A 57,671-nucleotide genomic window follows, 5' to 3' on the forward strand; every position below is an offset into this window, starting at 1 on the left:
AGCCGCAGGCCGCGGCTCCCGCGGCATCGAAACCCGGCTCCCCGCGTCCCGGTGGCGCGACGCCGTCGAGCGTGCGCCCGGGCACGAAGCCCGGACCTTCCGCCCCCTCGGCACCGGCCGCACCCGCTGCGCCCGCCGCGACGCAGAAGGCTGCCGGTTCCTCGGCTCCGACTCCCGGACCGAAGCGCAAGCCTGAGCCAGCACCGGCTCCGGTCGCAACAGAAGCTCCGACTCCGGCTCCCGCAGCTGCCGCGCCCGCGGCTCCTGCCGCTCCCGCAGCCGAGGCTGGCGCACCGAAGCCGAACGCGCAGCGTCCCGCTGCTCCCGGCGACGCCAAGCCTGCCCAGGCCGAGGGCGGCGCAAGCCCCTCGATCCCGCGCCCCCGCGGCCCGCGTCCCGGACCCCGTCCGGGAAACAACCCCTTCGCGTCCAGCCAGGGCATGGGGCGTTCGCGACCCGGCAACAACCCATTCGCCTCGAACCAGGGCATGCGCCCCGGTGGCGGCCCCCGTCCGGGCGGCGCAGGCGGACCCCGTCCTGCAGGTGCAGGCGGACCCCGTCCGGCAGCTCCGCGTCCCGGTCAGCCCCGCGTCCTCCCAGGTGCCCGCCCCGCGGGTGCGGGCCGGCCAGGCGGTCGTCCGGGTGCAGGTGGCGCTGGTGGCGGACGCCCAGGTGGCGCTCCAGGCGCCGGTGGCGGTTTCGCGCCGCGTCCAGGTGGCGGCGGAGGTCGCCCTGGTGGCGGCGGTCGCGGTCGCGGCTCGACGGCCGGAGCGTTCGGTCGTGGCGGCGGCAAGTCGAAGGCGCGCAAGTCCAAGCGGACGAAGCGGGCAGAATTCGAGATGCGGGAAGCCCCGAGCGTCGGCGGCGTCAAGGTTCGTCGCGGAGACGGCTCGACGCCGATCCGCCTGCGCCGCGGTGCCTCCATCTCGGACTTCGCTGAGAAGATCGACGCCAGCCCAGGCGACCTCGTGACGGTGCTGTTCCACCTCGGTGAGATGGCGACCGCAACGGAGTCGCTCGACGAGGCCACGTTCGAGGTCCTCGGCGAGGAGCTCGGCTACCGCATCCAGATCGTCAGCCCCGAAGACGAAGACCGCGAGCTCCTCGAGGGCTTCTCGATCGACCTCGACCAGGAAGCAGAGGACGAAGGAGACGACGTCCTCGAGATCCGCCCGCCCGTCGTCACGGTCATGGGTCACGTCGACCACGGAAAGACGCGCCTCCTCGACGCGATTCGCAACGCGAACGTCGTCGAAGGCGAAGCCGGTGGCATCACGCAGCACATCGGTGCGTACCAGGTCTGGCACGAGCACGAGGGCATCGAGCGCGCCATCACGTTCATCGACACGCCAGGTCACGAGGCCTTCACGGCCATGCGTGCCCGTGGTGCGCAGGTCACCGACATCGCGATCCTCGTGGTCGCGGCGGATGACGGCATCATGCCGCAGACGGTCGAGGCGCTCAACCACGCCCAGGCTGCCAACGTGCCGATCGTCGTCGCGGTCAACAAGGTGGACAAGGAAGACGCGAACCCGTCGAAGGTCCGCGCGCAGCTGACCGAGTACGGGCTCGTCGCCGAGGAGTTCGGTGGCGACACGATGTTCGTCGACGTCTCCGCTCGCAACAACCTCAACATCGACAGCCTCATCGAGGCGGTCCTCCTGACGGCTGACGCAGGTCTCGACCTTCGCGCCAACCCGAACAAGGAGGCGCGCGGTATCGCCATCGAGGCGAAGCTCGACAAGGGACGCGGTGCGGTTGCGACCGTCCTCATCCAGTCGGGAACGCTGCGGGTCGGCGACCCGATCGTCGCCGGAACGGCGTACGGCCGCGTCAGGGCCATGCTCGACGAGAACGGTCAGGTCGTCACCGAGGCTGAGCCTTCGCGCCCAGTCCAGGTGCAGGGCCTCTCGAGCGTTCCTCGTGCAGGCGACACCTTCATCGTCACGGAAGAGGACCGCACCGCGCGTCAGATCGCCGAGAAGCGTGAAGCCGTCGAACGCAACGCGAGCCTCGCGAAGTCCCGCAAGCGCATCAGCCTCGAGGACTTCACCCGTGCACTCGAAGAGGGCAAGGTCGAGTCACTCAACCTCATCATCAAGGGTGACGTCTCCGGTGCCGTCGAGGCACTCGAGGAGTCGCTGCTCAAGATCGATGTGGATGACTCGGTGCAGCTGCGCATCATCCACCGCGGTGTCGGCGCCATCACGGAGTCCGATGTCAACCTCGCCACGGTCGACAACGCCATCATCATCGGCTTCAACGTGCGCCCCGACACGAAGGCGCGCGAGCGCGCCGCTCGTGAAGGCGTGGATGTCCGGTTCTACTCGGTCATCTACGGAGCGCTCGAGGACATCGAGAACTCGCTCAAGGGCATGCTCAAGCCCGAGTTCGAAGAGGTCCAGTCGGGTGTCGCCGAGATCCGCGAGGTGTTCCGTTCCTCCAAGTTCGGGAACATCGCCGGATGTATCGTGCGCAGCGGAACGATCACGAGGAACGCGACTGCTCGCGTCATCCGCGACGGCATCGTCATTGCGGACAACCTCGCGATCGACTCGCTCCGCCGGTTCAAGGACGACGTCACCGAGGTCCGCACAGACTTCGAGTGCGGTATCGGCCTCGGCAAGTACAACGACATCCAGATCGGCGACGAGATCGAGACGACTGAGCTCGTCGAGAAGCCGCGCGTCTAGCTGTCGACCGAGCTGCCGCGCTGCCTGAAGCGCGGCGCGTACTCGGGGCGGGGTCCTGGCCAACCGGCCGGGGCCCCGCCTTCAGGTTCTGCGCAGTTTGAGACACTGCAGACGCATTTGACTGTCTGCATCAGCACACGAGAAAGTAGCCATCATGGTCGATCATTCACGGGCCCTGCGACTCGCAGACCGCATCAAGGTCATCGTCGCGAAGACCCTCGAGCGAGGCGTCAAGGACCCGCGGCTCGGGTTCGTCACGATCACGGACGTGCGCGTCACGGGTGACCTGCAGCATGCCACGATCTTCTACACCGTCTACGGCGACCAGAAGGAGCGTCGGGACACCGCTGCGGCGCTCAGGAGCGCGACCGGGATGCTTCGCACGGAGGTGGGCAAGAACATCACGTCGCGCCTCACCCCGAGCCTCGAATTCGTGCCGGATGCGATCCCCGAGAACGCCGACGCCATCGCGGCGCTGCTGCGGGAAGCGCACGAGCGTGATAGCGCATCCGCGGAGCAGGCCAAGGGGGCAAGCTACGCGGGTGACGCCGATCCGTACGAGAAGAAGGACGAGCCCGAGGACGCCTGACGCTCCTCTGCTCACTGCTCCAGCGCTCGCCGGTGACTGCTCAGTCGCCGGCGAGCGCTATCTCCGCCGCTTCGCGTTCCACGATGAGTCCGTCGCTCTTCAGCGAGGCGATCGCCCGCGTGAAGCGGTCTGCATCCGCACCGGATGGGTCGAGGTGCTGCTGCAGGAACGTGATCTCCACGCCGCCCGGGATCGACCGGAGCTCGCGGAGCACCAGGCCTCGCATCTCACGGTCGGAGCCGGCGAACGTCGCCTGGCGCTTCCTGGCGGCGCCGCTGGAGGCTGGCCGGCCAGCTCGGAACCACGCGCACAGGCCCATGACGGGGCACTCCTCGCACTTCGGCCGCTTTGCCGTGCAGACAACGGCACCCAGCTCCATTGCTGCGGCGTTCCAGGCGTTCGCGGCGTCGGGATCCGCGGGGGAGACTGCCCGCATCTCCGTGGCGTCGCGCACGGCAGACGGCCCCCACGGAGTCTCCACGCCCCCGAAGGCGCGCGCGAGCACTCGACGAACATTCGTGTCGACAACCGGTTCAGGCACGCCGTAGGCGAACGACATCACGGCTGATGCCGTGTAGGGACCGACGCCTGGCAGCGCGAGCAGCTCCTCGCGTGTGCGCGGGACGGCGCCAGCGTGGTCAGTCACGATCGAGCGGGCGCACGCGAGGAGCCAGAGAGCTCGCCGCGGGTAGCCGAGCCGATCCCAGAACCGGAGCACTTCGGCCTCCGATGCGGAGGCCATCGCAGCTGGCGTGGGCCAGCGGTCGATGAAGTCGAGCCATTTCGGTTCCACTCTGGCGGCCTGGATCTGCTGTAGCATCGTCTCGCTCACGAGCACACCCCACGGCGTGGTCGTGGGCAGGCGCCACGCGAGCGCCCGATGGCCGCGGTCGAACCAGGCGTTGATGGCGGCCGTCACCGTGGAGCTGTGGACCGCGGACGGGGAGAAGTGGGGTTGCCCGCGCTCGATGTCGTGGACGAGCTCCGCGAGGGTCGCGTTCACCGGAGCGGGCAGACCGAGCGCGCGACCGTGGGCGACCACGGCTCCATTGAGTGCGTCGATCTCTGTCGCCTCGCCGCGGCGGATGCTCTGCAGCGTCGATGCGTAGTTCGGCGTCGGACCGAAGGCGGCGGACAGCTCGCGCGCCAGTCGCTCGTTCCGAGCGTTGGCGTCGCCCGGCTCGCGAGGTTGGCTGTTCGCGAGAGATGCGAGCGCCGCGTTGAACGGGCCGACCTCGACGTGGTGTGCGCCACTGGCCGCCGCGACGGTGAGCAGCTCGCCCATGCTCGCAGCGAGGACGCCCAGGAGGGTTGGGTGCTCACCCACTTCCTGCACGCTGAGCCCGGTGATGGCCGGCAGCGCGTTGACCTGATTGATGAGGAGCTTGCTCCACAGCGCTGAGGCCAGGTCATCGGTGGCCCGGGCCTCGATCGCGGGTGACAGATCCGCTGCGAGCTGCGCGAGGCGCGGAGCGTCGGCGCTGGATGCCGTTCCGAGCGTCAGCGATCCAGCCGCCGTTGCCCGGACCTCATCGGACGAGGGCCGGTTGACGGCGAACGTGGCAAGCCCTCCTGCGACGAATCCACTCCTCAGCGCCTCCGGGATCGATGTGAGCATCCGTTCGACGGTCGACGCACCCTCGAGGCCGTTCTGCACGACGACCGTCACGGTGCGCGCCACCGCTTCGAGGTGCGGCTCGACCGCGCGCACGGTGTCCTGCGCCTTTACCGCGACCAGGATGAGGTCGAACGCTCCGGACAGCTCTCGGCGCGTCGCGAGCTCTGCGTCGTGCGTGCCGAACGCGCCGGTGAGCACGATGTGCCGTCGGTCGGCGGGGGACACCCGCGCGTCATCTCGCTCGACGAGCACGACCTCGTGCCCTGCTCGATCCAGGAGGAGCGCCAGCGTACCCCCGACCGCGCCCGCGCCGATGACCGCAACCCGCATCTGATCTCCTCCGCGCGTGTGGAAGGGCGGTCGCCGGGATGTCCCGGCGCCGTCCGGTGGCCGGGAACGAGCCTACGGGCACCGTAGGATATTGGGGACATGACGACTCCATCTTCCGGCCCAAGCGGTGTCCTCCTCCTTGACAAGCCCCAGGGGCCGACGAGTCACACGCTCGTCGCGATGACGAGGCGGGCGCTCGGGACGCGGAAGGTCGGCCACGCCGGCACGCTCGACCCGATGGCGACCGGACTCATGATCTTGGGCGTGGGCGGCGCCACGCGTCTGCTCACCTACTTCGTCGGCGACGACAAGGAGTACTTCGCGACGGTGCGTCTGGGGGTCTCGACGAACACCGAGGACGCGGAGGGGGAGGTCACAGCCACGGCCCCCGCGTCAGCTGTCGCGGCGGTCACCCCAGAGCGTGTAGAGGCGGCGATGTCCGCGCTTCGTGGGCCGATCAGCCAGATCCCCTCCGCGGTGAGTGCGATCAAGGTCGACGGGGTTCGTGCCTACAAGCGCGTTCGCGACGGCGAGGCCGTGCAGCTCGCAGCCCGCGACGTGACGATCTCCGAGCTCGAGCTCCTCGATACGCGGTCGACGACCGCAGAAGAGCAGCCCGTCCTCGACCTCGACATCCGTGTCTCCTGCTCGTCCGGCACCTACATCAGGGCCCTGGCACGAGACCTCGGCGCTGCGCTCTCCACGGGTGCGCACCTGACGGCGCTCAGGCGCACGCGCGTCGGCGACTTCGGCATCGAGGATGCGGTCGCACCGGACGCGGACGATCTCGGAGCGCGCCTCCTGGCGCCGGCGCAAGCTGCGCTCCGACGGTTCCGCGCCTTCGAGGCGACCGCCGAGCAGGCTGCCGACCTCAGAAACGGCAAGAAGCTGCGCCTCGATGCGGGCGCCGACGACGGGGTGCTCGCCGCGATCGACCCGGACGGCGACCTCATCGGCATCGCCAGAGCCAAGGCCGGCGTGCTCAAGTCGGAGTTCAACATGCCGACGGAGGCCAAGGCGTGATCGACTGGTTCACCTGGACGCTCTGCCTCGTGAGCGCCGCAGCCGGTGTCTTCTGCGTCATCGCGGGCGCCGCCGGCCGCAAGCCCGGCGATGTGACGGTGGGCGCCGTCGCCCTCGTCGAGCTGCTGCTCGTGGCGCAGCTCGTGATCGCGCTCATCGCGCCCGCGACGGGGAATGCGCCGGTCGGGGACGCCCTCGAGTTCTGGATGTACTGGGTGGTGGCGGTCATCATCCCGCCCGCGGCGGTCTTCTGGGGTCTCGTCGAGCGCACACGGTGGTCGACCGTGATCCTCGGCATCGCCGCCCTCACCGTCGGCGTGATGGTCTTCAGGATGCACCAGATCTGGATCGGCGCCAGCCCGTTCATCGGGGCACAGGCGTGAGCCGAGCCGAGCGCGAGCCCGGCAGCGACGGCGGGTACCAGGGTGCGCGGGGCTCAGGGCGAGTGCTGGTCGTCATCTACGCGGTGCTCGCGCTGGCGTCGATCGGCAGGAGCTCGTACCAGCTGCTCTCCAAGCTCGGCGAGGCGCCTCTCGCGTACTCGCTCTCCGCGGCCGCGGCGCTTGTGTACCTGCTCGCCACGATCGCGCTCGTCCGGCGCGGGCGCGTCTGGAATCGAATCGCCTGGTTCACGATCGTCTTCGAGCTCGTCGGCGTCCTCGTGGTCGGGTCGCTGACGGAGTTCCACCCGGAACTGTTCCCCTCCGACACCGTATGGTCGGACTTCGGGGTGGGCTACGCGTATATTCCTCTTGTGCTCCCGATCCTCGGCATCGCGTGGCTTGAGACGGGACGATCGAGACGAAAGAGGGAACGTGCGGCTGTTCACTGACCTGGCTGAGCTGCCTGTCGAGCTCGCGCCGAGTGCCATCACCGTCGGCAAGTTCGACGGCGTGCACCGCGGCCACCGGTGGCTTCTCTCGCGTCTCGTCGACGAGGCCTCCTCGCGCGGGCTGGAGCCGGTCGCGGTCACCTTCGACCGCCATCCGCTCTCGCTCATCACGCCTGGCGTCGAGCCAGAGCCGATCACGTCGCTGAGCCAGAAGATCGACCTGCTCGCCGAGACCGGCTTGGGCTCGACGATCGTCCTGCCGTTCGACGACACCCTCGCTGGCATGAGTCCGGAGGCGTTCGTCCGGGATCTGCTCGTGGGCACGCTCCGGATGCGGCTCATCGTCGTGGGACAGGACTTCCGCTTCGGCGCCAAGGGGGCCGGCGACGTCGCTCTGCTGCGCGAGCTCGCCGCCAGCTGCGGATTCGAGATCGTCATCGCCGATGACGAGATGGCGGAGGACTCGCGCTCGCACGCCGAACGCCGCGCATCCTCGACCTGGGTTCGCGAGCTCCTCGGAGCCGGTGAGGTCCGTGCCGCCGCCGAAGTGCTCGGGCACAACCACACCGTGACGGGGGAGGTCGTCCACGGCGCGAAGCGCGGTCGGGAGCTCGGGTTCCCGACGGCGAACCTGTCGCCGGAGCTCGAGGGCCTCATTCCAGCCGACGGGGTCTACGCGGGCTGGTTCAGGGGCGGGGATCTGAGCGCTCCGGCGGCGATCTCGATCGGCAACAACCCCACCTTCGACGGGGTGCCCCGCAAGCAGGTCGAGGCGCACCTCATCGGCGAGACGGTCGACCTCTACGGGCTCATGGCCCACGTGGAGTTCGTCGAGCGGATACGCGGCATGGAGAAGTTCGACAGCATCGACGCGCTCAAGGACCGCATGGCGCTCGATGTCGTCGAGGCTGCGGAGACGCTCGGCGGCAGCTACGCCGTCTGAGTCGCACTTCCGGGGAGATTCGACAGATCGTCGGCGCCCGCCGGAGGCCGGACCGACCGTCTCAGCGTGGGCACCGTGGGACGTGCCTAGTCGTCGAGCTGCACGCTGCGCCCGAAGAGCTTGAGCACGAGCTGCGCCGCGGTCCCCTCGACCACAGGTCCCTTGTCGCCGATCTGCCACCGCGCATCTGTCGCGCGGAGCCGATTGCGCTTCGCGAGGGACGCCGCCGAGCTGAGCGGCACCCGCGTGCGCACGAGGGCAACCGCGCTCGTCGACCGTGGGCTGAGACGGATCCGCAGACCGAGCGCCTCGGTCATGTCGTAGGTGTGCACGACCGCCTCGGTGAGCTCGGAGATACCGGCTCGCGTCGGGGAGACGACCTTCGTGGCCGCGATGGAGCGGATGCGCGCGACGAGTTCCTCGGTCGGGGCTGCTCCCTCGCGCTTCGCGATGTCGTCCAGGTAGGCGTCGACCCGCAGTCCCTTGCGGAATACGCCCTTGGACGCCTCACGCACGAGGGAGGATGTGGGGGAGCCGAGTCTCCAGGCGAGGTGCCCGGCTACGTCACGAACGCTCCAGCCGTCGCACTTGCTGGGAGTCTCCCATTGTTCGGGCGTCAACCCTGCGAGCAGCGTGGCGGTGCGGTCGAGCGTCGTCGCGATGTGAGCGCTCCAGTCGCCGGCGACCCGCTTCGACGGCGTGAAGTACGGCCGGTCGGGATCTGGGAAAGGGCGTTGTGGCACCTGACGATTATCGCACCCGCGCGGAGTCTGTGCGGGGCAACGACACGTCGTTCCCGAGTCGAAACCTGCGGGTCGCCTGGCGTACACTGTCAACGCTGGTGTCTGAGGGAATCTGAACTCTCCTCGAGACCTGCATGACATCCGGGAGCTCGTCACTCGAGTGGGCCGACGCCCGCCTCACTGCCGGTCGCCGCGTTCGGCGCCGATGCTGCGACCTCCGCCCGGCTCAACTTCCCGATCCCTGCCACGTTGCATAAGGAGGGGCATGTCTCGTAGGACACGCGCCCAAGCCGGCGGTCGCGCCGGCGTTCACACGGCGCCACGCCACCGTAAGCCCGTCGACAACACCGGCGTCATCCCTCAGCTCGCCAAGGCGGCGCGGGAAGTCGAGGCCTCCGCTCAGCGAGGCAAGGTCTCGCCGTCGAACCGCACGAAGTTCCAGGTCATCGCCCTGCTGATGCGCGAAGAGCGCGCGAAGGCGAAGGAGTCGACGGAGCTCGGCGAGCACGACAGGGCCGAGGCGCTCAAGCGTCTCGACGGTCTCGCCTCGATCCTCGCGAAGACCGCTGCCCGTGACACGTCGCTCATCAGCCTGCTCGAACCGGGCGCTCCCGTCAGCGAGGCGGCGAAGGCCCTGCGCAAGCAGATGCTCTTCGCTGGCGGCATCGAGATGGTCGTCGACGAGCAGCCGGAACCCGAGGCCCAGGCGGAGAAGCTGCCGCCGGAGATCGCGCAGCGTCAGGTCCTTCCCGGGTCCGTCAAGGCGCGGACGCGTTCCAACCCGTTCCTCGCTCCCGTGCTCACCAGCGTGAACACGACGACGCCGCACTATTCGCGCCTCTCCAACTGGGAGCTGCTCGGGCCGCTGCTCCGTGCCTTCGAGACCGGTGCGGGCGGCAACGCGGCTTCGATGGAGCTGCCTCCCGCCCCTCGGTGGGACCGAATCTCCCCGCCAGGGCAGGAGCTCATGGATCACCAGGCGAGGCTCCTCGCGAGCGTCGCCGAGGGGCACAGGGCGTACCTGCTCGCCGACGAGCCCGGACTCGGCAAGACCGCGCAGGCACTGCTCGCAGCGTCGGTCGCCGACGCGTATCCGCTGCTGTGCGTCGTCCCGAACGTCGTGAAGACGAACTGGGCACGCGAGGTCCAGCGATGGACCCCGAACCGCCGCGTCACCGTCATCTCCGGTGACGGTCAGGGCATCGACGCCTTCGCGGACGTGTTCGTCGTCAACTACGAAATCCTCGACCGCCACCTGGGGTGGCTCACCTCTCTCGGGTTCAAGGGCATGGTGCTCGACGAGGCGCACTTCATCAAGAACCTGCAGTCGCAGCGGTCGCGGTTGGTCATGCAGCTCGCGAACAGCATCCGCGCACGCGTTCCAGGCGCAGACCCGCTGCTCATGGCGCTGACGGGAACGCCGCTGATCAACGACGTCGACGACTTCAAGGCCATCTGGCAGTTCCTCGGCTGGCTCGAGGGCGATCGGCCCTCCCAGCTGCTGCTCGATCGCCTGGACGAGACGGGACTCGTGCCGAGCGACCCCGGCTTCCTCGCCGCCGCGCGACAGACGGTCATCGATCTCGGCATCGTGCGCAGGCGCAAGATCGACGTCGCGGCGGACCTCCCCGCGAAGCGTGTCGTCGACATGCCTGTCGAGCTCGACTCCGACGAAGGCCGGAGCATCCGAGCGGCGGAGGCGGCGCTCGTCGCGCGCCTCCTGGAGCGCTACCGCCGGATGGCGTCTGCCGCGGGTCTCGAACCCGGCGTCGTCGACCTCGATCGGGTACGGATGATCGCACGACAGGAAGTCGAGGAGTCGAAGGCCTCCTCGACTGGAGCGAGCATCTTCACCATGCTCCGCACGATCGGTGCCGCCAAGGCGCGCCTCGCCGCGGAGTACGCGGGGCAGATCGCGCGTTCGGCCGGCAAGGTCGTGTTCTTCGCGAAGCACATCGAAGTCATGGACGCGGCCGAGCGCACCTTCGCCGAGAACGAGATCTCATCCGTCTCCATCCGTGGCGACCAGTCGCCAGCGGCGCGCCAGGCCGCGATCGATGCCTTCCAGAACGACCCGAGCGTGCAGGTGGTCGTCTGCTCGCTCCTCGCCGCCGGCGTCGGCCTCAACCTGCAGGCCGCGTCTGACGTGGTGCTCGCCGAGCTCAGCTGGACCGCAGCCGAGCAGACCCAGGCCATCGACCGCGTGCACCGCATCGGTCAGGAAGAGCCGGTCACGGCGTGGCGCATCGTCGCGGCCCAGACCATCGATGCCCGCATCGCGGAGCTGATCGACGCCAAGCAGGGCCTCGCGCTGCGGGCGCTCGAGGGCATCGACACGGGTGAGCAGTCCGCCGACAGCATCCAGGTGGATGCGCTCGCGAGTCTCCTCGAAGCGGCGATCCGAGGAGCGCGTCGGCAGTAGGCTGAGGTCAGCGCGGAAACTCAGACGACGAAGTTGGAGGACCATCAGGTCATGTCAGAAACGCAGGAATTCCGTGTCGAACGCGACTCGCTCGGCGAGATGCGGATCCCCGCAGGTGCCTACTGGGGCGTGAACACCGCGCGTGCCCTCGAGAACTTCTCGATCAGCCGACGACAGATCAGCGTGTACCCGGACTTCATCGTGGCCTACGCGCAGGTCAAGCAGGCGGCGGCACGTGCGAACCTCGAGATCGGCGTGCTCGATCAGGAACGCTCGTGGCTCATCGATCGCGCCTGCCAGGACATCATCGACGGCAAGCTCCACGAGGAGTTCGTCGTCGGTGTCATCCAGGGCGGCGCGGGCACGAGCACGAACATGAACGTGAACGAGGTCATCGCCAACCGAGCGCTCGAGCTCGCCGGCCGGCCGTTCGGCGACTACGAGTTCCTCTCGCCGAACGACCACGTCAACCGCTCCCAGTCGACCAATGACACGTACCCGAGCGCCGTCAAGGTGGCGCTCGTGCACGCCACCGAGCGGCTCATCGACGAGTTCACGCTTCTGCAGAACGCGTTCCGCGTCAAGGGGAGCGAGTTCAAGCACATCCTGAAGATCGGTCGCACGCAGCTGCAGGACGCGGTGCCGATGACCCTCGGCCAGGAGTTCAGCGGCTTCTCGACGACGATCGGCGAGGACATCGAGCGCCTGCGCGACGTGCTGCCGCTGCTCCTCGAGCTCAACCTCGGCGCGACGGCGATCGGTACCGGCATCACGGCGGAAGCGAGCTACGCATCCGCGGTCATGCGACAGCTTCGCAAGATCACGGGCTACAACGACCTGCAGACGGCGCACGACCTCATCGAGGCCACGAGCGACACGGGCGTCTTCATGTCGCTCTCGAGCGTCATCAAGCGCACGGCGATGAAGCTGTCGAAGATCTGCAACGACCTGCGACTGCTGTCATCCGGCCCGCAGGCGGGTCTCGGCGAGATCAACCTGCCGGCACGCCAGGCAGGTTCGTCGATCATGCCGGGCAAGGTCAACCCGGTCATTCCTGAGGCGGTCAATCAGGTCGCGTTCGTCATCGCGGGTGCCGACGTGACGATCTCCATGGCCTCCGAAGCCGGTCAGCTGCAGCTCAACGCGTTCGAGCCCGTCATGCTCCACACGCTCATGCAGAACTCGGCCTGGCTCCGCAGGGCAGCCCGCACCCTGCGGGTGAACTGCATCGACGGCATCACCGCCAACGAGGAGCTTCTCGAGTCCAGGGTCTCGAGCTCCGTCGGCGTCGTGACGGCCCTGACGCCGTACATCGGCTACTCGGAGGCCTCGAAGCTCGCGAAGGAGGCCCTCAACACGAAGGCCACCATCGCGGACCTCGTCGTCGAGCGGGGGCTCCTCAGCCGAGAAGAGGTCACGAGCATCCTCTCGCCTGAGCGCCTCTCCGGCATCCAGGCGGTGACCAGCGCGATCCCCATCATCACGCAGGCGCAGGCCATGGCGCTCGAGGACAGCCTCGACCGAGCTGACCTGCGCGACTTCTCGTAGCGTCAGCCCGTCGTTCGCGAGGCGAGCGTCTTGCAAGCAGTTAGGCCCCGCCGGTGCATGTGCACCGGCGGGGCCGAACCGGTCAGGCCTCGAGAGGTCAGTTGGACGGCTTCTCGTCCGATGCCGCAGGGGCATCGTCGGCGCGAGCCGCGTGGCGGGGCGACGTCGTCTCAGTGGGGGAGACCATGGCGTCCGCGTCATCGTCCTCGAAGGTCTCGAGCACGTCCTCGCGGGCCTGGCCAGCACGGACGAGCGTCTGCACCTGGGACTCGATGCTCTTCTCGACTTCCTCCTCGACCCGACGCTTGACGTCGTCGAACCCATCGTCGACTCGCTTGCGCATGTCCTCGAGCTGCTCGTCCACGCGCCGGCGCATGTCCTCGAGCTGGGTGTCGCTGCGTCGCCGCAGATCCTCCGCCGAGACCGTCATGCGCTCGGCGAACGCCTTCGACTTGCCGCCGATGTCCTTCGCGACCTCTTCTGCATGCACGCGACTCGTGCTGATACCAGCGATGAAGCCGACAGTGGCACCGAGAAGGAATCCGAGACGCATCATGGGTCCCAATCTACCGTGCGACTGCTGCCGCCGACTGGCCGTTCGCTCGACGCGCCCCGGCTTGGCTAAGCTGACCGCAGCGTGTCGACGAGACGGGGCAACCCGCGCGCGCCGCGAACCCGGCAGCCCCTGATCCGGACACCCACCCAACGCACGGAGGACCATCGATGAGCAGTGCCACGTCCGTCGTGCCGAAGAAGCGTCGGAGGCTGACGCGCGGCAGGCTCACCTGGCTGCTGCTGCTCGGCTTCGCCGTCCTGCTCTCCGTCGGCGTCGTCGCGTGGCTCTTCAGCGAGCTGCGCTTCGCCGCCCTCACCATGGCCATCCCAGCCCTCGTCCCGCTCGGCCTCGTGCTCGCCGCAGTCTGGTGGCTCGACAGATGGGAGCCGGAGCCCCGCATCCTGCTCGCCTTCGGGCTGTTCTGGGGAGCAGGCGCATCCGTCGTCGGCACCCTCGTGACGGGCGGGATGATGCTCGACGTCGCGCGGTCCTACCTGTCCACCGAAGGCGACGTCAGCAAGTTCTCCGTGCTGATCCAGGCGCCCATCTCGGAGGAGGCCATCAAGGCCGTCGGGCTGTTCCTCATCCTGGTGTTCGCGAGGCGACACTTCGACAGCCCGCTCGACGGGTTCAGCTACGCCGCCGTCATCGGGGCCGGCTTCGCCTTCACCGAGAACATCATCTACTTCTCGCAGGCAGCCGACTCAGCCGCGGGTTTCGCGTCCACGTTCATCGTGCGTGGCATCCTCTCGCCGTTCGCGCACGCCCTCTTCACGGGCATCACCGGCATGGCGATCGGCTGGGGAGCCCGGCGCGGCGGATGGATGCGCCCCGTCCTCATGGGGCTCGGCGGCCTGGTCATCGCGATTCTCGCGCACGCCTTCTGGAACGGAGGCAGCCTTCTCATCCTGCCGCTCCTCGGCGTCGACCCCACCAACCAGTTCGGATGGCTCATCTTCTACCTCGTCGTCCAGCTGCCCATCTTCCTGCTGCTCGCCTGGCTTCTCGTGAAGCTGCACGACCGCGACCGTCTCATCATCGTCGACCGGCTCGGCGAGTACGCAGACGCCGGCTGGTTCACGACCTCAGAGGTCGCCATGATCGGTGACTGGAGCGCACGGGAGCAGGCCTTCGCGTGGGCCAAGTCGGTGAGCCCCGAAGCCGACCGCGCGATGCGTGGCTTCGTGCAGGACTCGTCCCGCTTGGCCTTCGCCCGCGAGCACGCGCGTGTCAACAAGCGCGATCCGAACCGACGCGTCGTGGAGAAGCGGATGCTCGACCGCGTCAAGGAGCACCGCTCGCAGCTTGCCGCGTTCGGCGTCGCCGGCACCAGGTCGGCCGCGTCGTGACCGCGCCTCAGCCACAGCAGGGTGCCTGGGCGGCAGCCGGCGCGCAGCGTCAGCTCGACCCGCAGTTCGCGGTCCCGCAGCCCCCGACCAGGGGCGAGCTCGCGATGCGCATCACCACGATCGTCGTGATGAGCCTCGCGGCGCTCATCATCGCCGTCGTCCTCTTCCTCGCCTACCTCGGCAGCAGCGACGTGGTGCTCCTCGGCAGCGTCCTGGCCGCCCTCATCCCGCTCTTCGTCGTGTGGATGGTCGTCTGGCTCATCGACCGCTGGGAGCCGGAGCCGCGCATCCTGCTCATCGGGGCGGTGTTCTGGGGCGGCGGCATCGCGGTCGGCGGTGCGCTGCTCACCGGCCTGGTGCGCGAAGCGCTCCTGCCCGGCGCGCTCCCGGCCTGGTGGGGGCCATCCGTCGAGGCTCCCGTCGGCGAGGAGATCTGGAAGGGCCTCGGCCTCATCGTCATCTATGCGGTGGCTCGGCGCCACTTCAACGGCCCGACCGACGGCCTTGTCTACGGTGCGCTGCTCGGCGCCGGGTTCGCCTTCACCGAGAACATCCTCTACTTCTCCTCGATGTGGCAGGAGGCAGGCGTCGGCGGGTTCGTCGCCCAGTACTTCATCCGCGGTATAGCCCTTCCGCTTCTGCACCCGATGTGCGTCTCCCTGACGGGGATCGGCATGGGCATCGGCGCACGCCGCGGTGGCTGGGGATCCGCGCTCGGCGGCTTCGCGCTCGGCCTGATTCCCGCCATGGGACTGCACGCGCTCTGGAACGTGGGCTCCGGTCTCGTGCAGCAGTCCGCGGGCATCCTCGGCCTCATCCTGTTCTTCGCCGTCGTGATGGTGCCCATCTTCATCGCCTGGGTCGTCACGATCTTCCTGCTTCGGAGAAGAGACGCGCGCATCATCGTCGACCGACTCTCCGAGTACGCGGCCGTCGGCTGGTACTCGCCCGCGGAGATCAGAATGCTCTCGACCATGCGGGGCAGGTCGAGCGCACGCGCCTGGGCGCGACGCTCAGGGAAGCGCGCTGACAAGGCCATGCGTGACTTCATCACGGAGTCCACGCGTCTTGCCAGTGTGCGTCACCAGGTCGTCCTCGACCCCAATCGGACCAGCAAGCTGCTTGACGAGCGGCTCCTGCTGCGCCGTCTCGGCGAGCTTCGAGGCGAGCTCATCATGGCGCAGGCGCAGCCGCACGGCGCGTCATCCGGGACTCGTCCAGGCTCCGGCGCTTGGATGTAGGACATGACAAACACTGATCGCACCAAGCCAGAAGTCGACTTCCCAGGTGGAGAGGCGCCAGCAGAGCTGGTCATCGAAGACATCATCGTGGGCGACGGGGCAGTCGCGGAGCCGTCCTCGACGGTCGACGTGCACTACCTCGGCGTCGAATTCGAGTCGGGGGAGGAGTTCGACTCCTCGTGGAACCGTGGCGAGTCGGTCAACTTCCCGCTCAAGGCGCTCGTGCGCGGCTGGCAGGAAGGCATTCCCGGCATGCAGGTCGGTGGACGGCGCAAGCTCGTGCTCCCACCCCACCTCGCCTACGGCGCGGCAGGCGGAGGACACCCGCTTTCCGGCAAGACGCTCGTCTTCATCATCGACCTGCTGGGTGTGAGCTGAGCCTTCGAACCTGATATGCTCTTTCGGTTGCCGTGAAACGGCCGCGGATCAAGAGAGCTCGCACACTGTGTGCTGAGCGCCGCGCAACGAAAGAGAAGGGGGTCTGTCAATGGCACTAAGCGCTGAGGGCAAGAAGGCCATCATCGAAGAGTACGCAACGCACCCGGGTGATACTGGCTCCCCTGAAGTTCAGGTTGCCATCCTCTCCACGCGAATCAAGGAGCTCACCGAGCACCTCAAGGAGCACAAGCACGACCACCACTCGCGTCGTGGTCTCCTGCTGCTTGTGGGTCAGCGTCGTCGTCTGCTCGGCTACCTCGCCGACGTCGACATCGCGCGTTACCGTTCGCTCATCGGACGACTCGGCCTCCGCCGCTAAGCACTTGCTGCGAAGAGCCCCTGCCATCGGCAGGGGCTCTTTTCGCGTTCGACGGTCTGACCGCGTGCGAGAAGTCGAACCGTCTCGGCGGTGCCCGCTCGCCGAGGCGCGACTAGGCTGTCGTCATGGCAGCCTCTCGCACCCCAGCTCAGCACCAGGCAGGTTCAAAGGGCCAGGCAAAGGCCGCATCCGACGGCGATGGAGCCCTCGTCGATGGAAGCAAGGCTGCCGATGGCTCGAACGGTCGCTCCCGCAGATCCGCCCAAGGAGCTCAGACCGCCTACCGCCTGAACCGGGCAGGTATCCCGGACACGACTCCCGAGATCGACGAGCTCGCAGAGCTGCGAGACGAGGACCCGCTCGGCGAGGCCTGGCGGCACGGCTACCCGTACGACACGAAGCTCCCGCGCAAGGAGTATGAGAAGCAGAAGCGCGCACTGCAGATCGAGCTGCTGAAGCTCCAGACCTGGGTCAAGGAGACCGGCCAGAAGGTCGTCATCATCTTCGAGGGGCGTGACGCGGCAGGCAAGGGCGGGGCGATCAAGCGCTTCATGGAGCACCTGAACCCCCGCGGTGCACGCACCGTCGCGCTCGAGAAGCCCACGGAGAAGGAGCAATCGCAGTGGTACTTCCAGCGCTACGTCGAGCACCTGCCTTCCGGTGGCGAGATCGTGCTCCTCGACCGCTCCTGGTACAACCGTGCTGGCGTCGAGCGCGTCATGGGCTACTGCACGCCGACGGAGTACCTCGAGTTCACCCGGTCGGCTCCTGAGTTCGAGCGGATGCTCGTGAACTCCGGCACCACGATCATCAAGTTCTGGTTCTCCGTCGGTCGGGCCGAGCAGCTCGCTCGCTTCGCCGCCCGTCGGGACGACCCGGTGCGCCAGTGGAAGCTGAGCCCGACCGACCTCGCCTCGTTGGACAAGTGGGACGAGTACAGCGAGGCCAAGGAGGCGATGTTCTTCTACACGGACACCGCGGAGTCGCCGTGGACGGTCGTCAAATCGAACGACAAGAAGCGGGCGAGGCTCGAGGCCATGCGCTACGTCCTCTCGCAGTTCGACTACCCGTCGAAGGACGAGGGCGTCGCGCACGCGGCCGACAAGAAGATCGTCGGATCCCCGAGCAAGCTCTACGACGAGGGGGAGAAGCCGACCGGTGAGTTCCCGCTCGTGACGGAGCTGCCTCGAGCGTCGCGCAAGAAATAGGGCCAGGTCTGCAGTGTTGCGCGGCTCGTCGGCAATCGCCGCACGGGTTCCAGCTGCTCGGCGCCCTCCGCTGGTAGAGTCGATGTCGCAAACACTCAAGATACGCGGGGCGGCGAGTAGCTGGTCCTCGGTGGTGGGTTCCTGTCGTGGCTTCGCGTCGAAGCGCGAACAAGACAGAGGTCTTCTACTGACGATCAGCCCGGGATGACCCGGTCGCGCTTTCCCTTCGCGTGCACACGCAAAAGGAGGAGACCTCTTGGAAGGTCCCGAAATCAAGTTCTCTGAAGTCGTTCTCGACAACGGCAAGCACGGCCAGCGCAAGATCCGCTTCGAAGCAGGGCGCCTCGCCCAGCAGGCGCAGGGCTCCGCCGTCGCCTACCTCGACGACGAGACCATGCTGCTCTCGGCCACGAGCATCTCGAAGAATCCGAAGGAGAACTTCGACTTCTTCCCGCTCACGATCGACGTCGAGGAACGCAGCTACGCCGCCGGAAAGATCCCCGGATCGTTCTTCCGCCGTGAGGGTCGCCCCTCGACCGAGGCCATCCTGGTCTGCCGCTTGATCGACCGCCCTCTGCGCCCGTCCTTCGTCAAGGGCCTGCGCAACGAGGTCCAGGTCGTCGTCACCGTGCTCTCCATCGCACCGGGCGAGTTCTACGACGCCCTCGCCATCAACGCCGCGTCGCTCTCGTCGCAGCTGAGCGGCGTGCCGTTCTCTGGCCCGATCGCCGGTGTGCGTCTCGCGCTCATCGACGGCCAGTGGGTCGCATTCCCGAAGTTCGAGCAGCTCGCTGACGCGGTCTTCGACCTCACCGTCGCCGGCCGCCTCGTCACCAAGGCTGACGGCACCGAAGACATCGCCATCATGATGGTCGAGGCCGAGGCCACCGAGCACGCGTGGGGCCTCATCCAGGCCGGCGCGCAGAAGCCGGACGAAGCGGTCGTCGCACAGGGCCTCGAGGCTGCGAAGCCGTTCCTCACGCAGCTCGTGAAGGCACAGCAGGAGCTCGCAGACCAGGCCGCGAAGCCCGTCGTCGAGTACCCCGTCTTCCTGCCCTACACGCAGGAGGCGCTCGACGCCGTCACCGCGCTCTCGCACGACGGCCTCGTCGACGTGTACCAGATCGCCGGCAAGGTCGAGCGACAGGACGCGGACGACGCCCTCAAGGCGAGCGTCAAGGAGCAGATCGCCGCGAAGATCGAAAGCGGAGAGCTCGACGCTTCCGTCGCCGGTCAGGTGTCCGCCGCGTACAAGACCGTCACGAAGGACGTCGTCCGCGGACGCATCCTCCGTGAGGGCAAGCGCATGGACGGACGCGGCGTCGCCGACATCCGCCAGCTCGACGCAGAGGTCGACGTCGTGCCTCGCGTGCACGGCTCGGCTATCTTCCAGCGCGGCGAGACGCAGATCCTCGGCGTCACCACGCTGAACATGCTCAAGCTCGAGCAGCAGATCGACTCGCTCTCGCCGATCACGTCGAAGCGCTACCTGCACCACTACAACTTCCCGCCGTACTCGACGGGTGAGACCGGACGCGTCGGCTCGCCGAAGCGTCGCGAGATCGGGCACGGCTTCCTCGCCGAGCGCGCTATCGTGCCGGTGCTCCCCAGCCGCGAGGAGTTCCCCTACGCGATCCGCCAGGTCTCGGAGGCGCTCAGCTCGAACGGCTCGACGTCGATGGGCTCGGTCTGCGCCTCCACGCTGTCGCTCCTCAACGCCGGCGTGCCGCTGCGCGCGCCCGTTGCCGGCATCGCCATGGGCCTCGTCTCCGACGAGGTCGACGGAGAGACGCGCTACGCCGCCCTCACCGACATCCTCGGCGCTGAAGACGCACTCGGCGACATGGACTTCAAGGTCGCCGGCACGGCCGAGTTCGTGACGGCCATCCAGCTCGACACGAAGCTCGACGGCATCCCGACGTCGGTCCTCGACGGCGCGCTGACGCAGGCTCGGGATGCTCGCATCCAGATCCTCGACAAGGCGATCAACGCAGTCATCGACACGCCGGATGAGCTGGCAGCCACGGCTCCGCGCATAATCTCGGTCCGCGTGCCGATCGACAAGATCGGCGAGGTGATCGGGCCAAAGGGCAAGGTCATCAACCAGATCCAGGACGACACCGGCGCCGACATCTCGATCGAGGACGACGGCACCGTGTACATCGGCGCTGTCGATGGTCCGTCCGCCGAAGCCGCTCGGGCAGCGGTGAACGCGATCGCGAACCCGACCAACCCCGAGGTTGGCGAGCAGTACCTGGGCACGGTCGTCAAGATCGCGTCGTTCGGTGCCTTCGTCTCGCTCCTCCCGGGCAAGGACGGCCTCCTGCACATCTCCGAGGTGCGCAAGCTCGCCGGTGGCAAGCGCGTCGAGAACGTCGAGGACGTGCTCGGAGTCGGCCAGAAGATCCTCGTCGAGATCACCAAGGTCGACGACCGTGGAAAGCTGTCGCTCGCCCCAGTGGTCGAGGAAGCAGCAGCTGAAGAGGGCGTCGCCCTCGAGGCAGGCGCCGAGTAACTCCGGCCCCGTATCACCGAGACGGCCCCGCGCATCCCTGCGCGGGGCCGTCTTGCTGTCCTGCGGCTGCGCTTCCGCCTCGCTGCTGGGAGTTCCCACGTCGCTGACGCTCGCACCGCTGGGACGCTCTAGGCTTGACTGGTTATGCGCGATGCCATTGAACTGCCACTTGACCTTCCCGAGATCGAAGCACGTGTGTCGAACGGCGGCCTCTTCCGCCGATCCGTCCTCCCCAGCGGCGTGCGCCTCCTGACCGAAGAGGTCGTCGGGGCCGCCAGCTCCAGCATCGGGCTGTGGGTGCCGGTCGGCTCGCGCGACGAGCAGCCTCACGAGTACGGATCCACACACTTCCTGGAGCACCTGCTCTTCAAGGGGACGCCCTCGCGTACCGCCTTCGAGGTCTCGGCCGCGTTCGAGCGGGTGGGCGGCGAAGTCAACGCGCAGACGGCGAAGGAGCACACGCTCTACCACGCCAAGGTTCGTGATGCGGACCTGCCGATGGCCGTCGACGTGCTCAGCGACATGATCACCTCGAGCGTGATCGACGCGGCGGAATTCGAGATCGAGCGCGGTGTCATCATCGAAGAACTGGCGATGGCCGACGACGACCCGAACGACGTCGTCTGGGAGCGCTTCTACGAGACGCTGCTCGGCACGCATCCGCTCGCGCGACCTATCGGCGGGACCCCGGCCTCGATCAGGGCGGCCGAACGCGACGCCGTCTGGAGCTCCTACCGCCAGCACTACCGTCCCGAGGAGCTCGTCGTGACGATCGCGGGCGCGGTCAAGCACGAGGAGGTCCGTGCGCAGCTCGAGAGGAACCTGAAGGCCGGAGGGTGGGACCTCGACGTGCCGTCCGCCCCCGTGGCCCGTCGGGAGACGGCCCTGCAGCCCGGGTCCGCAGTGCCCACCGGCCCGCTGTCCGCCATCGACCGCCCGCTCGAGCAGCTGGCGCTCGTCATCGGCGGGCAAGGCATCACCCAGCTCGACCCGCGTCGGGAGGCGTTCGGCCTCATGCACCGGATCTTCGGCGGTGGCATGTCATCGCGCCTGTTCCAGGAGATCAGGGAGAAGCGCGGGCTCGCGTACTCGGTGTACTCCTTCGGCGGAAGTCACTCAGACCTCGGCGTCACGGGCATGTACGCCGGATGCGCGCCAGACAACGTGCTCGAGACCGTCCGAGTGCTGCGCCAGGAAGCCGAGAAGCTCGTGCAGGACGGTGTGACGGCCACGGAGCTGGCGGATGCGAAGAGCGCGAGCGCTGGCGGCTCCGCGCTGGCGATCGAGGACGCGGACACTCGCATGTCGCGCCTCGGCCGCGCGGAGATTCACACGGGTCGGTTCTACGACCTCGAGGCGGCACTCTCGCGAGTCGAGGCCGTGACACTCGATGAGGTGCAGTCGGTCGCCGCCGACATGTTCAGCGGCGAGCTCGTCGCATCCGCTGTCGGTAAACTGTCGTCCGAAGCAAGGACCGAACTGGAGCGCCGCTGATGTCGCACTACCTCTACCTCGTCAGACACGGCGAGCAGGAGAACGCAGAGCACGGTATCAACGACGGCCCGCTCTCCGAGCGAGGCCGTGCGCAGGCCCACCTGATCGGCCGTCGTCTCGCCGCCGTCCCGCTCAGCGAGACCTACACCTCCCCGCTCGATCGTGCCGTGCAGACGAGCGCGATCATCGACCAGTACACGAGCGGCCCGGCGGCCCTCGAGTCGACGCTGCTGTTCGACTGCATCCCCACTGGACAAGACGGCGCACCCTCCATCTACGACGGCTTCTTCGGCGGCATCGGCGATGAGGTCATCGAGGCGGGTGTCGCGCAGATGAGCGACGCCTACGACACGTTCTTCAGCAAGAGCCGAGACGATCGGCACACGCTCCTCGTGACCCACAACTTCGTGATCGGCGAGTTCGTGCGTCGGGTCGTCGACGCTCCAGACTGGCGCTGGCTCGGGCTCAACTCGGTGAACACGGGGCTGACCGTCGTGCGCGTCCGCACGCGCAAGCCCGCGGAGCTGCTGCTGTTCAACGACCAGGCGCACCTGACTCCGGAACTTCGCACGGGCGTCAGCGCCTCGATCGCGGTCTGACCACTCGCGGCGTTCGGCGCCGCCGCGCAGCCAGACTCTCCCTCCACAGCGACCTGGACCGACGGCGGTTGCCCGTACCCTTGGAGACATGGAAACTCAGGTCGCCGTGCTCGGCGCATCCGGTCGCATGGGAAGCCTCGTGGAGCGCATCATCGACTCGACGGAGGGGCTTGCACTCCACGCGGGGCTGACGAGTGCCACTCCGCTTGAGGAGATGCTCGGCGCCGACGTGCTCGTGGACGTGTCGCACCTCGACGCCTCGGAGATCGCGGTGCCGTTCGCGCTCGAGCACGGGCTCGATGTGGTCGTCGGCACGAGCGGGTGGGATGAGCAGCGCATCGCGAGCGTCGCGGCGGTCGTGCCGGCCGGACGAGCAGCCGTGTTCGTCCCCAACTTCTCGCTCGGCTCCGTGCTCGGCACGGCGCTGGCGAGCGTGGCCGGCCGGTTCTTCGACTCGATCGAGATCCTCGAGGCCCACCACGACAAGAAGGTGGACTCCCCGTCCGGAACGGCGGTCCGCACCGCGGAGCGCATCGCGGCAGCGCGAGAGCACCCGCTGCGCCCACCGAACGCCGGCCAGGAGGCGCGAGGACAGCAGGTCGCAGGCGTGCCGATCCACAGCATGCGTCTGCGCGGTGTTGTCGCCGACCAGCAGGTCGTTCTCGGGGGAGCTGGGGAGGTGCTCACGATTCGACACGAGACGATCTCACAAGAGGCGTATGTGCAGGGCATCAGGCTTGCGATCGGGCACGCGCGGTCCTCACAGGGCACGACGGTCGGCCTTGACGATGTGCTCGGCCTCGGCGAACTGCTGGGCAGAGCGTGAAGCGCAACCTCGCCACCAAGCTGGGCGTCGCGGCTGTCACACTGCTCCTGCTGCTCTACGTCGTCTTCGTCACCGGTATGGCGGTCTCCCTGTTCGCTGGCGACATCGTCGCGAAGATCATGGGCGCGGCGCTCATCGTCTTCCCGGTCCTCGCGGTCGTCTTCATCGCACGCGAGCTGCTGTTCGGGATGCAGACGGAGCGGCTGCTCCGGCGCCTCGCTGACGCAGGGGAGCTGCCGGAGGACGACCTGGCGAAGCGCCCGAGCGGCCGAGTCGTGCGGGAGGCCGCCGACGAGGACTTCCCGAAGTGGAAGGCCGAGGTCGAAGCCGCCCCCGACGACTGGCGAGCCTGGATGCGCCTCGGGCTGGCCTACTCGGCGTCCGGAGACCGGAAGCGAGCGAGGTCAGCGCTTCGCGAGGGTATCCGCCTGGAGAAGGTGCGCCCCGAGGGGGCGTGAACCGCGGTCAGGCTCAGGTCAGACACCGGCCCCCGGCTCCGGCTCGAACTCAGGAGACTTCAGCGCGAGCTCCACGGCTTGCGTGGCGGTGCGGTCCTTGAACGCGAATCCCGCGTCGAGGAGGCGCTTCGGACGGATCTGCTGGTCGGCGAGGAACAGCTCGCGGCCGGCTTTCTGCAGGGTGAGGTCGATGAGGGTCGACGGCGCCTTCAGCTTGTAGGGGCGACCGAGCTCGGTCGCAAGCTGCTGCTGGATCTCGTCGGCCGTCGCGGGGGTGGGACCGACCAGGTTGTAGGCGCCTTGCGCCTCGTCGGATTCGAGCAGGAACCTGAGGGCGCGCACCTCGTCGCGCAGGCTGACCCACGGCCAGTGCTGCGTGCCGTCACCCAGCTGGGAGAGGAGCCCGACGCTCGCCAGCGTCTTGAGGACCGTGAGGACTCCGCCGCGGCCCAGTACGAGCCCCGTGCGCGCGAGCACCACCCTGGTGCCCTCCGGCGCCGTCTGCGCCGCGCGCTCCCACCGGTCGACGACGCGGGGCAGGAACTCGTCGGTCTCCGGAAGCAGGGAGTCCTCGTCGAGGACCTGACCTGGCCGGTCGCCGTACGCGCCGGAAGCCGAGCCATTGATGAGCAGGGTCGGCGGGTTCGCTGACGCGGCCATCGCAGCAGTGATCGTGAGCGTCGCATTCACGCGCGACCTGAGGATCTCCTTCTTCACGTTGTAGGTCCACGGGAGCTTGCTGAGCGGTGACCCCGAGAGATTCACCACCGCGTCCACCCCGTCGAGCACCCTCGCGTCGAGGGTGCGCTGCGCGGGGTTCCACCGGAACTCGGTGCTGTCCTTCGGTTCGCGCCTGACGAGCCGCGTGACACGGTGGCCGTGCGCGTGGAGTTCCTCGATCAGGCTGTGGCCGATCATGCCGGATGCCCCGGAGACGAGAACGTGCTTATGGGAGGTCGCCTGGCTGCTCATGACTCAGACGGTAGTCCCCTCAGTTGGGCGGGAGCGCAACGCACGGTGGGGCTCGGGTGATGTAGCGACAGAAACCGCCTAGGCTGTCCGGGTGCATCACGAGACTCGCGCCCCGAGCTGGGCCAAGCTGAACGGCTATCTTGGCGCCTAGCGCCCTGCCTCTTGGCGAGCCTGTCCCGCCGAGCGGCGAGCTCCCGGCTCAGGCTCTCATCGGCGCCGAAGCACGCGACTTCGGCGTGTACATCCACGTTCCCTTCTGCCGTGTCAGGTGCGGGTACTGCGACTTCAACACGTACACGGCCGAGGAGCTCGGCGGGGTGTCTCGCTCGAGCTACGCGGGTGAGGTCGAGAAGGAGATGGCGATCGCGGAGCGCGTTCTCGCGGGATCGCCCCGCCAGGTCTCGACCGTCTTCTTCGGCGGTGGGACGCCGACCCTCCTGCCGGTCAGCGACCTCGCGGCGATGCTCGATGGCGTTCGGAGCCGCTGGGGCCTCGCCCCTGACGCCGAGGTGACGGTCGAGGCGAACCCGGACTCCGTCGGCGAACGTGAACTCGCGCAGCTGCGCGAGGCCGGCGTGACCCGCGTGAGCTTCGGGATGCAGTCGGCGGTCCCGCATGTGCTGGCCGTGCTCGAGCGCACGCACGACCCCGCCCGCATCCCGATCGTGGTCGCTGCCGCCAAGAGGGTTGGGCTCGAGCCGAGTCTCGATCTCATCTACGGCGCGCCAGGGGAGTCGCTCGAGGACTGGCGCCGTTCGCTCGACATGGCCCTCGAGCAGGAGCCGCTCCACGTGAGCGCGTACGCCCTCATCATCGAGGACGGCACGAAGCTCGCCAGGCAGATTCGCCGCGGTGAGGTGCCCGCCGTCGACGACGACCTGCAAGCGGACATGTACGAGCTCGCGGAGGAGCGCTTGGCTTCGGCCGGCTTCGAGTGGTACGAGGTCAGCAACTGGTCGCTGCGAGGCGAGCATCCGTCGCGCCACAACCTGTCCTACTGGCGCGACGCCGACTGGTGGGGCTTCGGACCGGGAGCGCACAGCCATGTCGGCGGAGTGCGCTGGTGGAACGCGAAGCACCCGAGCGCGTACGCGTCGAGGCTCGCCGACGGCATCACCCCGGCCATGGGGCGGGAGGTGCTCGACGAGGACACGAAGCGGTTCGAGCGCATCATGCTCGGGTCACGACTCCGCGAAGGACTCGCGATCTCTGAGCTCGACGATTTCAGTGTGGTCGCCGAGCTCATCGCCGAGTCGCTCGTCGACGGCAGGGCGGCGCTGCAGGGGAGGCTCGTGCCCACGCTGCGGGGCCGCCTCATGGCGGATGCGATCGTCAGGCGCATCGCCGTCTGAGACGTGCCCTCGTCAGCTGACGAACCGGAAGGTCACCGGGTAGCGGTACGGTCGGCCTTGATTGGCCTGCACTGCACCGAGGATCGCGTACACGACGACGGCGACCCAGAGCAGCGGGTACAGCAGTGGCACGAGCAGGGCCAACGGTCCGCCGAACAGGGACAGCAGCGAGATGACCCCGATGCCGACGTAGATGATCGCGACGGTGATGCCGAAGTTGAGGGCTTCACGGCCCTCGCTGTTGGCGAGTGGGCCGCGCCGCCTCGTCACGAGCCAGAGGATCAGTGGGCCGACAGCGGGCGCGACGATGTTGAGCAGGTGATCGAACGTCGCGACGAGGCGGTCCCCGTCCGCCGTCAGCGGCGGTTCCGAGCTCGTGGCACCGCTCGAGTGCGGCCCGGCCTGCTGCTGGCCGTACTGCGGCTGACTGTACTGGGGCTGCTGTCCGTATGGCGCCTGCTGTCCGAATGGGGGCTGCTGCCCGTATGGGGGCTGCTGCCCGTACGGGCCGGGCTGGCTGTACGGCTGGTGCTGAGCAGGATCCTCATTCCCAGGCTGCGGGGTCGGTGCGTTGTGATCGGACATGGGATTCCTCTCGACGGTTTTCACCCAGGCTATTTCGGTTGCTCGGTGACGGCCTGGGCATTCTGCCCCTGCCGTCGACCGAACGCGGTAGGATTGGCAGTCTCTGACTGGGAGTGCCAGATGGGCGCCCCGTCGAGGGCCAGCGGTCGGAAGCGGAAGGGGCATCGTGGTTTCGGATAGAAGCATGCAGGTGCTCCGAGTCATCGTCACCGACTACGTGACGAGCCGAGAGCCCGTCGGCTCGAAGTCGATCGCCGACCGTCACGACTTCGGCGTCTCAGCCGCGACCATCCGCAACGACATGGCGCAGCTCGAGGACGCGGAGCTCATCGTCGCCCCGCACACGTCCTCCGGGCGCATCCCGACGGACAAGGGCTACCGGCTCTTCGTCGACCGGCTTGCCGAGTTCCGACCGCTCTCGGGTGCGCAGCGACGCGCGATCGAGACCTTCATCGAGGGCAGCGAGGACGTCGACGAGGTGCTCGGGCGTTCGGTGCGCCTGCTCGCCCAGCTGACGAACTCCGTGGCGATCGCGCAGTACCCGTCGCTCGCGAACGCGTCGATCCAGCACGTCGAGTTCGTGCTGCTCTCGAGCAGGCGGGTGCTCACCGTCCTCATCACCGACTCTGGCCGCGTCGAGCAGCGCATCGGGCATCTCGGGGCTGAGGTGAGTGTCGAGCAGCTTCACGTGCTCCGCGATCGCCTCGCGGGTCGCCTCGTCGGCCGGACCGTCGCGCACGCATCCACTGAGCTGAGGGACGTGAGCGGCATCATGGGGGAGCAGGACGCGGAGCTCTTCGCGCCCGTCGTGGCCAACCTGCTCGAGCTTGTGCTCGCGCACCGCCAGGAGCGCCTCGTCATGGCAGGGACCGCCAACCTGGCCCGAACGGAACGCGACTTCCCCTCGAGCATCCTCCCGGTGCTCGAGGCGATCGAGGAGCAGGTCGTGCTGCTGCGCCTGCTCGACGAGCTCCACTCCAGCACCGAGGCCTACTCGGTCAGCATCGGCCAGGAGAACGTCGACCTCGGCCTCGGCGAGACGGCCATCCTGACCAGCGGATATCGCAGCTCTGGCAGCGATGCGCGCCTCGGGGTGGTGGGACCGACGAGAATGGACTACCCGCGGAATATCCAGGCCGTGCGGGTCGTTGCGAGTTACCTGTCACGGGTGCTCGACGAAAGACACCTGGACGCCTGACCGACACCGACCGGCTCGCCGGCGGTTGCACCCGGTGCCTGACAACACAGGCACACATTCACAGATGCAAAGAAGGAGTCGCCACTCTTGGCAGACCACTACGACGTGCTCGGCGTGAGCCGCGAGGCGTCCCAGGACGAGATCAAGAAGGCCTACCGCAAGCTGGCCCGCCAGCTGCACCCGGACGTCAACCCGTCCGCGGACGCCGCGGAGCGCTTCAAGTCCGTCACGCACGCCTACGACACGCTCAGCGACACCGAGCGACGCCGACAGTACGACCAGGGCGGACCGGACGGGCAGTCCTTCGGCGGCTTCGGGGACATCTTCGAGACCTTCTTCGGGCAGCAGGGTTCCCGGGGCCCACGGTCGCGGGCAGAGCGCGGTCAGGATGCGCTGGTTCGCGTCGAGCTGGACCTCGACGAGGTCATGTTCGGCACGCACCGCGACCTCGAGGTCACCACTGCGGTCGCCTGCGAGAACTGCCAGGGAACGTGCTGCGCTCCGGGCACCTCGCCGACGACGTGCTCGGCATGCGGGGGAGCCGGTTCGGTCCAGCGTCAGGTGCGCTCCATCCTGGGCATGGTCGTCACGAACCAGCCGTGCGCGCAGTGCCGCGGCTACGGAACCGTCATCGAGCATCCGTGCGAGACGTGCCACGGTCAGGGACGTGTGCGCGCCAACGTGAGCATTCCCGTCGACATCCCCTCCGGCGTCGACTCCGGCCTGCGCATCCACCTTCCCGGCCGAGGCGAAGCCGGTCCGGCTGGTGGAGCGAACGGCGACCTCTACCTGGAGATCCGGGTCCGACCGCACGAGGTCTTCTCTCGTGACGGCGACGACCTGCAGTGCGTCATCGAGGTGTCGATGGCTGACGCGATCCTGGGCACCTCGACCACGGTCGGCGCCCTTGACGGCGATGTCGACCTGCAGATCCCGGCCGGCGTTCAGTCGGGCGAGGTCCTCACCGTTCGCGGTCGTGGGATCACGCGTCTGCGCTCGACGCACCGAGGCGACCTCGACATCGCGGTGCAGGTCGTGACGCCCGCGAAGCTCGACGGGAAGTCGCGCAAGCTGATCGAGGAGTTCGCGACCCGTCATCGTCACGAGGCACCGCGCCTCGCGCGCGAAAAGCAGGGGATGTTCTCGAAGCTCCGCGACCGATTCGGCCGCTGACGTGGCCTGGCTCTACCTCGTTGAGGACCTCGACGAGGCGCTTCGTGCGGGCGACGTCACGCAGGTCCGCGGGGCGGAGGCCAAGCACATGGGCGTCGCGCGCATGCGCGTGGGCGAGCACCTGCAGCTCGGCAACGGGCGCGGCTTCGTCGTCGACGGCGAGCTCGCCGCACTCGAACGTGACCTGGCGGTCGTGAACGTCCTCCGGGCCAGCCGGGTTCCAGAGCTCGAGCCCCGAGTCGTCGTCGTGCAGGCGCTGGCGAAAGGCGGACGGGACGATCTCGCGGTCCAGGTGGCCACAGAGCTCGGCGCCGCGGCCTTCGTCCCCTGGCAGGCGAAGCGCAGCGTGAGTCGCTGGGACCAGAAGGCGGAGAAGGGCCGAGAGCGCTGGGCCGCCGTCGCCAGGGAGGCCAGCAAGCAGAGCCTGTCGCCGTGGGTTCCCGACGTCGCTGCTCTGCACTCGACGGCACAGGTCGCTGGGCTCGCCGCGGAAGGTCCGCTGCTGGTGCTCGACCCTCTCGGCGACATCTCGCTGAGAGACGCGCTCGAGGAGCGTCCAACCGCGGGTCTGGGGCGGCTGACGCTCGTCGTCGGCCCGGAAGGCGGGATCGACGGCAGCGAGTTCGAGACGTTCGAGGCCGCCGGCGGTCGCCGCGTGCATCTCGGCGCCTCCGTCCTGCGGACCTCGAGTGCGGCTCCAGCCGCCATCGCCGCGATCCTCGCCCTGAGCGGCTCGTGGGACTCGCGGCTCCGCTCGGGCGCCGAGTCGTAGGCTGGCTGCATGTCGAGTTCAGAGCCGTCCATCTTCACGCGCATCATCAACCGCGAGATCCCAGCCGACATCGTCTTCGAGTCGGAGCGGGTCATCGCGTTCAAGGACATCAGCCCGAAGGCACCCGTGCACCTCCTGGTCGTCCCGAAGACTCAGGAGTACGCGAACGTCTCCCAGCTGGCCGCCGGCGACCCCGAGCTGCTCGCCGAGGTCGTCGCCGTCGCCCAGGGGCTCGCCGACCAGCACACGGACAGCGAGTTCCGCCTCGTCTTCAACTCGGGAGCGGCCGCGGGCCAGACCGTCTTCCACGTACACGCCCACGTCCTCGGCGGAGGACTCTCGGAAGGATCCCTTGCCTAGTCAAGACAGTTCATCGACCCGCGGCGCCGAGCAATCGGGCGTCGAGGACGACTTCGTCGAGCAGACCACGACGGTGGAGGGGGTCGCCATGGTGCGTCTCCTCGGACCGGGGGACCGGCTGCTCAAGTCAGTGGAGCGCGAGCATCCACGCGTGCGGGTGCTCGCCCGCGGCAATGAGATCACCTTCAGCGGGCAGCGCGGCGACGTCGCGGCCGCTGAGGCGCTCCTGCGCGAGATCACCGAGATGGCCAGGAGCGGCGTCGACCTCGAGCCCGCCCAGGTCGAGCGCTCGCAGCGTCTCATCGATCGCGGCGAGGAGACCCCGACCGACGTCCTCGGACAGGCGATCGTCCAGTCCCGCGGCAAGATCATCCGCCCGAAGACGCTCGGCCAGAAGCAGTATGTGGATGCGATCGACGACAACACGATCGTCTTCGGCATCGGACCGGCGGGAACCGGCAAGACCTACCTGGCGATGGCGAAGGCTGTACAGGCCCTGCAGCGCAAGGAGGTCACCCGGATCATCCTGACTCGCCCTGCCGTCGAGGCCGGCGAGCGGCTCGGATACCTGCCCGGCACACTCAACGACAAGATCGACCCGTACCTGCGACCGCTCTTCGACGCGCTCAACGAGATGCTCGACCCCGAAGTGGTCGTCAAGCTCATGGCGAGCGGCACGATCGAGGTCGCTCCCCTCGCGTACATGCGCGGACGCACACTCAACGACGCGTTCGTCGTGCTCGACGAGGCGCAGAACACGACGCCAGAGCAGATGAAGATGTTCCTCACGAGGCTCGGGTTCGGCTCGAAGATGGTCGTCACGGGCGACATCACACAGCTCGACCTGCCGATGGGGGCCTCCGGCCTGAAGCTCGTCACGCACGTGCTCGGCGGTATCGACGAGGTGCACTTCTCGCACCTGACGAGCGACGACGTCGTCAGGCACACCCTCGTTGCGCGCATCGTCGACGCCTACACCGAGTACGACCAGAAGAAACAGGCCGACGATCACCGTCGCCGGGACAGGAACGAGGGCCGATGAGCATCGAGGTCAACAACGAGGCCAGCTACGAGGTCGACGAGGGTGCCCTGCAGCGTGTCGCGGCGTACGCGCTCGACCAGCTGCATGTCCACGCCGAGTCCGAGCTCGCCATTGTTCTCGTCGAGGTCGGTCCCATGGAGGAGCTGCACGTGCAGTGGATGGGCGAGCCCGGTCCGACCGACGTGCTGAGCTTCCCCATGGACGAGCTCCGGCCAGGCAACGTCGACAGGCAGACTCCTCCGGGACTCCTGGGCGACATCGTGCTGTGCCCGCAGGTCGCCACGGATCAGGCCAAGGCCGCGGGACACTCCATGATGGACGAGCTGCTGCTGCTGACGACGCACGGCGTCCTCCACCTCCTGGGCTTCGATCACGCCGAGCCCGAGGAAGAGAAGCAAATGTTCGGGCTCCAGCGCGACATCCTCGTCGGCTTCCACCTCCAGGAGAGGAAGCGCGCCAGATGACCGCGGTTCTGCTCGTCGCCGCCATCGTCCTGATGGTGGCGCTGAGCGGACTGCTCGCCGCAACTGAAGCGGTCATCGCTCGCCTCTCCCGGCCCGAGCTCGAGCAGGTGGCGGCTGGGAGCCGCGCACGGCGCTCCATCGAGGCCATCGCCGCCGATCCAGGCGCGCACAGCAACGCGCTGACCTTCGCGCGCGTCCTGTTCGAGAGCATGTCCGCGGTGCTCGTGACGCTCATCCTGACCGACCTCTTCGACGTCAGGTGGCAGGCGTTCCTCGTCTCCGTGGCCATCATGATCCTGGTGTCGTTCATCATCGCGGGGACCAGCCCGAGAAGCGTCGCCCGCGCGCATCCGCAGCAGGTCATGAGCTTCGCCGCGCCGATCGCACGCGCCGTCCGGGTGGTCATCGGGCCGGTCGCAGACCTTCTTGTCGTGCTCGGCGACCGGGTGACTCCTGGACGACCACAGCGCATCGGCTCGGTCTCCAGCGAAGAGGAGCTGCTCAACATGGTCGACGAGGCCGCCGACCTCAAGGTGCTCGAGCACGGCGACCGCGAGCTCATCCACTCCGTCTTCGAGTTCTCCGACCGGCTCGTCCGCGAGGTCATGGTCGCCCGCACGGACATGGTGACGATCGACGGCGACGAGGGCGTCAGAGACGCACTCGAGCAGTTCCTCGAGACCGGCATCTCCCGCGCCCCCGTCGTGGGGCGCGACAGCGACGACATTCTCGGAGTGCTCTATCTGAAGGACCTCGTGCGGCAGTCGCTGCAGGAGGAGAACCGGTCGAAGCCCGCCGTGGAGCTGGCGCGCCAGGCAGACTTTGTTCCTGAGTCACTCCGCGCCGATCTGCTGCTGCGGCGCATGCAGGCCTCCGCGACCCACCTCTCCATGGTCGTCGACGAGTACGGCGGCATCGCGGGCCTCGTCACCCTGGAGGATCTCATCGAGGAGCTCGTCGGCGAGATCAGCGACGAGTACGATCGACCGGGCGACGAACCACGAAAGCTGCTGGACGGCGGCTACCGGGTCTCCTCCCGGCTCGCTACCGGCGAGCTCGGAGACCTCTTCGACATCGACCTCGAGTTCGATGACGTCGACTCCGTAGGCGGCCTGCTCGCGAAGTCGCTGTCGAAGATCCCCGAGCGCGGGGACAGGGCGGTCGTCGACGGCATCGAGCTCGTCGCCGAGCGCGTCGGCCCGCGCAAGCGCATCCTCACCGTCCTGGCGCGTCGCCTGGAACCACTTCAAGAGTCAGGAATCGAAGCATGACGAACTACCGAGCAGGATTCGTGACCTTCGTGGGTCGCCCGAACGTCGGGAAGTCGACCCTGACGAACGCCCTGGTCGGCGAGAAGATCGCCATCATCTCGGACAAGCCCCAGACGACCCGCCGGGCCGTTCGAGGTATCGTCCACCGTGAGGACGGCCAGGTCATCATCGTCGACACGCCTGGAATGCATCGCCCGCGCACGCTGCTCGGCGAGCGTCTCAACGACGTCGTGCACGCAACGCTCGCCGAGGTTGACGTCATCGGATTCTGCGTCCCGGCGAACGAGCCGGTCGGCCCGGGGGACCGCTTCATCAACGAGCAGCTCGAGGAGGCTCCCAAGGCGCGCAAGATCGCCATCGTCACGAAGGCAGAGACGGTGAGCCGCGACGTCCTCGCGGCGCGCCTCGTCGACGTGCAGGGCCTCCGCGAATGGGACGACATCGTGCCGGTCTCGGCGGCGGAGGACATCCAGCTCGACACGCTGACCGGCATCATCCTCGCGCTCCTCCCGGAATCGGAACCGCTCTATCCGAGCGATATGAAGACCGAGGAGTCGTTCGAGCAGCGCGCAGCCGAGCTCGTCCGCGAGGCCGCCCTCGAGGGTGTGCACGACGAGCTCCCGCACTCGATCGCCGTCACCGTCGAGGAGATCGTCACCCGCGACGACGGCGTGACCCGCGAGCTCTACGTCAACATCGTCGTCGAGCGCGACAGCCAGAAGGGCATCATCATCGGGCGCGGCGGGGAACGGCTCAAGCGCATCCGCGAGCAGGCGCAACGGGAGATCTCGCAGATCACCGAGGGACGTGTCATCGTCTCGATCCGCGTGAAGGTGGCGAAGGAGTGGCAGCGTGACCCGAAGCAGCTCGGACGCCTCGGTTTCTGAGACGGCCAGCCCGGCTGCCCGGGCGGTGGAGTCGAAGAAGCGGGAATCGCTGCTCGCCACGGTGACACGCCTCTGGACGCAGCACACCCACCGCCTGACCTGGCTCCAGTGGGTGACCGACATCATCCTCGGTGTGCTCTTCGCCATCAGCCTGGGGCTGCCGTTCGATTACGACGCGTCGAACGGCACCACCCTGACCTGGCTGCTGCTGCCCTCCTGGGTGCTCTTCACGGTCGCCATCATCCTCCGCCGCTACGCTCCGTGGCCGAGCTTCCTCATCGTCGTGCTGGCGGCCCTGCTGAAGTCGATCTTCGCGTTCGGGCCCCATCCGCAGGACGTGGCGATCTACCTCAGCATCTACGCTGCCGTCGCGTACGGAAGCCGAGCGCTGCTTGTCACCTCCGGCGCCTACGGGATCATCGCGCCCACCCTCATCGTCGCCTTAATGCCGCATTGGGACCCCGGCACCTTCACCTGGGCATCGATCGCGTCGAATCTCGACGGAAGCAGAGACGAGTTCCTCCTCTCGGCGGCCCTCATCTGGCTTCTGTTCGTGGGGGCTGGTGTCGTCGCCTGGCTGGCCGGGCTGCTGCGCCGCATGCACCTGAGGGCGCAAGAGGTCAAGAACCGCGCGGCCATCACCGAGCTGGAGCGCCTGCGCGCGAAGGAGCAGCTGACGGCGGAGCAGGAGCGCTCGCAGATCGCTCGCGACATGCACGACGTGGTCGCGCATTCGCTCGCCGTCGTCGTCGCGCAGGCCGATGGCGCCAGATACGCGATGAAGAGCAGCCCGGAAGCTGCGGAAGCCGCCCTCGTGACGATCTCGTCGACGGCGAGGAGCGCCCTCGTCGACGTCCGAGGACTCCTCGGGCAGCTGCGTCACAGCCAGGAGGCGGGCCCCGAGCCGGGGCTCGATGAGCTTCCAGCTCTCTACTCCCGAATGCGCGCTGCGGGCCTCGACCTGCAGCTCGAGACCCGCGGGCAGCCTGGGACGCTCTCGACGCAGGCGCAGGGCGCGGTCTTCCGCCTGCTGCAGGAGTCGCTCACGAACGTCCTCAAGCATGGCGATGCGACGCAGCAGGTCGTCGTCCGGTTGAGCTGGGGGCAGGTCTTCGAGGTCACCATCGTGAACGCCATCGCCGACCCGCCCCGCCCGCGGACCGACACGGGACACGGTCTCATCGGCATGGCCGAGCGCATCGGCATAGCAGGCGGTAACGTGCAGGCAGAGCGACTGGGTGGGCAGTTCCGCGTCCATGCCTGGCTGCCGCTCGCTTCAGCACAGCCGACCGGCACGGGAGAGCTCGAGGGCGACCGTGCCCGCACGACAACCGAGAGGCAGGACCTGTGACCAGCAGTCAGATCACCGTCGCGCTCGTCGACGACCAGCCTCTGTTCCGCAGCGGCATCAGGATGCTCATCGAGAGCCAGGACGACATGCGCTTCATCGGGGAGGCCAGCGACGGGGCCGCCGGGGTAGCTCTTGCGAAGGCGCTGAAGCCGGACGTGATGCTCATGGATGTGCGCATGCCGGGTCAAGACGGGCTCGAGTCCACGAAGCAGATCGTCGCGAGCGGCTCGGCGACGCGCATCCTCGTCCTCACGACGTTCGACCTCGACGAAGCCGTCGCGAAGGCCGTCGGCGCGGGCGCCAGCGGCTTCCTGCTGAAGGACGCCGACCCCGAGTTCCTCCTCGCCGCGGTTCGCACGGTCAACACCGGCGCGGAGGTCTTCGCGGCTCAGGCCACGGCTGACCTCATCCGTCGGTACTCCGCAGCGGTCCCCGAGGCGGTGGCTGTCCCAGAGCGCTACCTGACCCTCACGGAACGTGAGCGGGAGATGTTCGCGCTCGCCTCGCGGGGCCTCTCGAACGGGGAGATCGCGCGGCAGGAGTTCCTCAGCGAGGCGACGGTGAAGACGCACATCTCGCGGGTGCTCGCGAAACTCGGGCTGCGGGATCGCGTGCAGCTCGTCGTCTTCGCCTACGAGCACGGACTCAACTGATCGAGCAAGTGAACGAGTGCCTCGGTGTTACGCTGTGACCATGCTGTTCGGCACGCTCCTTCTTCGCTGCCGCGGCGAGGCTTCGCTCTAAGCCCCCCTCGCCGCGGAGTCTGCTGTCGGCTTAGCACGTCTCGAAGCCAATCTCGGAGCCAAAAATGAAGAACATGCAGCAGCCGTCGTCGATGCCAGCGCATCGCTATGTCCCGCACCACGAGCAGATCACCGTCGAGCTGCCCGACCGCACCTGGCCGTCGAAGCGCATCGAGCGCGCACCCCGCTGGTGCGCCGTCGACCTGCGCGATGGAAACCAGGCCCTCATCGACCCGATGTCGCCCGAGCGCAAGCGTGCGCTCTTCGACCTCCTGGTCCGCATGGGCTACAAGGAGATCGAGGTAGGCTTCCCGTCGGCCAGCCAGACCGACTTCGACTTCGTGCGTTCGCTCATCGAAGAGAACGTCATTCCCGACGACGTGACGATCCAGGTGCTGACGCAGGCCCGCGGCCACCTCATCACGCGCACCTTCGAGTCCCTCAAGGGCGCCAAGCAGGCAATCGTCCACCTCTACAACTCCACCAGCGTGCTGCAGCGTGAGGTCGTCTTCCGCAAGGATCGCCAGGGCATCATCGACATCGCGCTCGAGGGTGTGCGCCTCTGCCGCGAGGCCGAGGCGATCGTGCCAGACACGAAGATCTACTACGAGTACTCCCCGGAGAGCTACACGGGCACCGAGCTCGACTTCGCCGTCGACATCTGCAACCAGGTCATCGAGGGCTTCGACGCGAGCCCCGAGCGTCCGGTCATCATCAACCTGCCGGCGACCGTCGAGATGTCGACCCCGAACGTGTACGCGGACTCGATCGAGTGGATGCACCGCAACCTGGCCCGGCGCGAGAGCGTCGTGCTCTCCCTCCACCCGCACAACGACCGGGGCACCGGCGTCGCGGCAGCCGAGCTCGGCTACCTCGCCGGGGCCGACCGCATCGAAGGCTGCCTCTTCGGCAACGGCGAGCGCACGGGCAACGTGGACCTGGTGACGCTCGGCGTCAACATGTTCACGCAGGGTGTCGACCCGCAGATCGACTTCTCCGACATCGACGGCATCCGACGCACGGTCGAGTACTGCACGCAGCTCCCGGTGGGCGAGCGTGCGCCGTGGGGCGGGGACCTGGTCTACACGGCCTTCTCCGGCTCGCATCAGGACGCCATCAAGAAGGGGTTCGAGGCGATGGCCGCGAAGGCCGAAGCCCTCGGGGTCTCCGTCGAAGAGCTGACCTGGGAGGTCCCGTACCTGCCCGTCGACCCGCGCGACCTCGGCCGCAGCTACGAGGCGGTCATCCGCGTCAACTCGCAGTCGGGCAAGGGCGGTGTCGCGTACCTGCTCAAGGAGCACCACAACCTGGACCTGCCGCGTCGCCTGCAGATCGAGTTCTCCGGCGTCGTGCAGAACAAGACCGACTCCGAAGGTGGAGAGGTCTCGACCGACGCCATCTGGCGCATCTTCAACGACGAGTACCTGCCAGCGGAGAGCGAGCAGCACAAGTGGGGCCGCTTCGAGCTGTTCCGCACCGCGACGAGCTCCGCGCTCGACGGCGCGGTCGACCTCAGCGTCTCGCTGCGAGACGGGACCGCGGTCGAGGACCACGCGTCCAAGGGGAACGGTCCGCTCGACGCCTTCATGAAGCTGCTCGGTGAGCAGGGTCTGCAGGTCGAGCTGCTCGACTACGTCGAGCATGCGCTCTCGGTCGGCGGCGACGCCCGTGCCGCTGCCTACATCGAGCTCGACGTCGCCGGCGTGCGCCTGTGGGGTGTCGGCATCGACAGCGACATCTCGACCGCCTCGCTCAAGGCCATCGTGTCGGGCGTCAACCGTGCGCTGCGCGGGCAGACCGAGGCCGAGCTGGACGCGCAGCTGACGACCGTCGCGTAGGCGCGACCACCAAGGAGGGCGGACGCCCGACCGGAGCTCACTCCGAGTCCGGGTCGCTCGCCCTCTTCTGCTCCTGGTTGGCCCGCTTCTCCTCGAGGACTGCGATGGGGCGCGTGTCCAGGGCGTGGAAGCCCGACGCCTCGAGGATCTCCCGGTCGGTGAACGGCCGCTCCCGCTCGGTCTTCCCCGTGCGCGCAGATCGTCGGAACCGGGGCATCCGCAGCGCTATCTGCTCAGGAAGGCTGAGTCCGAACCAGACGCTCGCCATGCGCACCGCGAACGTCACCGCGACGCAGATCACGATGCCGATGATCTGGGAGACGCCGAGGTAGTCGGCGAGCACGAACGCGGCGCTTCCCGCCGTTGCCGCGATCGCGTACAGCGAGCCGACGAAGAGGATGCCGACGGGCATTCCGAGCAGCATGTCCCGAACCACGCCGCCGCCAGCTGCGGTGACGGTGCCCACGAGCAGCGTCGGCAGGATGGGGAGCTCGAAGTTCATCGCCTTCAGGGTGCCGACCGCGCAGAAGAACCCGAGCGCGGCGGCATCGAGCACCGACACGAGTCCGTCCATTCGTCGCAGCACGCGCTGCAGCAGCATCCCTCCGAGCGCCGCCGCTCCGGCCGTGAACAGGAACCACTCGGTCTCCATGCTCACCGGGCGGATGCCGAGCAGGAGGTCGCGGATGATGCCCCCGCCGAGACCGACCGTGATGCCGATGATCACGACCCCGAGCCAGTCGAGCTTCTTGTCGCGGAACTGCTCCGCGACCATGGCCGCCGTGATGGCGCCGATAGCGATGGCGGTGAGGTCCAGCCAGAGGGGGAGCGTCGTGGCGGGCGAGTCCATGGACTCAATGCTCGCACAGCACCGTCATCGGCTCGGTCACGCGTGGTTCCGGCCTCTCGGTGAGAGGAGGTTCATACTGGATGGATGCCCACCTATCGCGACGAGGCGGTCGTCCTTCGCACCCAGCGCCTCGGCGAAGCCGACCGCATCGTGACGCTGCTCGGCAAGGAGCGGGGGAAGGTGCGCGCCGTCGCGCGCGGCGTGAGACGCACCTCCTCGAAGTTCGGGGCACGACTCGAGCCGTTCATGGTCGTGGATGTGCAGTGCTACGCGGGCCGCAATCTCGACACGGTCACGCAGGCGGTGACGTTGGCCGCGTACGGCCGCGACCTGGTCGACGACTACTCGCGCTACTCGGCGGCGTCGGTGATCGTCGAGGCTGCCGAGCGGATCGCCGAGGCTGAGCCTTCGCCGCAGCAGTACACGCTGGTCATCGGGGCTCTGCGTGCCCTGACCATGGGCGCGAGGGCGTCCCAGGACATTCTCGACTCGTACCTGCTGCGTGCACTCTCGCTGGCGGGCTGGGCCCCGGCGCTGGATGACTGCGCGCGATGTGGGGCCCCCGGGCCGCATGAACGCTTCAGCGTGCAGCTCGGCGGTGTGGTGTGCGCGCGGTGCACGCCGGCCGGCGTCATGCGTGTGGATGCTGCGACCATCGACGCGCTCCGAGCCCTGCTGTCTGGCGACTGGGCGACGCTGGATACGCTCGATGCGCCGCCGAGGGCCCGCGCAAGCGGTATCGTCTCGGCGTACTCGCAGCAGTACCTCGAGAAGAAGCTCCGATCCATGCAGGTACTCGAGCACGATCGACTGCTCGGCAGGCTGGAGCCGCCCAGCGCAGCAGCATCCGTTCGCGAAGAGGCCGTCGAGCCCAGCATTGAGGAGAAGGCATGAGCCGCAGCAAGCAACCGCGGGAGTTCAAGCCCGTCGACTGGACCGGCGTGTATCCGCCGCAGTTCGATGCGTCCGAGGTGCCTTCTCACGTCGCCGTCGTCATGGACGGCAACGGGAGATGGGCGAACCAGCGTGGTCTGCCGCGGATCGAGGGACATCGAGCCGGCGAGGCCGCGCTGCTCGACGTCGTGGCCGGGGCCCTGCAGGTCGGTGTGAAGCACCTGAGCGCCTATGCCTTCTCGACGGAGAACTGGAAGCGCTCGCCGGAGGAGGTGCGCTTCCTCATGGGGTTCAACCGCGACGTCCTGCACCGCCAGCGCGATCAGCTCAACGAGTGGGGTGTGCGCATCCGTTGGGCGGGTCGTGAGCCGCGGCTGTGGAAGTCGGTCATCAAGGACCTCCAGCTTGCTGAGCGCTTGACGAAGGACAACACGCGGATGACGCTCACGATGTGCGTCAACTACGGCGGTCGCCTCGAGATCGCGGACGCTGTCAGGAGCATCGCGGAGGAGGTTCGCGTGGGCCGGCTGCGCCCGGAGCGCGTCACCGAGCAGACGATCGCCAAGCACCTCTACGACCCGGAGATGCCTGATGTCGACCTGTTCGTCCGCTCGAGTGGCGAGCAGCGCACCAGCAACTTCCTTCTCTGGCAGGCGGCCTACGCGGAGATGTGCTTCCTGGACACGCTGTGGCCGGACTTCTCGAGGACGGACCTCTGGGAAGCCATCGAGCGATATGCCGGTCGGGATCGGCGTTTCGGGGGAGCGGTCGACGCGCCGACCGCGCCGACAGGCTCGCCCCCGAGCGCCCTCAGCTGAACTCGATCGTGACAGTGCCTCCGACGACTGTGAAGGTCCCCGTCGTCCGGATGGGACTGGAGCCCGTGCTCGTCCGACCGCTGCTTCCGGTGTACGAGAAGCTCGCGAGGCCATCCTCGACCTCGAATCGGTCTGACGTCGTGCTCACTGACACGTCCGGGTAGCTGGTGACCTGCCAGCTCAGGGGCGTGTCCGCGCCGTAGACGTAGGTGTCGAACGGGCAGCCGTCGGGCGCCGCGTCGGTTGACAGCACGCACTCGTCGATCATGGCTGTGACGGCGGCGTCCACCGCTTCGGTGAGGGCGTCGGTGGGGGTGTAGACCAGGTTGCGATCAGGCACGTGCTCGGCTTCGACTGGGCCGACCCGGACGGGCTCGCTGGCAACCGAGTAGAACGTCGACTCGGTCCCGCTCACCGGGTAGATGGCCGGGTACGCGCTGAACGGAACCCAGCTCACCGGCTGGCTGCCCTCCCAGGTCAGCGTCTCCACTGGTCCGGGTGCTGCCGCCACAGCGCCGATGGTGAAGTCCATGGCGTGGCTGGTGCCGGCGACGGACTCGAAGACGAGTGGGGTGACGACCCGCCAGGTCTCGAGGACGAGGAACTCGTTCTCGATCCGCTCTACGGCGAGCACGGTGCTCTCCGTCGTGCCGCCGAGCCGGTAGGTGACCTGCACGTTCCGCGTCTCTCGGCCGGATCCGTGCGGCTCCTGGGCGGGTTCCTCGAACCAGCTCGTGGTCGGGGCCGCCGGGCTCAGCTCCGTCTCGACCACGTCCAGGACGGTGATCCGCTCGGTGGCGGATGCGAGCATCGCATCGCTCACGTAGTCGCGTTGCGACGTCTCTACGTTGGGGTCGACCAGCTCGCCGGCGTGCGTCGCGTCGCCCGCGGCGATCGCTTCCACGTATTCGCGGACCTTCGCGACCGCACCGCGCTGCGTGTTGACCGACGTGATCGCGATCGCGGAAGCCGTGACGACCAGCACTGCGACCGTGGTGCAGACGCCGACGATGCGAAGTCGGCGCTTGGTCCTCGCGGTCATGGGCTGAGGCTGGGGTCCTGCGGATTCGTGCCGAGGCTCTGGGAGCGAGGACGCCTGGTGGGGCGACGCCGACGCCGACACCGACGGCAGCGCGACGGGCGCGGTGCCTGCCCATTCCACGTTGGCTGGCGATCCCGAGCCCCCGAGTTGCGTGCGGATCCGGATCGCGACGGCGTGGGCCCTCGGTGTGAGGGCCCTGGCGCGGTCTGGGAGCGCCCATGCGCCGAGCTCGACGGCCAGGGCCCAGACGGCGAAGAGCGCAGGGGTCCAGAATGCGGGCCGAGCGGCGAGCTCGAGTTCCCCGAGCGTGAAGCCGAGCACCGTCGCCGAACCGGAGAGCGTCACGGGGAGGAAGACCAGCGAGCCCACCATCCACAGGACGAAGACCGCGGCGGGGAGGCGCCAGATCTTCGCCAAGTCTGGGGTGCGCGTCCGGGAGTGTCCGACACCGATGACGAGCGCCGAACCGAGCGAGGCCAGGACGACGGGAAGGACCGAGATCCAGGCGAACGGGAGGTCCGGTGACAGGACGGAGATGCCCTGGAGGGCGGTGTACGGTGCCGTCACCGTGACGGCTCCGAGGTGCGCGAGGATGAGCGCCCAGAAGCCGGCGTGCGGGGCACCGGCGAGCAGCATGGGAAGCAGTGCGCTCTGAGCGCCGGTCTGCACGAAGACGACCACGAGGGTGACGGTGCCCAGCACCGCGCCGGTGAGTGAGAGCGCTCCTGCGTAGATGCCGAGGTCGGTGGCGAGGCTCGCGAGCTCGTGCGCCAGCGGCCCTCGTGGTCTCCTGGTCGGCCCGACTTCGAGTCGCTTGCGGGTTGCGAGGGACCTGCCGAGCCAGCCGCTCGCGAACACGGTCGCGAACGAGAACGGCGCGAGCGCGGGTCCGAGAGCCGAGACGGTGGCGACCGCGCCTGGCGCATCGAAGCGGACGCCCGGCACGGCGACGAGAAGCATGAGCACGGCGAAAGCGACCCCAGCGGCAGCGGCGGCTCCCGCGCGCATTCCGCCGCTGCGCTGCGGGTGACGACGTTCGAGCAGATACGCGCCGAGAAGGCTTGCGAGGACCACACAGGCCAGCGAGGCGAGCGGCCACACGCCCAGGGTGAACCCCTCGTCGCCCGTGCTGACGAAACCGCCGATGGTCTCGAACCCCGCCTCGAGACGCCCGCTGAACGGCAGCGAGGTCAGCAGGAGGAACATTCGCCAGAGCTGATCGGCGAACTGCATGCCGGAGCTGCCGGGGCCGGATGTGCCGGACCCCGCGTTCAGGGCCTCGCTCAGGAAGAGGGCCGTCGCACCGCAGAGTGCGGCGCCGGCGAAGGCCGCGGCGCCTGCGGTGATGCCGGCGTGCGCGGCCGCTGAGGTGAGGAATTGCTTGTCGCCGGCGATTCTGCGCGCTGATTGGAGGGTCACTGGTGTCCTTCGGATGACAGACGCCCTGGGAGACCGCGTCATTCGAGTGTTCAGGTGGTCCGCGACATGGTTGCAGGAGAGAGGAGCGCACCGGTGGTTCACGCTGGCATCTGTGGATAACTTCCACGCCATCGCGTCGACTGGGCCCGCCGCGAGTTCGGCGGCTGACTAGACTGGCGACTTGCGGCGAGCACGACCCTGGGCTCGCCTTCGACACCCTCAGCAGGAGTTTTTCTCAATGGCGCAATCCACGCTCGATAAGGTCATCGCCCTCGCGAAGCGACGCGGCTTCGTCTTCCAGGCCGGCGAGATCTACGGAGGCACGCGCGCCTCGTGGGACTACGGCCCCCTCGGCGTCGAGCTCAAGGAGAACATCAAGAAGCAGTGGTGGCAGACGTTCGTCCGCGGGCGCGCCGACATGGTGGGTCTCGACTCCTCGATCATCCTCCCCAAGGCCGTCTGGGAGGCCTCCGGCCACGTCGCCACGTTCACGGACCCGCTGGTCGAGTGCCTCAGCTGCCACAAGCGCCACCGCCAGGACCACCTCGTCGAGGCGTTCGAGGCGAAGAAGAAGCGCGCTCCAGAAGGCATGTCGGAGATCGTCTGCCCTGACTGCGGCACCAAGGGCCAGTGGACGGAGCCGCAGCTGTTCTCCGGACTCGTCAAGACCTACCTCGGTCCGGTCGACAACGAGGCTGGCCTCCACTACATGCGCCCTGAGACCGCGCAGGGGATCTTCGTGAACTTCAACAACGTGCTCACGACGTCGCGCAAGAAGCCGCCGTTCGGCATCGGCCAGGTCGGCAAGGCGTTCCGCAACGAGATCACGCCAGGCAACTTCATCTTCCGCACGCGCGAGTTCGAGCAGATGGAGATCGAGTTCTTCGTGCACCCCGACGAGGCGCAGAAGTGGTTCGAGGACTGGGTGGAGGCCTGCTGGAACTGGTTCACGGACCTCGGTCTGAACCCGGACAACATGCGCCGTTTCGACGTTCCCAAGGAGGAGCGCGCGCACTACTCCGCCGGCACGATCGACTTCGAGTACCAGTTCGGGTTCAAGGGCACCGGATGGGGCGAGCTGATGGGCGTCGCGAACCGCACCGACTACGACCTCACGTCGCACTCGACGGCGTCCGGCACGGGCCTCAACTACTTCGACCAGGCAACCGGCGAGCGCTACACGCCGTTCGTGATCGAGCCGAGCTTCGGCCTGACGCGGTCGATGATGGCGTTCCTCGTCGACTCCTACGTCGAGGAGGAGGCGCCGAACGCCAAGGGCGGCGTCGACATCCGTACCGTGCTGCGCCTCGACCCGCGCCTCGCGCCCATCAAGGTCGCTGTGCTGCCGCTGAGCCGCGACGAGCGCCTCAGCCCGGTGGCCCGTGAGCTCGGCGACAAGCTCCGCAAGCACTGGAGCATCGATGTGGATGACGCGGGCCAGATCGGTCGCCGCTACCGCCGCCAGGACGAGATCGGCACGCCGTTCTGCGTCACCGTCGACTTCGACACCCTCGAGGACAACGCCGTGACAGTTCGCGAGCGCGACTCGATGGCCCAGGAGCGCGTCGCCCTCGACCAGCTCGAGGCCTATCTCGCGGCTCGCCTCCTCGGGGCCTGACCCAGTCGGCGTGAGCCCGAGCAAGACCGACGGTGCCGAGCGCCCGCCTGCGACTTCGCGGGCGGGTCGCTCGTGGCGCGTCACCCTGCTGGCGCTCGCCTCGCTGCTCGTCGTCCTCGCTGTGGTCGGCTACGTCCACGTGTCGAGTCGAGCGACCGACCGTGGCGAGGCAGCGCTGACGGCGGGCGAGGCGACGCCTGCCTGGCGCGGCGAAGGGTCCGAGCTCACGAGCCGCGGTTCGGTCGAGGTCGATGGCGTGCGGTTGACGGCCAGTGAGATCCAGTGCGGTCTGCCGAGGCACGACTGGCAGGGCGGCAGCGCGCGGGCATCCGGTCAGTTCTGCGTCGTCGACATCGAGCTCCGCAACGACGGTGACGCGGCGCTGGTGATCGCCCCCGGTGTCTTCGAGATCATCGACGGGGAGGGATCGCGGGCTGTCGCCGACGAGCGCGTCACCGCATACGGCACCGACCTCCCGCCGGGTCCGCCAGGTGCTCGTGAGCTCCCGCTCGGGGCAGGTACGCGCATCCATCTGGTGTTCGACGTTCCCGCCGATGCCTCCGGACCGATGGGGCTGCGCTTCACGCCCTCCGAGCAGCTGTCGATCACCGTCTGACCTGGCCGGGGGTCGCACGTCGTCGCGTTGAGGCAGCGCGCGTGCGAAAGTCGACGCGACCTGCGAGAATCGATCGGTTATGACCTTGACTGCACTCGACTCGAAGCCGCTGCGCATCGGACCCCTGGTTCTCGACGTTCCGGTGGTACTGGCGCCTATGGCTGGCATCACGAACTCCGCCTTCCGACGCCTGTGCCGTGAGTACGGCGCCGGCCTCTACGTCTCCGAGATGATCACGTCCCGTGCGCTCGTCGAGCGCACGCCCGTGACCATGCGGCTCATCGAGCATCACGAGTCGGAAGACACCAGGAGCATCCAGCTCTACGGCGTCGACCCCAAGACGGTGCGCGAGGCCGTCACGATGCTCGTCGCGGAGGACCGCGCGGACCACATCGACCTCAACTTCGGGTGCCCGGTGCCGAAGGTCACCAAGCGTGGCGGCGGGGCTGCGCTTCCCTGGAAGACGTCCCTGTTCCGCTCCATCGTGGAGGGCGCCGCCGAGGCGGCGGGCGACATCCCCCTGACCATCAAGATGCGCAAGGGCATCGACGATGAGCACCTCACGTACCTCGAGGCCGGTCGCATCGCCGAGGGCGCCGGCGTCGCCGCCGTCGCGCTTCACGGGCGCACCGCCTCGCAGTTCTACTCCGGTCAGGCGGACTGGGACGCCATCGGGAAGCTCAAGGAGACCGTCACGAGCGTCCCGGTCCTCGGGAACGGCGACATCTGGGCGGGCGAGGATGCGCTGCGCATGATGGAGCAGACCGGATGCGACGGGGTCGTGGTCGGCCGCGGCTGCCTCGGCAGGCCGTGGCTGTTCGGCGACCTCGCGGCTGCCTTCCGGGGTGAGACGACTCGCATCCAGCCGACCCTCGGGGGCGTCGGGGACGCCATCCGTCGGCACACCGAGCTGCTCGCGGAGTTCCACCAGGAGGAAGCAAGGGCGTGCCGGGAGATGCGCAAGCACATGGCGTGGTACCTGAAGGGCTACCCGGTGGGTTCCGACATCCGCTCCGGGTTGGCTCTCATGTCGACGCTCGAGGAGCTCGACGGGCTTCTCGCCCAGCTGGACCGCGACCAGCCGTACCCGGGTCGGGACGCGGAAGGACCGCGGGGGCGAGCGGGAACGCCGAAGCGCCCGTCGCTGCCAGACCGCTGGCTCGAGTCACGAGAGCTGAACGACGACCAGAAGGCGAACATCTCCGCGGCCGAGCTCTCGCACTCGGGAGGCTGAGGGTGTCGCTTCCTCCAGAGCCGATCGACCGCAGCCCGTACGGCGACCACGACCGGGAGCGGTTCCTGCCCGAGCATCACGAGAACCGTCGGCGGTCGACGTTCGCCCGCGACCGGGCGCGCCTCGTCCACTCGAGCGCGCTGCGTCGGCTGGCCGCGAAGACCCAGGTGCTGTCGCCGACCGCTGGCATCGATGCCGCCCGGAACCGGCTGACCCACTCGCTCGAGGTCGCGCAGGTGGGGCGGGAGATCGCCGGCACGCTCGAGCTCGACCCGGACATCGTCGACACCGCCTGTCTCGCCCACGACCTGGGGCATCCGCCGTTCGGTCACAACGGGGAGAAGGCGCTCAACGAGTGGGCGCGGGACATCGGCGGCTTCGAGGGCAATGCGCAGACGCTGCGCATCGTCGCACGGCTCGAGCCCAAGGTGTTCGGCCCAGACGGGCAGCACTACGGGTTGAACCTGACGCGCGCGAGCCTCGACGCCAGCTGCAAGTACCCGTGGACGCGCGAGGTCGGCGCGGAACGCGGTACCGGCAAGTTCGGCGTGTACGCGGATGACCGTGCGGTCTTCGACTGGGTGCGGCAAGGCGCTCCGGAGTCGCAGACGAGCATCGAGGCGCAGGTCATGGACCTGAGCGACGACATCGCGTACTCGGTCCACGACCTCGAGGATGCGATCGTCGAGTCGTTCGTGTCGCTCCCGGAGCTCGATGACCCCGCGAACAGGCCGGCGATCCTCTTCGCCGCCTCCGACTGGTCCGGATCGAAGTTCACGGAAGAGGAGCTCGACGAGGCGTTCGTGCGACTGCAGCTGCAGCCGTACTGGATGCGCGAGTGCGACGCCTCGAGGCAGGCCCAGGCGGGTCTCAAGAACCTGACATCGCAGCTCATCGGACGGTTCGCGAAGGCTGCGACGGCGGCGACGTGGGCGGCGCAACCGGGGGAGTCGCTCATCCGGTACCGCGCCTCGCTGGTCGTGCCGCGCGAGATCCGCGCTGAGATCGCGCTGCTGAAGGGCATCGTCGCGGGCTTCGTCATGTCGCTGGATGCGCGTCGCCCCATCTACGAGCATCAGCGGAAGATCCTGGTGGAGCTCGCCGAGATGTTCTGGCAGACCGGGGACCAGCACCTCGATGCGGCCTTCGCGGCCGATTTTCGGGCCGCGGACGACGACACGGCGCGCAAGCGGGTCGTTGTCGACCAGGTCGCCAACCTGACCGACAAGGGCGCTCTCGTCTGGCACGACCGGCTCGCTGCGGCGTCGGAGGTGCCGTCTAGGGTGGCTTCATGGCACTGATCCGCAAGAGCGATATCGAGGAGGTTCGCTCTCGCACGGACATCTCCGAGATCGTGGGTGACCACGTCACGCTCAAGAACGCGGGTATCGGTTCCAAGAAGGGGCTCTGCCCGTTCCACGACGAGCGCACGCCGAGCTTCCATGTGCGTCCGCAGCTGGGCTACTACCACTGCTTCGGCTGCGGCGAATCGGGCGACGTCTTCACGTTCCTGCAGAAGATCGACCACGTCTCGTTCTCGGAGGCCGTGGAACGCCTGGCCGGCCGGCTCGGCTACGCGCTGACCTACGAGGACGGCGGGCACGCCCCAGACCATTCGAAGCGTCTGCGCCTTCTCCAGGCGCACACTGCGGCCGAGACCTACTACCGCGAGCAGCTGCAGGCTCCGGGTGCCGAGGCGGCCCGGGAGTTCCTCGGGGGTCGCGGGTTCGACCCGAACGCGGCGGCGATGTTCGGCGTCGGGTACGCCCCGCAAGGCTGGGACTCGCTGTCGAAGCACCTGACGGGGCTCGGTTTCACGCTGCCGGAGCTCAAGGAGTCGGGCCTGCTCTCGACCAACGAGCGCGGGTCCAGCTATGACCGCTTCCGCGGGCGCGTGATGTGGCCCATCCGGGACACTTCGGGGCAGACCGTCGGGTTTGGCGCGCGCAAGCTCTACGACGACGACAAGGGGCCGAAGTACCTCAATACGCCGGAGTCGCCGATCTACCACAAGGCCCAGGTGCTGTACGGGCTCGACGTCGCGAAGCGCGAGATCGCGAAGCAGCACAAGGTCGTCGTCGTCGAGGGATACACGGACGTCATGGCCGCGCACCTCGCGGGAGTGCCGACTGCGGTCGCGACCTGCGGGACGTCCTTCGGCGTCGATCACATCAAGGTGCTGCGCCGGATCATGGATGATGAGTCGGCCGGTGGACAGGTGATCTTCACGTTCGACCCGGATGAGGCGGGCAAGAAGGCTGCGATGCGTGCGTTCGCTGAGGAGCAGCGCTTCGTGGCTCAGACGTTCGTCGCGGTGGCGCGCGACGGTCTCGACCCCTGCGACCTGCGTCTCGCGCGTGGTGACGCCGCTGTGCGGGATCTCGTCGACCATCCAACGCCGATGTACGAGTTCGTCATCGCCCAGCAGCTGCTCGGCCACGACCTCGACACGGTTGAGGGGCGAGTCGCGGCGTTGCGTCAGGCCGCGCCGGTTGTGGCGGGCATCCGGGACCCTGCGATGCGCCCCGGGTACTCGCGACGACTTGCGAAGATGCTCGGCATCGATCTGGTGCAGGTGGAGCAGGCCGTGCGGGCGGCGCGGGGGACGAGCAAGAACGCGCCCCGGCGACTGGCGGAGACCCGTGCGCCGGTTCGAGCGGCCGACCAGCGGTCCCGGGTCCCGGCGCAGCGTGGGCCAGCCCCCGGTCAGTTCGAGGAGGAGCCGCCGTTCCCGGATGGGGAGGGCTATGACTTTCCGCCGGACGCCAGCGACTTCGGCGGCGGTGCGGTGCGCGCGGTTCGGATGAGCGATCTGCCGAATGACCCGGTGACGCGCCTGGAGAGGGACACGCTCATGGCGGTGCTGCAGCACCCCAGGCGTCTGTCGGACGAGCGGTTCCAGCAGGTCATGGCGGCTGGTTTCACCAACGCGTCGCTCTCGACGGTGCGCGACGGGATCGTCGCGACGCGCGACTCTCTTGGGTCGATGGAGTGGATCACCCGCATCGGCGAGGAGGTTCCGCAGGCCTTCACGACCCTCGTCACCGAGTTGGCGATGGCCTCGATTCCGGCGGGGAACAAGGATGAGCAGATCGACCTCTACGTTCGCTCGCTGAGCGCCTCTCTGGTCGAGCGCGACCTGCTGCGCAGGAAGGCCGAGCTGCTCGGAGCGCTGCAGCGAACAGATGGCAGGACGGAGCCGGACCGGTTCCGCTCCCTCAACGAACAGCTCGTGTCCATCGAGAATCAGAAGCGCGAGCTGCGCGAGGGCTAGGCTCGCACGGTGAGCCCGGAGCGGCGGAGGACGCGCTTCGCCAGCGTTCCGGTGGGCTCGGAGAACAAAAGGGGAGACCAGGCATGGCAACCAGTGCAGATCATCAGCGGGCCGTCGTCGCCGACGACCTGTCGATCTCCTACATCGAGCACGGGTCGAATCGGAAGCACGAGGCGGTCAGCGGCATCTCGTTCGAGCTCGAGCCCGGCGAGATCCTCGGCGTCGTCGGTACCGCGGGGTCAGGTAAGTCGGCGTTGGGTCGCATCCTCTCCGGCCGCCGCAGGCCTGGCAAGGGGGAGTGGCCGTTCATCACGGGCGGCACGCTGGAGGTGGTCGGCATGGACCTGCGCCACCCGTCGCGGCTCGACCGTCGTCGCATCGACCTCGACATCGGCTACCTGGCTCAGGACTCCGGCGACCAGCTCCGCAACGACCTGACGGTCGCCGAGAACATCGCCGAGCCGATCCTGTCACGCGACCGGACGTTCGATCGGAAGCGTCTCGGGCGCGCGGCGGCGATGCTGATCGACGCGGTCGACCTCGAGCTGGGCATGCTGGGGAAGTTCCCGTTCGAGCTGTCACGGGGCCAGCGGCAGCGTGTGGCGTTCGCGCAGGCGCTCATCGTGGAACCGAGTGTGCTGGTGGTCGACGAGCCGGCGCAGGGGGTCGACATCATCGCGAGGCCGGCGCTCTTCAGTCTGCTGGAGCGCATCAACGTGGCGCGCAACTGCACGATGATCCTCCTGAGCCATGACCTTCGCGCAATCGAGCGGCTCACGAAGAACGTGCTTGTCCTCGACCGCGGCTTCGTGCTGGCTCGCGGTACGATCGACGAGGTCCTCACCGACCCGCATCACGCGTACCTGAAGCGGATGCGCGAGGCGCGGGAGTACGCGCTCACGCCGCTGCCTGGCCTCGTCGAGCGTGAGACGCTCGCCGCCATGGATCTGGTCGCGGACGGCCTGTTCGGCGACCCTGACCCCGAGCAGCTGGGCGCGGATGCTGAGCGTTCCGCCCGCGAGCAGCTCGTCTCCCAGCGCGCTGAGTTCGCGCGTTTCCACACCGATGACGCCGACGAGAAGGAGTAGCAGCGGATGAGCGCAGGCAGCGGGCAGGTTCAGCACCAAGCGCGGCTGGCGGAGGAATCGACGCTGTTGGAGGGCGATGCGAGACCGGAGTCCGGCGCCATCACCCTGCTTCCTGTGAGCCACGCCGAGCCGTTCAGGGAGGCCGTCGTCGCCGGCGACGGGCGGCTTGTCGACCTCGGGCCCGAGACGCGGGGGATCGTCTACCTGTCGGCATCCAAGGTCCAGGGGCTCATCGACGCGCTCGAGGCCAACCCGCAGGTGACCTGGGTGCAGTTGCCCTTCGCTGGCATCGACAACTTCGCTGCCAAGCTGAAGCCGCATGCGGAGCGTGGTGTGCTCTTCACCTCCGCGAAGGGCGCGTACGCGGAGCCCGTCGCCGAGCACGCGCTGGCGCTGACGCTGGCGCTGCTGCGCGAGTTCCCGCGGCGGCTCGCTGCGCGCACGTGGGAGAAGAAGACGGGAACCTCGCTGTACGGCAAGCACGTGGTGATCGTCGGGGCGGGCGGCATCGCGCTCGAGCTCCTCGACCTGCTGAAGCCCTTCCGCGTGACGACGACGATCGTCCGAGCGCGGGACCTGCCGGTCGATGGCGCGACGCGGACGGTCACGGCGGATCGCTTCGACGAGGTCCTGCCAGAGGCCGACGCTGTCATCCTTGCCGCGGCGGCCACGGACGGGACGCGGGGGCTCATCAACGAGGCGCGCCTCCGAGCCATGAAGGAGTCGGCGGTGCTCGTCAACATCGCGCGGGGGCCGCTCGTCGACCTGGGGGCTCTCCAGGCGGCTTTGGAGGAGTCGTGGATCGCGGGGGCCGGGATCGACGTGACGTCGCCGGAGCCGCTGCCGGACGGGCATCCGCTGTGGACCACGCCGCGCCTCATCATCACGCCGCACTCGGCGGATACCCCCGAGATGGTGCGGCCGCTGCTGCAGGAGCGCGTGCGTCAGAACGTCGATGCCTTCGTGTCGACGGGGCGTTTTGTGGGCGTCGCTGACCCCGTGCGAGGTTACTGAGTCCCGCCCCGACGCGGGGTCGGAGAGACTCCCGCGACACGCCAGCCGCTCGATTTCGCATTCGGTCGAAGGTGTTGCTATTCTCTTCGAGTTGCCAATCCCTGATAGCTCAATTGGCAGAGCAGCCGGCTGTTAACCGGCAGGTTGATGGTTCGAGTCCATCTCAGGGAGCAAACGGAAAAGCCGCGGGACCTTCCTTCAGAGAAGGCCTGCGGCTTTTCGCTTCGCTGGCAGGCTGCCAGGGCGCCGAGGGGAGCCGTCGCTGGCGCCCCGGGCCCTCCGTTCATCAGGCCCGGTGCATCCGCCCCGGCGCTTCCGCATCGCTGCCAGCCGAATGGCCCTTCTAAACTCCCCAAAGGGGCCATTTGACTGGCAGTGACGACGGCTGAGCGACACTGGGTGTATCGACATGGCTGACGCCGGCGTGAGTCCGCGCTGCTCCGTGCTGCTCCTCCGCGCCTTTTCGCCGCTGTCCTTGGGGTCGCTCTGCGCCTAGTGTGAGACCTGCTCGTTTCGCTGGACTTCGCTGTCTTCTGGAGGGCTTGATGTCGGTCAGATCGGTATCCGCGTCGGCGTCGGCGTCCGCGTGGGCACCGATGGCGATCACGGCGTTTCGCGTGCTGTGGTTCGCGCAGCTCGGCAGCAACATCGGCACCTGGATGCAGACGGTCGGGGCGCAGTGGTACCTCGTCGAGGCTGCCGCAGGTGCAACGGTCATCGCGCTCGTGCAGACCGCGAGCCTCGCCCCGGCGATGCTTTTCTCGCTTCCGGCGGGTGTGCTCGCCGATTCTCTCGACCGCCGCAAGCTGCTCATCTGGGGCTCAGCCGCCAGCGCGCTGATCGCCACAGGACTGACGGTGATCGCCCTCTTCGACGGGCTCACGCCGTGGACGATACTGGGGTTCACCTTCCTCCTCGGCATCACGTCGACCCTGACGTCTCCCGCATGGCAGGCGATTCAGCCCGAACTCGTGCCGCGGGAGCTGATCGGCGCGTCCTCAGCGCTCGGCGGTGTCACGGTCAACGGGGCCCGCGCCGTTGGGCCTGCTCTCGCGGGCGTAGTGCTCTCCATCGCGGGAGCACCGGTGGTGTTCGGCATCAACGCACTGAGTTTCGTCGCCGCCATCGTCGCCCTCTGGTGGTGGAAGAGGCCGCCCCAGGAGGGGCTTGAGGACCGTGAAGCGTTCGGACCGGCCCTGCGCGCCGGCGTGCGCTACGTCGCATCCGCTGGCCTCGTGCGGCGCATCCTTCTGCGGTCAGCACTGTTCGCGCTTCCCGCCAGCGCATTGTGGGCGCTCCTGCCAGTCACCGCCACACGCCTCGGGCTCGACTCCAGCGGGTACGGATTCCTGCTCGGAGCCCTGGGCCTCGGAGCGGTCCTCGGGATCTTCGTCCTCCCGTTCGCCCGAGCGCACCTGTCGGACAATGTCGTCATCGCAGCCAGCGCCGTCCTGTTCGCGGCCGGTGCAGTCGCCGCCGCGGTGCTGCCGTTCGGCGTGATGCTGGTGCTGCTCGTCCTGGCCGGCCTTGCCTGGATCGGCACCTTGACGGTGCTGAACGCCGCCCTGCAGCTCACACTCCCGCAGTGGGTGCGCTCGCGTGGCGCGTCGGTCTACATCCTCGTCTTCATGGGAACGATGGCGATCGGGTCGTTCGTCTGGGGCATCGTGGCGCAGCTCATCGGGACGGCAGCCGCACTTGGCGCTTCGGCCGTGCTGCTGCTGCTCGTGGCGGCCAGTGTCCGACTGCTTCCGCTGCTGCCAGGTACGGGCACAGTCGACCGCACCATCTCCCTGACTTGGGCGACCCCCATGCTCGTGTTCGAGCCCGACCCTGCAGACGGGCCCGTCCTGGTGCAGATCTCCTACACGGTCCGTCCGGGGGCGCTTCGAGAGTTCCGCGCTGCCATGCGCCTCGTCGAGGGCTCGCGCCGCCGCACGGGCGGTTCTCGCTGGGGCCTGTACCGCAGCGGTGAGGACGAGGATGTGCAGCTCGAGTCGTTCGTCGTCCCGTCCTGGGGCGAGCACCGACGGCAGGAGACGCAGCGCCTCACGGGTCGCGATCGCGAGATCCGGGCTGCGGCGCTCGCCGTCTGCGACGGCGAGCCGGTCGAGCGGCATTACTTCGCGAATGGGGATCCGCAGTCGCACGGGTCCCCATGAGACTATCCACCATGGAAGCCACGAGGACGCGCAGTCGATGACGACACCCAGTGCTGGTCAGCATTGGACGAACTGGGCCGGGTCGCTGACCTACACGGCTCGCGAGATCGTGGCGCCGAGATCGATCGCAGAGGCAGCGAGCGTCGTGGCGGAAGCGGACCAGGTGCATGCGCTCGGCACACGACACTCCTTCAGCGATGTCGCTGATGCCGCGGGCGTGCTCATCGACCTCAGCCGCCTTCCACTGGACCTCGTCATCGATGAGCAGGCAGGAACCGCGTCGATGAGTGCGGCGGTGTCGTACGGTCTCGTCGCCCCGGAGATCGATCGGGCAGGCTTCGCGCTGCACAACGAGGGTTCGCTGCCGCACATCTCCGTCGGCGGGGCGACTGCGACGGGCACTCACGGTTCGGGCACGGCACTCGGTTCCCTCAGCACAGCCGTGCGGTCGTTGGAGATCCTGGGCCCTGACGGCTCGCTGCGAAGGCTGACGCGAGACTCGCCTGCCTTCGACGGCTCCGTACTGCACCTCGGCCTGCTCGGGGTCATCACCAGGGTGACGCTCGACCTCGAGCCGAGCTACCGAATGCGCCAGGACGCCTACGGGCCGATGCGCTGGGACACCTACCTCGAATGGCTCCCTCAGATTCATGACTCCGCGTACTCGGTCAGCGCGTTAACGACATTCGACGGAACCGTGAGCGAGGTGCTCGTGAAGACACGAATTCCGGATGGGGCGGAGAATACGGAGGTTGCTGGCACCCTTTATGGCGCTCCGCTGCTCGCCGCAGATCCGGGTGGGGCGTCTCACACGGCTCGCGACGGAACGGCGGGTCCATGGTGGGATCGGCTTCCGCACTTCCCGGTCCACGCCGCACCCAGCGTCGGATCCGAGCTCCAGAGCGAGCACTTCGTGCCGCTCCGACACGCGGCCTCGGCTCTCGAGGCCGTCCGGGCAGCTGCGCCGCGCCTCCAGCCGCTCCTGCACGTGTGCGAGCTGCGGACCATGGCAGGCGACAACCTCTGGCTCAGTCCGAGCCAGGGCGAGGTCGTCCTCTGCATCGCCTTCACCTGGAAGAAGCTCGCTGAGCCCGTCTCGGCCCTGCTCGCCGAACTCGAGAGGAAGCTCCTGCCGTTCGATGCGCGGCCGCACTGGGGCAAGCTCAGTCTGCTCGATAGCACTGAGATCGCGGCGCTCTACCCGTTGCTCCCGGAGTTCCGCGAGCTGGCATCCGGTATCGACCCGAACCGCAAGTTCTCCTCGTCCTTCGGCACGCGAGTGCTCGATATCTGAATGGCTCGTGGAAAGGCTTTCTCGGATTCGCCGAATGCGGTCTGAATGCCCTTTCAAGCGGGAGAACCGGAAATCAGCCCTTCCCTATTCGAAGAAGGCTCCTTAGACTCGGACACGTTGCCCCGAAGCACCAATCGCAGGAGACTCCTTTGCCGAAGTCGTCCATCGCTCCGTCAGAACCTCACCTCAACGTTCCTGGCCGCCGCGCCCGTCGCGCGCGGGAGCGCCGACGTGCCAGGCTCCTCGCCGTGCCGGTTGTCGCGGCGACGCTCGGGCTGATCGCGGCCGCCTCCATCGGCGCCGCCGCCGTGACGGGTGCCGTGGACGACGGACAGTCGACCGTTCCGGTCGTGAGCTCCGAGAAGACGGACGGGGTCACGTACACGGTCTCGGGGAGCGTTCCAGGACAGCTCATCGGAACGCGCGATCTGCCCGTGGTGCAGAACGCGGCTGCCGTCGCTCCCGACGGCACGGCATCGCCCGGCGTCCAGTGGCCGGTGGACATGAGCGTCGTGAGCATCTCCGACGGGTTCGGCCCACGCAATTCCCCGTGCTCCGGATGCTCCTCGAATCACCGCGGCCTCGATCTCGCTGGGCCGCAGGGGACGCGGGTCGGCAGCATCGCGAACGGGATCGTCATCGAGTCCGTCCCGACAGACAGCGCCGGACTCGGCGCCCACGTGGTCGTCGAGCACCGGATCGACGGCTTGCAGGTGCGGTCCGTGTACGCCCACTTCGTGGCCGGGTCCCCAGCGGTGAAGGTCGGCGACCAGGTCAAGACGGGGCAGCTGGTCGGTCTCCTCGGCAACACCGGCGCATCCACCGGGCCGCACCTCCACCTGGAGACTATCGTCGACGGGGCCCACGTCGACCCCCAGAAGTTCCTCAACAAGTACGCGGACGGTGTCGCAGTCGACATCTTCGGCGAGGTCCCGACGTGGAATCCGCCGACTGGTGACCCAGACGAGAAGGACTACTGGGAGCAGAACGAGGACACACGCGTGCCACCGCCGGACGCCGTGCCTGACACGACCCTGCCTGCGGCCACCCCTCCGGCGTCGACGCCGCCGAAGGGCACCAGCACACCGACGGCACCGCCGACGCAGAGCAGCTCTCCGACACCTCCGCCGCCTTCGACGACACCGAGCGGAGAGCCCGAGACGGCGAGCCCCGAACCCTCGCAGTCTGCGAACCCGACACCGCCGAGCTCCTCGACGGAGACGAAGACCGAGTCAACCTCCGAGACAACGAGCACACCGAAGTCCTGAGCCAGCGCTCACCCCGGGCAGCAGCCTGACCGCCCTCGCGCGGTGTTCTCCGAGGATTCTCGATGCGCAGCCCTAATGTAGCTGTGGTGGACCGCTCGAGCGGTCCCCGGCGTGAGCCGAGAGCAGCGAGGATGGGCCGACTTTGATCCGCACGTACAGTGCTCCGCGAGCCGATTGGCGAGCGCGCTTCGACTCCATCGGCTTCACGTTCTACGACATGGAGTCGGAGGGTGGTCGACCGTACTGGCAGGAGGAAGCCGCCTACGGCTTCTCCGGCGCCGAGATCGACGACTTCGAGCAGGCGACCGCCGAGCTCTTCCGCCTCTGCATGGAGGCTTGCGAGCGCATCGTCCGTGACCGTCGCTTCGAGGAGTTCGGCATCCCGGTTGAGCTGTGGGACCTGGTCGAGAAGTCCTGGGACGAGGACGACCCGACGGTCTACGGACGCTTCGATCTCGCCTACGACGGAGCCGGCACGATCAAGCTGCTCGAGTTCAACGCGGATACCCCCACGTCGCTCGTGGAATCCGCAGCTGCGCAGTGGCAGTGGCTCGTGGAGACCAGAGGTGAGCGCGCCGACCAGTTCAACCTCCTCCACGAGCTGCTCGTCGAGCAATGGGTGCACATCCGCATGCAGCGGTGGTTCCTGCCGCAGGGAGCCCGACTGCACCTGGCCTCCCTGCACGATGACGGCGACGGGCAGCTGATCGTCGAAGACGCGGATACGGTGAGCTACATGGCCGAGACGGCGCGTCTCGCCGGCTTCGACGTCAAGCAGATCTACATGGAGGACGTCCAGTTCGACGAGGCCTCGCACGGATTCGTCGACGGCGACGGGGAGCGGATCGACCGCATCTTCAAGCTCTACCCCTGGGAGTGGATGGTGCGCGAGGAGTTCGCGACGTACTTCCCGACGACACGCGCGACGACGGCCTGGGTCGAGCCGATCTGGAAGATGCTGCTCTCCAACAAGCAGCTGCTGGTCGTGCTGTGGGAGCTCTTCCCCGACCACCCGCTGCTGCTGGCCGCCTACGCGACACCCGAGCGGCTCCGCGGGCGCTCGTATGTCGAGAAGCCGAAGCTGGGGCGCGAAGGCGCCAACGTCACGATCTACGATCTCGTCGGGCGCAAGACCGCCGAGAACGGCGGCGACTACGGGGAAGAGGGCTTCGTCTACCAGGAGCGTGCTCGGCTGGCGAACATCGACGGGAAGACCGTCATCATCGGTTCGTGGGTCGTGGGCGAGACACCAGCCGGCATCGACGTGCGCGAGACGAGCGGCCCGATCACGGGCGACCTTGCCGAGTTCGTACCCCACTACATCAGCG

General features: G+C 68.2%; 50 protein-coding genes and 1 tRNA gene (2 of these 51 only partly in view). 44 read left to right on the plus strand and 7 right to left on the minus strand.

Going from position 1 to position 57,671, the window contains the following annotated elements:
* Nucleotides 1-2,693, plus strand: partial view of a translation initiation factor IF-2 gene (gene infB, locus HDC34_RS08570; RefSeq protein WP_179556554.1) — the 3' portion only. The gene continues 175 nt to the left of window position 1, outside the view; only the last 2,693 of its 2,868 coding nucleotides appear in the window; the start codon falls outside the window, past its left edge; the stop codon is at nt 2,691-2,693.
* A gap of 154 nt (nt 2,694-2,847) precedes the next feature.
* The gene (gene rbfA, locus HDC34_RS08575; RefSeq protein WP_179556555.1) at nt 2,848-3,282 is read left to right on the plus strand and encodes a 30S ribosome-binding factor RbfA; all 435 of its coding nucleotides are present in this window, start codon (nt 2,848-2,850) and stop codon (nt 3,280-3,282) included.
* Between the two features lie 40 nt (nt 3,283-3,322).
* Here the strand turns inward: rbfA and HDC34_RS08580 are convergent, their stop codons facing one another.
* Nucleotides 3,323-5,230 carry a 2-dehydropantoate 2-reductase gene (locus HDC34_RS08580; RefSeq protein WP_179556556.1) on the minus strand — a complete coding sequence of 636 codons (1,908 nt, stop codon included), beginning with the start codon at nt 5,228-5,230 and terminating at the stop codon, nt 3,323-3,325.
* 99 nt (nt 5,231-5,329) lie between these two features.
* Here HDC34_RS08580 and truB point away from each other — a divergent pair, with 99 nt between their 5' ends.
* The 4 genes from truB to HDC34_RS08600 are packed head-to-tail and all read left to right on the plus strand — an operon-like array spanning nt 5,330 to nt 8,028.
* Nucleotides 5,330-6,253 carry a tRNA pseudouridine(55) synthase TruB gene (gene truB, locus HDC34_RS08585; RefSeq protein WP_179556557.1) on the plus strand — a complete coding sequence of 308 codons (924 nt, stop codon included), beginning with the start codon at nt 5,330-5,332 and terminating at the stop codon, nt 6,251-6,253.
* Entirely contained in the window at nt 6,250-6,636 is a 387-nt protein-coding gene (locus HDC34_RS08590; RefSeq protein ID WP_104312125.1) for a hypothetical protein, read from the plus strand. The genes truB and HDC34_RS08590 overlap by 4 nt, the downstream gene beginning before the upstream one ends.
* Complete coding sequence (locus HDC34_RS08595; RefSeq protein ID WP_104312124.1) at nt 6,633-7,085, plus strand: hypothetical protein; 453 nt, start codon at nt 6,633-6,635, stop codon at nt 7,083-7,085. The genes HDC34_RS08590 and HDC34_RS08595 overlap by 4 nt, the downstream gene beginning before the upstream one ends.
* Nucleotides 7,069-8,028 carry a bifunctional riboflavin kinase/FAD synthetase gene (locus HDC34_RS08600; protein WP_179556558.1) on the plus strand — a complete coding sequence of 320 codons (960 nt, stop codon included), beginning with the start codon at nt 7,069-7,071 and terminating at the stop codon, nt 8,026-8,028. Before HDC34_RS08595 ends, HDC34_RS08600 begins: the two co-directional genes overlap by 17 nt.
* Before the next feature lie 86 nt (nt 8,029-8,114).
* Here HDC34_RS08600 and HDC34_RS08605 read toward each other — a convergent pair whose 3' ends face one another.
* On the minus strand, nt 8,115-8,771 hold the full coding sequence (locus HDC34_RS08605; protein ID WP_179556559.1) for a maleylpyruvate isomerase family mycothiol-dependent enzyme: 657 nt from the start codon (nt 8,769-8,771) through the stop codon (nt 8,115-8,117).
* A gap of 265 nt (nt 8,772-9,036) precedes the next feature.
* Between HDC34_RS08605 and HDC34_RS08610 the strand changes: the two genes are divergently transcribed.
* Nucleotides 9,037-11,193: a DEAD/DEAH box helicase gene (locus HDC34_RS08610; protein ID WP_179556560.1), complete on the plus strand. Its 2,157-nt coding sequence runs from the start codon at nt 9,037-9,039 to the stop codon at nt 11,191-11,193.
* A gap of 51 nt (nt 11,194-11,244) precedes the next feature.
* Nucleotides 11,245-12,741, plus strand: coding sequence for an aspartate ammonia-lyase (locus HDC34_RS08615; protein WP_104253452.1), 1,497 nt, complete (start codon nt 11,245-11,247; stop codon nt 12,739-12,741).
* A 97-nt stretch (nt 12,742-12,838) separates the two neighbouring features.
* On the opposite strand, the gene HDC34_RS08620 is transcribed toward HDC34_RS08615, so the two are convergent.
* Nucleotides 12,839-13,297 (minus strand): hypothetical protein, encoded by a 459-nt coding sequence (locus HDC34_RS08620; RefSeq protein WP_179556561.1) that lies wholly within the window; start codon nt 13,295-13,297, stop codon nt 12,839-12,841.
* A 167-nt stretch (nt 13,298-13,464) separates the two neighbouring features.
* Here HDC34_RS08620 and HDC34_RS08625 point away from each other — a divergent pair, with 167 nt between their 5' ends.
* From HDC34_RS08625 to HDC34_RS08670, 10 genes are all read left to right on the plus strand, one after another.
* Entirely contained in the window at nt 13,465-14,646 is a 1,182-nt protein-coding gene (locus HDC34_RS08625; protein WP_179556562.1) for a PrsW family intramembrane metalloprotease, read from the plus strand.
* Nucleotides 14,643-15,887, plus strand: a complete 1,245-nt coding sequence (locus tag HDC34_RS08630) for a PrsW family intramembrane metalloprotease (RefSeq protein WP_104312118.1) — start codon at nt 14,643-14,645, stop codon at nt 15,885-15,887. Before HDC34_RS08625 ends, HDC34_RS08630 begins: the two co-directional genes overlap by 4 nt.
* Nucleotides 15,888-15,890: 3 nt before the next feature.
* A complete protein-coding gene (locus tag HDC34_RS08635; RefSeq protein WP_068480291.1) occupies nt 15,891-16,265 on the plus strand; it encodes an FKBP-type peptidyl-prolyl cis-trans isomerase in 375 nt (124 codons plus the stop codon).
* A 109-nt stretch (nt 16,266-16,374) separates the two neighbouring features.
* The gene (gene rpsO, locus HDC34_RS08640) at nt 16,375-16,644 is read left to right on the plus strand and encodes a 30S ribosomal protein S15 (RefSeq protein ID WP_104253448.1); all 270 of its coding nucleotides are present in this window, start codon (nt 16,375-16,377) and stop codon (nt 16,642-16,644) included.
* Between the two features lie 125 nt (nt 16,645-16,769).
* Entirely contained in the window at nt 16,770-17,852 is a 1,083-nt protein-coding gene (gene ppk2, locus HDC34_RS08645) for a polyphosphate kinase 2 (protein ID WP_179556563.1), read from the plus strand.
* Nucleotides 17,853-18,108: 256 nt separating this feature from the next.
* A complete protein-coding gene (locus HDC34_RS08650) occupies nt 18,109-20,367 on the plus strand; it encodes a polyribonucleotide nucleotidyltransferase (RefSeq protein ID WP_104312116.1) in 2,259 nt (752 codons plus the stop codon).
* Between the two features lie 144 nt (nt 20,368-20,511).
* Complete coding sequence (locus tag HDC34_RS08655; RefSeq protein ID WP_179556564.1) at nt 20,512-21,861, plus strand: pitrilysin family protein; 1,350 nt, start codon at nt 20,512-20,514, stop codon at nt 21,859-21,861.
* Nucleotides 21,861-22,460: a histidine phosphatase family protein gene (locus HDC34_RS08660; protein WP_179556565.1), complete on the plus strand. Its 600-nt coding sequence runs from the start codon at nt 21,861-21,863 to the stop codon at nt 22,458-22,460. The genes HDC34_RS08655 and HDC34_RS08660 overlap by 1 nt, the downstream gene beginning before the upstream one ends.
* A gap of 88 nt (nt 22,461-22,548) precedes the next feature.
* Nucleotides 22,549-23,286, plus strand: a complete 738-nt coding sequence (gene dapB, locus HDC34_RS08665) for a 4-hydroxy-tetrahydrodipicolinate reductase (RefSeq protein WP_179556566.1) — start codon at nt 22,549-22,551, stop codon at nt 23,284-23,286.
* Nucleotides 23,283-23,744: a hypothetical protein gene (locus HDC34_RS08670; RefSeq protein ID WP_179556567.1), complete on the plus strand. Its 462-nt coding sequence runs from the start codon at nt 23,283-23,285 to the stop codon at nt 23,742-23,744. The genes dapB and HDC34_RS08670 overlap by 4 nt, the downstream gene beginning before the upstream one ends.
* A gap of 18 nt (nt 23,745-23,762) precedes the next feature.
* Here the strand turns inward: HDC34_RS08670 and HDC34_RS08675 are convergent, their stop codons facing one another.
* The gene (locus HDC34_RS08675) at nt 23,763-24,716 is read right to left on the minus strand and encodes a TIGR01777 family oxidoreductase (protein WP_179556568.1); all 954 of its coding nucleotides are present in this window, start codon (nt 24,714-24,716) and stop codon (nt 23,763-23,765) included.
* 140 nt (nt 24,717-24,856) lie between these two features.
* Between HDC34_RS08675 and hemW the strand changes: the two genes are divergently transcribed.
* Nucleotides 24,857-26,068 carry a radical SAM family heme chaperone HemW gene (hemW, locus tag HDC34_RS08680; RefSeq protein ID WP_179556569.1) on the plus strand — a complete coding sequence of 404 codons (1,212 nt, stop codon included), beginning with the start codon at nt 24,857-24,859 and terminating at the stop codon, nt 26,066-26,068.
* A 12-nt stretch (nt 26,069-26,080) separates the two neighbouring features.
* Here hemW and HDC34_RS08685 read toward each other — a convergent pair whose 3' ends face one another.
* Entirely contained in the window at nt 26,081-26,653 is a 573-nt protein-coding gene (locus tag HDC34_RS08685) for a DUF4870 domain-containing protein (protein ID WP_179556570.1), read from the minus strand.
* 166 nt (nt 26,654-26,819) lie between these two features.
* On the opposite strand from HDC34_RS08685, the gene hrcA reads away from it, so the two are divergent.
* From hrcA to leuA, 11 genes are all read left to right on the plus strand, one after another.
* Nucleotides 26,820-27,851 carry a heat-inducible transcriptional repressor HrcA gene (gene hrcA, locus HDC34_RS08690; protein ID WP_104253439.1) on the plus strand — a complete coding sequence of 344 codons (1,032 nt, stop codon included), beginning with the start codon at nt 26,820-26,822 and terminating at the stop codon, nt 27,849-27,851.
* An 87-nt stretch (nt 27,852-27,938) separates the two neighbouring features.
* Nucleotides 27,939-29,024 (plus strand): molecular chaperone DnaJ, encoded by a 1,086-nt coding sequence (dnaJ, locus tag HDC34_RS08695; protein WP_104312109.1) that lies wholly within the window; start codon nt 27,939-27,941, stop codon nt 29,022-29,024.
* Between the two features lies 1 nt (nt 29,025).
* Nucleotides 29,026-29,796: a 16S rRNA (uracil(1498)-N(3))-methyltransferase gene (locus HDC34_RS08700; protein ID WP_179556571.1), complete on the plus strand. Its 771-nt coding sequence runs from the start codon at nt 29,026-29,028 to the stop codon at nt 29,794-29,796.
* A gap of 9 nt (nt 29,797-29,805) precedes the next feature.
* The gene (locus HDC34_RS08705; protein ID WP_104312107.1) at nt 29,806-30,156 is read left to right on the plus strand and encodes a histidine triad nucleotide-binding protein; all 351 of its coding nucleotides are present in this window, start codon (nt 29,806-29,808) and stop codon (nt 30,154-30,156) included.
* Between the two features lie 88 nt (nt 30,157-30,244).
* Complete coding sequence (locus tag HDC34_RS08710; RefSeq protein ID WP_104312597.1) at nt 30,245-31,198, plus strand: PhoH family protein; 954 nt, start codon at nt 30,245-30,247, stop codon at nt 31,196-31,198.
* The gene (gene ybeY / locus HDC34_RS08715) at nt 31,195-31,662 is read left to right on the plus strand and encodes an rRNA maturation RNase YbeY (protein WP_068480328.1); all 468 of its coding nucleotides are present in this window, start codon (nt 31,195-31,197) and stop codon (nt 31,660-31,662) included. Before HDC34_RS08710 ends, ybeY begins: the two co-directional genes overlap by 4 nt.
* Entirely contained in the window at nt 31,659-32,933 is a 1,275-nt protein-coding gene (locus HDC34_RS08720) for a hemolysin family protein (RefSeq protein WP_104312106.1), read from the plus strand. The genes ybeY and HDC34_RS08720 overlap by 4 nt, the downstream gene beginning before the upstream one ends.
* Nucleotides 32,930-33,820, plus strand: a complete 891-nt coding sequence (era, locus tag HDC34_RS08725) for a GTPase Era (RefSeq protein WP_104312105.1) — start codon at nt 32,930-32,932, stop codon at nt 33,818-33,820. Before HDC34_RS08720 ends, era begins: the two co-directional genes overlap by 4 nt.
* Entirely contained in the window at nt 33,786-35,171 is a 1,386-nt protein-coding gene (locus HDC34_RS18195) for a histidine kinase (protein ID WP_179556572.1), read from the plus strand. The genes era and HDC34_RS18195 overlap by 35 nt, the downstream gene beginning before the upstream one ends.
* Complete coding sequence (locus HDC34_RS08735) at nt 35,168-35,824, plus strand: response regulator transcription factor (protein WP_104312103.1); 657 nt, start codon at nt 35,168-35,170, stop codon at nt 35,822-35,824. Before HDC34_RS18195 ends, HDC34_RS08735 begins: the two co-directional genes overlap by 4 nt.
* Nucleotides 35,825-35,979: 155 nt before the next feature.
* A complete protein-coding gene (gene leuA, locus HDC34_RS08740) occupies nt 35,980-37,752 on the plus strand; it encodes a 2-isopropylmalate synthase (RefSeq protein ID WP_104312102.1) in 1,773 nt (590 codons plus the stop codon).
* 37 nt (nt 37,753-37,789) lie between these two features.
* On the opposite strand, the gene HDC34_RS08745 is transcribed toward leuA, so the two are convergent.
* Entirely contained in the window at nt 37,790-38,602 is an 813-nt protein-coding gene (locus HDC34_RS08745) for a trimeric intracellular cation channel family protein (protein WP_179556573.1), read from the minus strand.
* A gap of 84 nt (nt 38,603-38,686) precedes the next feature.
* Between HDC34_RS08745 and recO the strand changes: the two genes are divergently transcribed.
* Together recO and HDC34_RS08755 are read left to right on the plus strand one after the other, a co-directional pair.
* Complete coding sequence (recO, locus tag HDC34_RS08750) at nt 38,687-39,496, plus strand: DNA repair protein RecO (RefSeq protein ID WP_179556574.1); 810 nt, start codon at nt 38,687-38,689, stop codon at nt 39,494-39,496.
* The gene (locus HDC34_RS08755; protein WP_179556575.1) at nt 39,493-40,314 is read left to right on the plus strand and encodes an isoprenyl transferase; all 822 of its coding nucleotides are present in this window, start codon (nt 39,493-39,495) and stop codon (nt 40,312-40,314) included. Before recO ends, HDC34_RS08755 begins: the two co-directional genes overlap by 4 nt.
* On the opposite strand, the gene HDC34_RS08760 is transcribed toward HDC34_RS08755, so the two are convergent.
* Nucleotides 40,307-42,775: a hypothetical protein gene (locus HDC34_RS08760; RefSeq protein ID WP_179556576.1), complete on the minus strand. Its 2,469-nt coding sequence runs from the start codon at nt 42,773-42,775 to the stop codon at nt 40,307-40,309. The genes HDC34_RS08755 and HDC34_RS08760 overlap by 8 nt on opposite strands.
* A gap of 238 nt (nt 42,776-43,013) precedes the next feature.
* On the opposite strand from HDC34_RS08760, the gene HDC34_RS08765 reads away from it, so the two are divergent.
* The 12 genes from HDC34_RS08765 to HDC34_RS08820 form a co-directional block, all read left to right on the plus strand.
* Nucleotides 43,014-44,393: a glycine--tRNA ligase gene (locus tag HDC34_RS08765; RefSeq protein WP_179556577.1), complete on the plus strand. Its 1,380-nt coding sequence runs from the start codon at nt 43,014-43,016 to the stop codon at nt 44,391-44,393.
* 10 nt (nt 44,394-44,403) lie between these two features.
* Complete coding sequence (locus HDC34_RS18200) at nt 44,404-45,009, plus strand: DUF4352 domain-containing protein (protein WP_179556578.1); 606 nt, start codon at nt 44,404-44,406, stop codon at nt 45,007-45,009.
* Between the two features lie 79 nt (nt 45,010-45,088).
* Nucleotides 45,089-46,243 (plus strand): tRNA dihydrouridine synthase DusB, encoded by a 1,155-nt coding sequence (gene dusB / locus HDC34_RS08775; protein ID WP_104312095.1) that lies wholly within the window; start codon nt 45,089-45,091, stop codon nt 46,241-46,243.
* A 2-nt stretch (nt 46,244-46,245) separates the two neighbouring features.
* The gene (locus HDC34_RS08780) at nt 46,246-47,544 is read left to right on the plus strand and encodes a deoxyguanosinetriphosphate triphosphohydrolase (RefSeq protein WP_308807291.1); all 1,299 of its coding nucleotides are present in this window, start codon (nt 46,246-46,248) and stop codon (nt 47,542-47,544) included.
* Nucleotides 47,535-49,517 (plus strand): DNA primase, encoded by a 1,983-nt coding sequence (dnaG, locus tag HDC34_RS08785; protein ID WP_179556579.1) that lies wholly within the window; start codon nt 47,535-47,537, stop codon nt 49,515-49,517. The genes HDC34_RS08780 and dnaG overlap by 10 nt, the downstream gene beginning before the upstream one ends.
* An 83-nt stretch (nt 49,518-49,600) precedes the next feature.
* Entirely contained in the window at nt 49,601-50,605 is a 1,005-nt protein-coding gene (locus tag HDC34_RS08790; protein WP_104253421.1) for an ATP-binding cassette domain-containing protein, read from the plus strand.
* Between the two features lie 6 nt (nt 50,606-50,611).
* On the plus strand, nt 50,612-51,619 hold the full coding sequence (locus HDC34_RS08795) for an NAD(P)-dependent oxidoreductase (protein ID WP_179556580.1): 1,008 nt from the start codon (nt 50,612-50,614) through the stop codon (nt 51,617-51,619).
* A 98-nt stretch (nt 51,620-51,717) separates the two neighbouring features.
* A tRNA-Asn gene (locus HDC34_RS08800) sits at nt 51,718-51,790 on the plus strand.
* Between the two features lie 374 nt (nt 51,791-52,164).
* Nucleotides 52,165-53,781: an MFS transporter gene (locus HDC34_RS08805; RefSeq protein WP_257023099.1), complete on the plus strand. Its 1,617-nt coding sequence runs from the start codon at nt 52,165-52,167 to the stop codon at nt 53,779-53,781.
* A 37-nt stretch (nt 53,782-53,818) separates the two neighbouring features.
* Entirely contained in the window at nt 53,819-55,075 is a 1,257-nt protein-coding gene (locus HDC34_RS08810) for an FAD-binding protein (protein ID WP_179556582.1), read from the plus strand.
* A 149-nt stretch (nt 55,076-55,224) separates the two neighbouring features.
* Nucleotides 55,225-56,343 carry a M23 family metallopeptidase gene (locus HDC34_RS08815; protein WP_179556583.1) on the plus strand — a complete coding sequence of 373 codons (1,119 nt, stop codon included), beginning with the start codon at nt 55,225-55,227 and terminating at the stop codon, nt 56,341-56,343.
* 142 nt (nt 56,344-56,485) lie between these two features.
* A protein-coding gene (locus HDC34_RS08820; protein ID WP_218854932.1) for a glutathionylspermidine synthase family protein crosses the window boundary here: on the plus strand, nt 56,486-57,671 show its 5' portion. Its footprint extends 20 nt past the window's final position; only the first 1,186 of its 1,206 coding nucleotides appear in the window; it begins with the start codon at nt 56,486-56,488; its stop codon lies beyond the right edge, outside the window.

Origin of the sequence: Pseudoclavibacter sp. JAI123 (assembly GCF_013409665.1) — a bacterium.
Lineage (GTDB): Bacteria > Actinomycetota > Actinomycetes > Actinomycetales > Microbacteriaceae > Pseudoclavibacter.

Coding starts and splice junctions, on each gene's coding strand:
- HDC34_RS08720 (WP_104312106.1), top strand. CDS start 31,659: ATGACCGCGGTTCTGCTCGTCGCCGCCATCGTCCTGATGGTGGCGCTG.
- HDC34_RS08685 (WP_179556570.1), bottom strand. CDS start 26,653: ATGTCCGATCACAACGCACCGACCCCGCAGCCTGGGAATGAGGATCCT.
- rbfA (WP_179556555.1), top strand. CDS start 2,848: ATGGTCGATCATTCACGGGCCCTGCGACTCGCAGACCGCATCAAGGTC.
- HDC34_RS08705 (WP_104312107.1), top strand. CDS start 29,806: ATGTCGAGTTCAGAGCCGTCCATCTTCACGCGCATCATCAACCGCGAG.
- HDC34_RS08625 (WP_179556562.1), top strand. CDS start 13,465: ATGAGCAGTGCCACGTCCGTCGTGCCGAAGAAGCGTCGGAGGCTGACG.
- dapB (WP_179556566.1), top strand. CDS start 22,549: ATGGAAACTCAGGTCGCCGTGCTCGGCGCATCCGGTCGCATGGGAAGC.
- HDC34_RS08615 (WP_104253452.1), top strand. CDS start 11,245: ATGTCAGAAACGCAGGAATTCCGTGTCGAACGCGACTCGCTCGGCGAG.
- HDC34_RS08675 (WP_179556568.1), bottom strand. CDS start 24,716: ATGAGCAGCCAGGCGACCTCCCATAAGCACGTTCTCGTCTCCGGGGCA.
- HDC34_RS08610 (WP_179556560.1), top strand. CDS start 9,037: ATGTCTCGTAGGACACGCGCCCAAGCCGGCGGTCGCGCCGGCGTTCAC.
- HDC34_RS08745 (WP_179556573.1), bottom strand. CDS start 38,602: ATGGACTCGCCCGCCACGACGCTCCCCCTCTGGCTGGACCTCACCGCC.
- HDC34_RS08660 (WP_179556565.1), top strand. CDS start 21,861: ATGTCGCACTACCTCTACCTCGTCAGACACGGCGAGCAGGAGAACGCA.
- leuA (WP_104312102.1), top strand. CDS start 35,980: ATGAAGAACATGCAGCAGCCGTCGTCGATGCCAGCGCATCGCTATGTC.
- recO (WP_179556574.1), top strand. CDS start 38,687: ATGCCCACCTATCGCGACGAGGCGGTCGTCCTTCGCACCCAGCGCCTC.
- HDC34_RS08580 (WP_179556556.1), bottom strand. CDS start 5,230: ATGCGGGTTGCGGTCATCGGCGCGGGCGCGGTCGGGGGTACGCTGGCG.
- HDC34_RS08790 (WP_104253421.1), top strand. CDS start 49,601: ATGGCAACCAGTGCAGATCATCAGCGGGCCGTCGTCGCCGACGACCTG.
- HDC34_RS08620 (WP_179556561.1), bottom strand. CDS start 13,297: ATGATGCGTCTCGGATTCCTTCTCGGTGCCACTGTCGGCTTCATCGCT.
- HDC34_RS08710 (WP_104312597.1), top strand. CDS start 30,245: ATGGTGCGTCTCCTCGGACCGGGGGACCGGCTGCTCAAGTCAGTGGAG.
- era (WP_104312105.1), top strand. CDS start 32,930: ATGACGAACTACCGAGCAGGATTCGTGACCTTCGTGGGTCGCCCGAAC.
- HDC34_RS08635 (WP_068480291.1), top strand. CDS start 15,891: ATGACAAACACTGATCGCACCAAGCCAGAAGTCGACTTCCCAGGTGGA.
- rpsO (WP_104253448.1), top strand. CDS start 16,375: ATGGCACTAAGCGCTGAGGGCAAGAAGGCCATCATCGAAGAGTACGCA.
- HDC34_RS08755 (WP_179556575.1), top strand. CDS start 39,493: ATGAGCCGCAGCAAGCAACCGCGGGAGTTCAAGCCCGTCGACTGGACC.
- ybeY (WP_068480328.1), top strand. CDS start 31,195: ATGAGCATCGAGGTCAACAACGAGGCCAGCTACGAGGTCGACGAGGGT.
- dnaG (WP_179556579.1), top strand. CDS start 47,535: ATGGCACTGATCCGCAAGAGCGATATCGAGGAGGTTCGCTCTCGCACG.
- HDC34_RS08655 (WP_179556564.1), top strand. CDS start 20,512: ATGCGCGATGCCATTGAACTGCCACTTGACCTTCCCGAGATCGAAGCA.
- HDC34_RS08805 (WP_257023099.1), top strand. CDS start 52,165: ATGTCGGTCAGATCGGTATCCGCGTCGGCGTCGGCGTCCGCGTGGGCA.
- HDC34_RS08765 (WP_179556577.1), top strand. CDS start 43,014: ATGGCGCAATCCACGCTCGATAAGGTCATCGCCCTCGCGAAGCGACGC.
- HDC34_RS08795 (WP_179556580.1), top strand. CDS start 50,612: ATGAGCGCAGGCAGCGGGCAGGTTCAGCACCAAGCGCGGCTGGCGGAG.
- dusB (WP_104312095.1), top strand. CDS start 45,089: ATGACCTTGACTGCACTCGACTCGAAGCCGCTGCGCATCGGACCCCTG.
- HDC34_RS08810 (WP_179556582.1), top strand. CDS start 53,819: ATGACGACACCCAGTGCTGGTCAGCATTGGACGAACTGGGCCGGGTCG.
- ppk2 (WP_179556563.1), top strand. CDS start 16,770: ATGGCAGCCTCTCGCACCCCAGCTCAGCACCAGGCAGGTTCAAAGGGC.
- truB (WP_179556557.1), top strand. CDS start 5,330: ATGACGACTCCATCTTCCGGCCCAAGCGGTGTCCTCCTCCTTGACAAG.